This is a genomic window from Vibrio tapetis subsp. tapetis (assembly GCF_900233005.1).
Taxonomy (GTDB): Bacteria; Pseudomonadota; Gammaproteobacteria; order Enterobacterales; family Vibrionaceae; genus Vibrio; species Vibrio tapetis.
Map to the genome: position 1 here is coordinate 3,690,494 of NZ_LT960611.1, position 56,349 is coordinate 3,746,842.

General features: G+C 43.8%; 62 protein-coding genes and 6 pseudogenes (2 of these 68 only partly in view). 33 read left to right on the forward strand and 35 right to left on the reverse strand.

Annotated features, from left to right (window positions below; translation table 11 throughout):
* Window positions 1-1,041 carry the 5' portion of an IS21 family transposase gene (gene istA, locus VTAP4600_RS16625; protein ID WP_102521770.1) on the reverse strand. It extends 492 nt beyond the left edge of the window, so the window shows 1,041 of its 1,533 coding nt (coding positions 1-1,041); the start codon lies at window positions 1,039-1,041; its stop codon lies off the left edge, out of view.
* Between the two features lie 388 nt (window positions 1,042-1,429).
* Here istA and VTAP4600_RS16630 point away from each other — a divergent pair, with 388 nt between their 5' ends.
* Window positions 1,430-1,978, forward strand: a complete 549-nt coding sequence (locus VTAP4600_RS16630; RefSeq protein WP_102523767.1) for a hypothetical protein — start codon at window positions 1,430-1,432, stop codon at window positions 1,976-1,978.
* 50 nt (window positions 1,979-2,028) lie between these two features.
* Here the strand turns inward: VTAP4600_RS16630 and VTAP4600_RS16635 are convergent, their stop codons facing one another.
* Both VTAP4600_RS16635 and VTAP4600_RS16640 read right to left on the reverse strand, forming a co-directional pair.
* On the reverse strand, window positions 2,029-2,610 hold the full coding sequence (locus VTAP4600_RS16635) for a DUF2913 family protein (protein WP_102523768.1): 582 nt from the start codon (window positions 2,608-2,610) through the stop codon (window positions 2,029-2,031).
* Between the two features lie 809 nt (window positions 2,611-3,419).
* Entirely contained in the window at window positions 3,420-3,920 is a 501-nt protein-coding gene (locus VTAP4600_RS16640; RefSeq protein WP_102523769.1) for a hypothetical protein, read from the reverse strand.
* A gap of 537 nt (window positions 3,921-4,457) precedes the next feature.
* Between VTAP4600_RS16640 and VTAP4600_RS16650 the strand changes: the two genes are divergently transcribed.
* Entirely contained in the window at window positions 4,458-4,673 is a 216-nt protein-coding gene (locus VTAP4600_RS16650) for a hypothetical protein (RefSeq protein WP_102523770.1), read from the forward strand.
* Window positions 4,674-4,824: 151 nt separating this feature from the next.
* On the opposite strand, the gene tnpA is transcribed toward VTAP4600_RS16650, so the two are convergent.
* Window positions 4,825-5,289: an IS200/IS605 family transposase gene (gene tnpA, locus VTAP4600_RS16655; RefSeq protein ID WP_102522283.1), complete on the reverse strand. Its 465-nt coding sequence runs from the start codon at window positions 5,287-5,289 to the stop codon at window positions 4,825-4,827.
* Window positions 5,290-5,357: 68 nt separating this feature from the next.
* Here tnpA and VTAP4600_RS16660 point away from each other — a divergent pair, with 68 nt between their 5' ends.
* From VTAP4600_RS16660 to VTAP4600_RS16745, 18 genes are all read left to right on the forward strand, one after another.
* Window positions 5,358-6,749 carry an RNA-guided endonuclease InsQ/TnpB family protein gene (locus VTAP4600_RS16660; RefSeq protein WP_102523771.1) on the forward strand — a complete coding sequence of 464 codons (1,392 nt, stop codon included), beginning with the start codon at window positions 5,358-5,360 and terminating at the stop codon, window positions 6,747-6,749.
* A gap of 230 nt (window positions 6,750-6,979) precedes the next feature.
* Entirely contained in the window at window positions 6,980-7,165 is a 186-nt protein-coding gene (locus tag VTAP4600_RS26720) for a helix-turn-helix transcriptional regulator (protein ID WP_415239689.1), read from the forward strand.
* Window positions 7,166-7,285: 120 nt separating this feature from the next.
* Window positions 7,286-7,477, forward strand: coding sequence for a TraY domain-containing protein (locus VTAP4600_RS16670; protein ID WP_102523773.1), 192 nt, complete (start codon window positions 7,286-7,288; stop codon window positions 7,475-7,477).
* 408 nt (window positions 7,478-7,885) lie between these two features.
* Window positions 7,886-8,257: a hypothetical protein gene (locus VTAP4600_RS16675; RefSeq protein ID WP_102523774.1), complete on the forward strand. Its 372-nt coding sequence runs from the start codon at window positions 7,886-7,888 to the stop codon at window positions 8,255-8,257.
* Window positions 8,250-8,570, forward strand: coding sequence for a hypothetical protein (locus tag VTAP4600_RS16680; RefSeq protein ID WP_231897825.1), 321 nt, complete (start codon window positions 8,250-8,252; stop codon window positions 8,568-8,570). The genes VTAP4600_RS16675 and VTAP4600_RS16680 overlap by 8 nt, the downstream gene beginning before the upstream one ends.
* A gap of 2 nt (window positions 8,571-8,572) precedes the next feature.
* The gene (locus VTAP4600_RS16685) at window positions 8,573-11,098 is read left to right on the forward strand and encodes a VirB4 family type IV secretion system protein (RefSeq protein WP_102523775.1); all 2,526 of its coding nucleotides are present in this window, start codon (window positions 8,573-8,575) and stop codon (window positions 11,096-11,098) included.
* Window positions 11,095-11,886, forward strand: coding sequence for a TrbJ/VirB5 family protein (locus tag VTAP4600_RS16690; RefSeq protein ID WP_231897826.1), 792 nt, complete (start codon window positions 11,095-11,097; stop codon window positions 11,884-11,886). Before VTAP4600_RS16685 ends, VTAP4600_RS16690 begins: the two co-directional genes overlap by 4 nt.
* Entirely contained in the window at window positions 11,867-12,091 is a 225-nt protein-coding gene (locus VTAP4600_RS16695) for a hypothetical protein (RefSeq protein WP_102523776.1), read from the forward strand. Before VTAP4600_RS16690 ends, VTAP4600_RS16695 begins: the two co-directional genes overlap by 20 nt.
* 10 nt (window positions 12,092-12,101) lie before the next feature.
* On the forward strand, window positions 12,102-13,049 hold the full coding sequence (locus VTAP4600_RS16700) for a hypothetical protein (RefSeq protein WP_102523777.1): 948 nt from the start codon (window positions 12,102-12,104) through the stop codon (window positions 13,047-13,049).
* 4 nt (window positions 13,050-13,053) lie between these two features.
* Window positions 13,054-13,770 carry a VirB8/TrbF family protein gene (locus VTAP4600_RS16705; RefSeq protein WP_102523778.1) on the forward strand — a complete coding sequence of 239 codons (717 nt, stop codon included), beginning with the start codon at window positions 13,054-13,056 and terminating at the stop codon, window positions 13,768-13,770.
* Window positions 13,770-14,624, forward strand: coding sequence for a TrbG/VirB9 family P-type conjugative transfer protein (locus VTAP4600_RS16710; RefSeq protein WP_231897827.1), 855 nt, complete (start codon window positions 13,770-13,772; stop codon window positions 14,622-14,624). Before VTAP4600_RS16705 ends, VTAP4600_RS16710 begins: the two co-directional genes overlap by 1 nt.
* A gap of 11 nt (window positions 14,625-14,635) precedes the next feature.
* Window positions 14,636-15,889, forward strand: coding sequence for a TraB/TrbI/VirB10 family type IV secretion system protein (locus VTAP4600_RS16715; protein WP_231897828.1), 1,254 nt, complete (start codon window positions 14,636-14,638; stop codon window positions 15,887-15,889).
* Window positions 15,886-16,239, forward strand: coding sequence for a hypothetical protein (locus VTAP4600_RS16720; RefSeq protein ID WP_102523779.1), 354 nt, complete (start codon window positions 15,886-15,888; stop codon window positions 16,237-16,239). Before VTAP4600_RS16715 ends, VTAP4600_RS16720 begins: the two co-directional genes overlap by 4 nt.
* Window positions 16,236-16,979 carry a hypothetical protein gene (locus VTAP4600_RS16725; RefSeq protein WP_231897829.1) on the forward strand — a complete coding sequence of 248 codons (744 nt, stop codon included), beginning with the start codon at window positions 16,236-16,238 and terminating at the stop codon, window positions 16,977-16,979. Before VTAP4600_RS16720 ends, VTAP4600_RS16725 begins: the two co-directional genes overlap by 4 nt.
* Window positions 16,980-18,422 (forward strand): hypothetical protein, encoded by a 1,443-nt coding sequence (locus tag VTAP4600_RS16730; protein ID WP_102523780.1) that lies wholly within the window; start codon window positions 16,980-16,982, stop codon window positions 18,420-18,422.
* A 9-nt stretch (window positions 18,423-18,431) separates the two neighbouring features.
* The gene (locus VTAP4600_RS16735) at window positions 18,432-19,553 is read left to right on the forward strand and encodes a hypothetical protein (RefSeq protein ID WP_102523781.1); all 1,122 of its coding nucleotides are present in this window, start codon (window positions 18,432-18,434) and stop codon (window positions 19,551-19,553) included.
* Window positions 19,540-20,286, forward strand: coding sequence for a hypothetical protein (locus VTAP4600_RS16740; RefSeq protein ID WP_102523782.1), 747 nt, complete (start codon window positions 19,540-19,542; stop codon window positions 20,284-20,286). The genes VTAP4600_RS16735 and VTAP4600_RS16740 overlap by 14 nt, the downstream gene beginning before the upstream one ends.
* Window positions 20,249-21,481, forward strand: a complete 1,233-nt coding sequence (locus VTAP4600_RS16745; RefSeq protein ID WP_231897830.1) for an ATPase, T2SS/T4P/T4SS family — start codon at window positions 20,249-20,251, stop codon at window positions 21,479-21,481. The genes VTAP4600_RS16740 and VTAP4600_RS16745 overlap by 38 nt, the downstream gene beginning before the upstream one ends.
* Window positions 21,482-21,566: 85 nt before the next feature.
* On the opposite strand, the gene VTAP4600_RS16750 is transcribed toward VTAP4600_RS16745, so the two are convergent.
* The 5 genes from VTAP4600_RS16750 to VTAP4600_RS16770 form a co-directional block, all read right to left on the reverse strand.
* Window positions 21,567-21,830 (reverse strand): hypothetical protein, encoded by a 264-nt coding sequence (locus tag VTAP4600_RS16750; RefSeq protein ID WP_102523784.1) that lies wholly within the window; start codon window positions 21,828-21,830, stop codon window positions 21,567-21,569.
* Window positions 21,831-21,959: 129 nt separating this feature from the next.
* Entirely contained in the window at window positions 21,960-22,172 is a 213-nt protein-coding gene (locus VTAP4600_RS16755; RefSeq protein ID WP_102523785.1) for a hypothetical protein, read from the reverse strand.
* A 75-nt stretch (window positions 22,173-22,247) separates the two neighbouring features.
* Window positions 22,248-22,643, reverse strand: a complete 396-nt coding sequence (locus tag VTAP4600_RS16760; protein ID WP_102523786.1) for a hypothetical protein — start codon at window positions 22,641-22,643, stop codon at window positions 22,248-22,250.
* Window positions 22,644-22,656: 13 nt separating this feature from the next.
* A complete protein-coding gene (locus VTAP4600_RS16765; RefSeq protein ID WP_102523787.1) occupies window positions 22,657-23,001 on the reverse strand; it encodes a hypothetical protein in 345 nt (114 codons plus the stop codon).
* Window positions 23,002-23,017: 16 nt separating this feature from the next.
* Window positions 23,018-23,281: a hypothetical protein gene (locus VTAP4600_RS16770; protein WP_102523788.1), complete on the reverse strand. Its 264-nt coding sequence runs from the start codon at window positions 23,279-23,281 to the stop codon at window positions 23,018-23,020.
* 117 nt (window positions 23,282-23,398) lie between these two features.
* On the opposite strand from VTAP4600_RS16770, the gene VTAP4600_RS16775 reads away from it, so the two are divergent.
* Window positions 23,399-23,602, forward strand: coding sequence for a hypothetical protein (locus tag VTAP4600_RS16775; protein WP_102523789.1), 204 nt, complete (start codon window positions 23,399-23,401; stop codon window positions 23,600-23,602).
* A complete protein-coding gene (locus tag VTAP4600_RS16780; RefSeq protein WP_102523790.1) occupies window positions 23,583-24,080 on the forward strand; it encodes a type II toxin-antitoxin system PemK/MazF family toxin in 498 nt (165 codons plus the stop codon). Before VTAP4600_RS16775 ends, VTAP4600_RS16780 begins: the two co-directional genes overlap by 20 nt.
* A 256-nt stretch (window positions 24,081-24,336) precedes the next feature.
* Here the strand turns inward: VTAP4600_RS16780 and VTAP4600_RS16785 are convergent, their stop codons facing one another.
* Both VTAP4600_RS16785 and VTAP4600_RS16790 read right to left on the reverse strand, forming a co-directional pair.
* A complete protein-coding gene (locus VTAP4600_RS16785) occupies window positions 24,337-25,257 on the reverse strand; it encodes an ArdC family protein (protein WP_102523791.1) in 921 nt (306 codons plus the stop codon).
* Window positions 25,235-25,972 (reverse strand): IS6 family transposase, encoded by a 738-nt coding sequence (locus VTAP4600_RS16790; RefSeq protein ID WP_102523792.1) that lies wholly within the window; start codon window positions 25,970-25,972, stop codon window positions 25,235-25,237. The genes VTAP4600_RS16785 and VTAP4600_RS16790 overlap by 23 nt, the downstream gene beginning before the upstream one ends.
* A gap of 489 nt (window positions 25,973-26,461) precedes the next feature.
* Here VTAP4600_RS16790 and VTAP4600_RS16795 point away from each other — a divergent pair, with 489 nt between their 5' ends.
* From VTAP4600_RS16795 to VTAP4600_RS16810, 3 genes and pseudogenes are all read left to right on the forward strand, one after another.
* Complete coding sequence (locus VTAP4600_RS16795; protein WP_231897922.1) at window positions 26,462-27,109, forward strand: response regulator; 648 nt, start codon at window positions 26,462-26,464, stop codon at window positions 27,107-27,109.
* Window positions 27,110-27,286: 177 nt separating this feature from the next.
* Window positions 27,287-28,498, forward strand: a pseudogene (locus VTAP4600_RS26800) (transposase).
* A 438-nt stretch (window positions 28,499-28,936) separates the two neighbouring features.
* Window positions 28,937-29,692: pseudogene (locus VTAP4600_RS16810) on the forward strand (IS6 family transposase).
* Between the two features lie 105 nt (window positions 29,693-29,797).
* Here the strand turns inward: VTAP4600_RS16810 and VTAP4600_RS26725 are convergent.
* The 5 genes from VTAP4600_RS26725 to VTAP4600_RS16830 all read right to left on the reverse strand — a co-directional run bounded on the left by VTAP4600_RS26725 (window position 29,798) and on the right by VTAP4600_RS16830 (window position 34,823).
* Entirely contained in the window at window positions 29,798-30,055 is a 258-nt protein-coding gene (locus VTAP4600_RS26725; protein WP_415239668.1) for an ATP-binding cassette domain-containing protein, read from the reverse strand.
* Window positions 29,967-31,916, reverse strand: coding sequence for a peptidase domain-containing ABC transporter (locus VTAP4600_RS16815; RefSeq protein ID WP_231897835.1), 1,950 nt, complete (start codon window positions 31,914-31,916; stop codon window positions 29,967-29,969). The genes VTAP4600_RS26725 and VTAP4600_RS16815 overlap by 89 nt, the downstream gene beginning before the upstream one ends.
* The gene (locus tag VTAP4600_RS16820; protein ID WP_102523795.1) at window positions 31,913-33,178 is read right to left on the reverse strand and encodes an HlyD family secretion protein; all 1,266 of its coding nucleotides are present in this window, start codon (window positions 33,176-33,178) and stop codon (window positions 31,913-31,915) included. Before VTAP4600_RS16820 ends, VTAP4600_RS16815 begins: the two co-directional genes overlap by 4 nt.
* Window positions 33,175-34,554: an ATP-binding protein gene (locus VTAP4600_RS16825; RefSeq protein ID WP_231897836.1), complete on the reverse strand. Its 1,380-nt coding sequence runs from the start codon at window positions 34,552-34,554 to the stop codon at window positions 33,175-33,177. Before VTAP4600_RS16825 ends, VTAP4600_RS16820 begins: the two co-directional genes overlap by 4 nt.
* A gap of 65 nt (window positions 34,555-34,619) precedes the next feature.
* Window positions 34,620-34,823: a hypothetical protein gene (locus tag VTAP4600_RS16830; RefSeq protein ID WP_102523796.1), complete on the reverse strand. Its 204-nt coding sequence runs from the start codon at window positions 34,821-34,823 to the stop codon at window positions 34,620-34,622.
* 467 nt (window positions 34,824-35,290) lie between these two features.
* Between VTAP4600_RS16830 and VTAP4600_RS16840 the strand changes: the two genes are divergently transcribed.
* Window positions 35,291-35,593, forward strand: coding sequence for a transposase (locus tag VTAP4600_RS16840; protein ID WP_102523797.1), 303 nt, complete (start codon window positions 35,291-35,293; stop codon window positions 35,591-35,593).
* Between the two features lie 167 nt (window positions 35,594-35,760).
* Window positions 35,761-35,949, forward strand: a pseudogene (locus VTAP4600_RS16845) (IS3 family transposase); the annotation flags it as partial.
* Between the two features lie 244 nt (window positions 35,950-36,193).
* Here VTAP4600_RS16845 and VTAP4600_RS25970 read toward each other — a convergent pair.
* From VTAP4600_RS25970 to VTAP4600_RS26730, 5 genes and pseudogenes are all read right to left on the reverse strand, one after another.
* On the reverse strand, window positions 36,194-36,361 hold the full coding sequence (locus VTAP4600_RS25970; RefSeq protein ID WP_172443140.1) for a hypothetical protein: 168 nt from the start codon (window positions 36,359-36,361) through the stop codon (window positions 36,194-36,196).
* 94 nt (window positions 36,362-36,455) lie between these two features.
* Window positions 36,456-38,003 (reverse strand): lytic polysaccharide monooxygenase, encoded by a 1,548-nt coding sequence (locus VTAP4600_RS16850; protein WP_231897923.1) that lies wholly within the window; start codon window positions 38,001-38,003, stop codon window positions 36,456-36,458.
* A 268-nt stretch (window positions 38,004-38,271) separates the two neighbouring features.
* Window positions 38,272-38,721 (reverse strand): hypothetical protein, encoded by a 450-nt coding sequence (locus VTAP4600_RS26085; protein WP_197708650.1) that lies wholly within the window; start codon window positions 38,719-38,721, stop codon window positions 38,272-38,274.
* A 329-nt stretch (window positions 38,722-39,050) separates the two neighbouring features.
* Window positions 39,051-39,833, reverse strand: a pseudogene (gene istB / locus VTAP4600_RS16860) (IS21-like element helper ATPase IstB).
* Window positions 39,830-40,212 (reverse strand): annotated as a pseudogene (locus VTAP4600_RS26730) (IS21 family transposase); the annotation flags it as partial. The pseudogenes istB and VTAP4600_RS26730, both read right to left, overlap by 4 nt.
* A gap of 69 nt (window positions 40,213-40,281) precedes the next feature.
* On the opposite strand from VTAP4600_RS26730, the gene VTAP4600_RS16870 reads away from it, so the two are divergent.
* Window positions 40,282-41,019 (forward strand): IS6 family transposase, encoded by a 738-nt coding sequence (locus tag VTAP4600_RS16870; RefSeq protein ID WP_102523798.1) that lies wholly within the window; start codon window positions 40,282-40,284, stop codon window positions 41,017-41,019.
* 38 nt (window positions 41,020-41,057) lie between these two features.
* Here the strand turns inward: VTAP4600_RS16870 and VTAP4600_RS16875 are convergent.
* The 5 genes and pseudogenes from VTAP4600_RS16875 to VTAP4600_RS16895 form a co-directional block, all read right to left on the reverse strand.
* Window positions 41,058-41,431, reverse strand: a pseudogene (locus VTAP4600_RS16875) (lytic transglycosylase domain-containing protein).
* A 61-nt stretch (window positions 41,432-41,492) separates the two neighbouring features.
* Window positions 41,493-41,828: a type I restriction endonuclease subunit M gene (locus VTAP4600_RS16880; protein WP_102523799.1), complete on the reverse strand. Its 336-nt coding sequence runs from the start codon at window positions 41,826-41,828 to the stop codon at window positions 41,493-41,495.
* Window positions 41,829-41,912: 84 nt separating this feature from the next.
* Window positions 41,913-42,299 (reverse strand): DUF7659 family protein, encoded by a 387-nt coding sequence (locus tag VTAP4600_RS16885; protein ID WP_102523800.1) that lies wholly within the window; start codon window positions 42,297-42,299, stop codon window positions 41,913-41,915.
* Window positions 42,300-42,322: 23 nt separating this feature from the next.
* A complete protein-coding gene (locus VTAP4600_RS16890; RefSeq protein WP_102523801.1) occupies window positions 42,323-42,667 on the reverse strand; it encodes a hypothetical protein in 345 nt (114 codons plus the stop codon).
* A 658-nt stretch (window positions 42,668-43,325) separates the two neighbouring features.
* A complete protein-coding gene (locus VTAP4600_RS16895; protein ID WP_102523802.1) occupies window positions 43,326-45,149 on the reverse strand; it encodes a ParB/RepB/Spo0J family partition protein in 1,824 nt (607 codons plus the stop codon).
* A 721-nt stretch (window positions 45,150-45,870) separates the two neighbouring features.
* Between VTAP4600_RS16895 and VTAP4600_RS16900 the strand changes: the two genes are divergently transcribed.
* Window positions 45,871-47,055 (forward strand): AAA family ATPase, encoded by a 1,185-nt coding sequence (locus VTAP4600_RS16900; protein WP_102523803.1) that lies wholly within the window; start codon window positions 45,871-45,873, stop codon window positions 47,053-47,055.
* Between the two features lie 11 nt (window positions 47,056-47,066).
* On the forward strand, window positions 47,067-47,576 hold the full coding sequence (locus tag VTAP4600_RS16905) for a hypothetical protein (protein ID WP_197708651.1): 510 nt from the start codon (window positions 47,067-47,069) through the stop codon (window positions 47,574-47,576).
* Between the two features lie 207 nt (window positions 47,577-47,783).
* Here the strand turns inward: VTAP4600_RS16905 and VTAP4600_RS16910 are convergent, their stop codons facing one another.
* The 5 genes from VTAP4600_RS16910 to VTAP4600_RS16925 form a co-directional block, all read right to left on the reverse strand.
* Window positions 47,784-48,110: a hypothetical protein gene (locus tag VTAP4600_RS16910; RefSeq protein ID WP_231897837.1), complete on the reverse strand. Its 327-nt coding sequence runs from the start codon at window positions 48,108-48,110 to the stop codon at window positions 47,784-47,786.
* 11 nt (window positions 48,111-48,121) lie between these two features.
* The gene (locus VTAP4600_RS25975; RefSeq protein ID WP_172443141.1) at window positions 48,122-48,286 is read right to left on the reverse strand and encodes a hypothetical protein; all 165 of its coding nucleotides are present in this window, start codon (window positions 48,284-48,286) and stop codon (window positions 48,122-48,124) included.
* A gap of 35 nt (window positions 48,287-48,321) precedes the next feature.
* Window positions 48,322-48,786 (reverse strand): hypothetical protein, encoded by a 465-nt coding sequence (locus VTAP4600_RS16915; RefSeq protein ID WP_102523804.1) that lies wholly within the window; start codon window positions 48,784-48,786, stop codon window positions 48,322-48,324.
* Window positions 48,787-48,801: 15 nt separating this feature from the next.
* The gene (locus tag VTAP4600_RS16920) at window positions 48,802-49,272 is read right to left on the reverse strand and encodes a hypothetical protein (RefSeq protein WP_102523805.1); all 471 of its coding nucleotides are present in this window, start codon (window positions 49,270-49,272) and stop codon (window positions 48,802-48,804) included.
* A gap of 525 nt (window positions 49,273-49,797) precedes the next feature.
* Window positions 49,798-50,100, reverse strand: coding sequence for a DinI-like family protein (locus VTAP4600_RS16925; protein WP_231897838.1), 303 nt, complete (start codon window positions 50,098-50,100; stop codon window positions 49,798-49,800).
* 580 nt (window positions 50,101-50,680) lie between these two features.
* Between VTAP4600_RS16925 and VTAP4600_RS16930 the strand changes: the two genes are divergently transcribed.
* Window positions 50,681-51,283, forward strand: a complete 603-nt coding sequence (locus VTAP4600_RS16930) for a DUF2913 family protein (RefSeq protein WP_102523806.1) — start codon at window positions 50,681-50,683, stop codon at window positions 51,281-51,283.
* Between the two features lie 47 nt (window positions 51,284-51,330).
* Window positions 51,331-52,296 (forward strand): Rpn family recombination-promoting nuclease/putative transposase, encoded by a 966-nt coding sequence (locus VTAP4600_RS16935; protein ID WP_102523807.1) that lies wholly within the window; start codon window positions 51,331-51,333, stop codon window positions 52,294-52,296.
* A gap of 35 nt (window positions 52,297-52,331) precedes the next feature.
* Here the strand turns inward: VTAP4600_RS16935 and VTAP4600_RS16940 are convergent, their stop codons facing one another.
* The 3 genes from VTAP4600_RS16940 to VTAP4600_RS16950 all read right to left on the reverse strand — a co-directional run bounded on the left by VTAP4600_RS16940 (window position 52,332) and on the right by VTAP4600_RS16950 (window position 54,144).
* On the reverse strand, window positions 52,332-52,568 hold the full coding sequence (locus tag VTAP4600_RS16940; RefSeq protein ID WP_102523808.1) for a hypothetical protein: 237 nt from the start codon (window positions 52,566-52,568) through the stop codon (window positions 52,332-52,334).
* A 143-nt stretch (window positions 52,569-52,711) separates the two neighbouring features.
* Window positions 52,712-53,047, reverse strand: a complete 336-nt coding sequence (locus VTAP4600_RS16945) for a hypothetical protein (RefSeq protein ID WP_231897839.1) — start codon at window positions 53,045-53,047, stop codon at window positions 52,712-52,714.
* A gap of 47 nt (window positions 53,048-53,094) precedes the next feature.
* Window positions 53,095-54,144 carry a coiled-coil domain-containing protein gene (locus VTAP4600_RS16950; protein ID WP_102523809.1) on the reverse strand — a complete coding sequence of 350 codons (1,050 nt, stop codon included), beginning with the start codon at window positions 54,142-54,144 and terminating at the stop codon, window positions 53,095-53,097.
* Between the two features lie 200 nt (window positions 54,145-54,344).
* Here VTAP4600_RS16950 and VTAP4600_RS16955 point away from each other — a divergent pair, with 200 nt between their 5' ends.
* Complete coding sequence (locus VTAP4600_RS16955) at window positions 54,345-55,001, forward strand: recombinase family protein (protein ID WP_102523810.1); 657 nt, start codon at window positions 54,345-54,347, stop codon at window positions 54,999-55,001.
* A 53-nt stretch (window positions 55,002-55,054) separates the two neighbouring features.
* Here VTAP4600_RS16955 and VTAP4600_RS16960 read toward each other — a convergent pair whose 3' ends face one another.
* Window positions 55,055-56,349, reverse strand: the 3' portion of a protein-coding gene (locus VTAP4600_RS16960; RefSeq protein WP_102523811.1) for an Eco57I restriction-modification methylase domain-containing protein. The gene runs 217 nt beyond the window's last position; 1,295 of the gene's 1,512 nt are visible here — the last part of the coding sequence; its start codon lies beyond the right edge, outside the window; it ends in the stop codon at window positions 55,055-55,057.

A 56,349-nucleotide genomic window follows, 5' to 3' on the forward strand; every position in this document is an offset into this window, starting at 1 on the left:
ATGTTTTCTGTACTCTATGTGGTAGTCAGGCCCAACTTTCGCCCGCTTAGTTTCGGTATAGATGTAGCGTTGGATTGGAAGTGGTCTCAATGCTGGTTTATCTAACTGCTCGAACAGTGCCTGACGGCTGGCTCCTAGCTGTTTCATTTCCCTTTGGTTCAAATCATTCATTAGCTCACGGATGGCTAGGTTTAACTCTTTGAACGTGTGGAAGGTATTGTGTCGTAGTCGCATCATTATCCAACGCTCAACAATGAGCACTGCATTTTCAGCTTTTGCTTTGTCTTTAGGTTTGTATGGTCGAGCAGGCATGACAGCCGTCTGGTAATGGTTAGATAGTTTCTGGTAACTATCGTTGAGCTGAGGTTCATAGCGGTCATGTTTAGTGACAGCCGAACGCAGGTTATCAGGGACTAACAACCTTGGAACCCCGCCGAAGTGTTCGAAGGCATTGGCATGGGCTTCCAGCCAGTGTTCTAGTTTTTGACTCTCACTTGCTTCCACGTAGGTATAATTGGATGCACCAAGAGTGGCAACAAAAACCTGGGCATGACGGATCTCTCCCGTGTCAGGGTTAACGACTGGGATCGTTGGGCCACAGTAATCAATGAACAGCTTGTCACCTGCGATGTGGGTCTGTCGCATGCTACGCTTCTGCTTCTTTAACCAACGCATGTAATGTTCACAGAACTGAGTATAAGCGTAGGCTCGCTCCTGATATTGCTCGTAATATTCTTCCCACAACAGCAGTTTCGTCATGCCTTTTCTTTTTAGTTCCGTACAACAGTTAGCGAAGTTTGGCATCGCTTTGGCTTTATTCGCTCCTTTTGGGTGATAAAGCGCATTGGTTAACTCTGTATCTGAACAACTATCAGGGAGCGGCCAACCTATTTGGCTTTGATTAAAACGACTGATGATTTCAGATACGGTCGCACAACCAATTTTCAGACAGGAAGCGATATTTCTGTGTGACAATCCGCACTCGAATTTAAGGCGTAAAACCTCTTTGATTTTTGTCATTGGTGTTCTCTTTTTTGGCATCATCACTTCCTAGTTGTATACGACTACTAACAAGGATAGCGACTGGTTGATTTAAAAGAGAAAAAGGGAGGGTTTCGGAGTATCCGATCAGTGATTTCGCTATTCCGATCGCCCATTTCGGAGTTTGGGCTAAAGTGATCGGATTATTGCGGAATGAGCGATCGGTTTAAACCGAAACAGGTGATCGGATAATGCCGAAATAGGTGATCGCAATGCTCCGAAATACGCACTTGCAGAACAATTTTCTGATAATGATAATGATAATGATAATGATGACGAAGATATAGAACTAATTAATCAAGACTTATTAGATGTCAATCGTTCTTATCGAGCTCTTGAGATTCTAGGGCAGATTATAAGAAATAGAAAAGGCTCACTACCTAAGCCATTGTTAAATAAGCTTGGTAATGAAGCTTACACTGTTGGCTTGAGATTTCTTGGTTATTATTTAGGCGTAACACAAGAACTAAAAGAAGAAATTGTTCAGGAAATACATAGGTTAATCTCGACTAAGAGAAGTTGGGATGATAAGAAAATTGAGCAAGAAGCAAGGTTTTATTACTGGACTTTTGTCTATTCTATGTCTTTGAACGTTATTAGAAAAACAGCTCTATCAGTTGGTCACAAAGATTTGCAAGTTTTTTATGAAGAAATTGCCAATAATATAAACACTGAAGTAGCTAAACTAATAGAAATTCAAATTGATATCGAGTTTACAAAAAAAATACCAAAGAAAAAATTAGAGTCTTTATGGGGAAACCTAGGAGACAATATTGTAACAAGAAGGTTACTACAAGATATTTTTGTAAGGCATTTACATTTAAACTATGTTGAGCATACAGACAAAAACTGGATATCAGATAATTTGGAAATCCCCTTATTAGAACAACAACGTCTTCAACAAAAAGTTAAGATTCCTTTATTAGATAGAGGATAAGTCGTAATAATTTGTCCAGCTAGCGCAAGTTTACTGCTCGCGCTAGCTCTTCAATCATGTGAGCGAATCGGGTGAAGTTGGTAATGATAGTTTCTTAATTCTTCACTGACTTGATACTGCTCGAATTTGAAGTAGCGTTGCTCTGTTAAGCAGTGAGTAAACTTGCCTAATTCATTGGTATGTATGAACAACGAGATTGGTGCAACCTGGCGATTATTATCATCGAAGCAATAATCAATGTGTGCTCTATCTAGATAAACAACGTCTCTATCCTGAGTCGGGGTCTCTTCAACAAGTTTTGTCTTTAACCCCGCCTTTTCAAGCTTCTCTAATAAGGCATAAAGCTTATCAACGTCGTTTTTGTTCTCTATTGCCGAATATTGTCTTAAAACGCTTTCTAATCGCTTTTCGATTGAGCCAAATTTATCCTTCATCAAACAAACCGTTTTCAGCTTTTTTTTGATGGTGCTGTATCGAGTTTGTTTCACTTTTGGCTTCAAGAAATCGATAACGATCTTGTTTCGTTGTTTTTCGTTAACAAAACGAGGAGAAATACTTACGCTGAAGTAAAGATGAAGAAGAGCGTTCTCGAAGGTCGATTTAAGCAGTTGATGATATGAATATTTTGCCATTAGTGATGCTTAATCATGACTTTCTTATTTGATGGGGGGTAGATATCCCCTGTACCTAAATCAACTCTATATCCTTTTTTTATCCAACGGCTTAACTCTGAACCTATTATGTGTTGGTTATCATTTAAAAATGCCTTCCTATTACCATAAGAATCCTTACCGTACTTGCTTTCTATATAGTCGATGATTGTTGAGGAACTCATAAAGAACTTAACTTGTTAATGTTAGTAACTATTATGAATCTTTTAAATCAAGTTGTCGATGATATTAGGTATGACAATGAAACTTATTGCCTATAACGCTCGCCGCAGTGTTGGAGCTAATCTGAGTCTTTTTTCAGATTAGTCGGAAACCGAGGAAGCGGAATTAATAGTTAACTTAAACTATGGCACGGTCACTGAAAATTTAAACATTACATAGGATCGATCAAGCTAACCCTGGGGGATGAGAACTGACGCACTTCGTTTGTCGGGTTCGCACTGCCTCTACATGCAAGCATATAGCAGCCAGCACAAACCTTGAGTATGGATATTCTTATGTTAGTTAATTCTTTTGTTAATTGTTTCTTTTGTTTTGCCTACTTTCAATTCTTTAGGGATACATCTATTTAATCAGTAGGGATTCCTACACATATTTCTTTAGGGGGTAGGAATATTGTGAGATTTGTACCTTTGATTAAGGGAATAATTGGAATTATTGTGCTAGATAGAGGCGTTTGAGAGATGGTTTTGCGATTGTTATCACGTTGTTTTTTTTACAGATGTAGAAAAGCCTACCGAGTTAACGGCAGATAAAAATGTAACTTCTATTTAGTTAGGGGGAGCATACTCTTCTAAGTAATCGTAATCATAAGAAGTTTCTGTATGATCCTTCTCTATCACTGGTGCATGAATAGGTTTTGGATTGGTATGTTCTGGTTTTTGTTGCTGCTTATTTTTTTTGCGTAAATTTCGGTTCAGCAATGCTTTGGTTTTGTTGTAATACAACCCAAATTTGTCTAGGACAAATTCGTATTTATTGGCAACTTGACGAGGAGAATCTTCACCTTGGATATGAAAAAACTGAGCTGTAGATTTAATGAGCCCTAATTTCTTACTTTCTTTGATAAGCGCTGTGATGTGGTTTGAACAGTAACCAGTTCTCTTGGCTATTTGGCGACGATTTGGGAATGCACATTGATTCGTCACGTTAAAAAACGTAGCAAGCCCAACAAGAAAGTTTTTAACTCCACGAGGTATTGATTCGTCACGAGCAATAGCATCAACAAGCTGATTGTGGTGTTCTAAGAGGTTTAATTCATCTTTTTTCATCAGAAGTAACCTCAACAGATAAGTCATTGCTTAAAATGGCGCAATAATTCTGTCTAAAGTTTCTGATGATCAAATGGGGGGAAACATGAGGTTTTCTAATAAAAATAGTTTGATTAGATCTAGATATATGAAGTTTCATTTCAACAGTTCCGAGTGGTTATGGGCTGTTTGGGGTCTCAATCCAAACAATGAGTTTTTAATGTACAAAAATATTTAAGAAAGATCAAGGTTTTGGATCTCAGATACAAAAAAACCGTCCACACTCGGAGGGACGGTTTTGTTTGCGAATGCTATTTGTCAGATTGAGAGTCTGACACACTCTAACTTTTGAAAAATACACTACATAGAAAACTATGTAGTAGCGTGCTATGTAATGCACTTTAAGTATCAAAAGTATGTTTACAGTATAACTCACATATTATGAACTTCTCAAGCATTAGACTCAATTAAGGTGGCTTTTTTATTGTAAATCATTATAAAATGCATGTAGTCTAGTCTAGTCTAGTCTAGTCTAGCGTGTTAGCAATAGAGGGCAAAATGAGATCGTATGAAGAAGCTGCTTGGAAGGTACTTGATGCAGAAAGCAAAGATAGAAAAAACTCTGTATCTTCTATTAAGGTCAATGATTATTCAAAGTGTATTCTTAATGAGCTTAAGAAACGAACGGAGATATCTGAACGTCGATGGTTAACAAGGATAGTTGAGAGAGGGCTTAAGGATTTAGCTAAAGATATGGAACAGAACAAAATTTAAATATAAAGATCGCTGGTAGTTAAGGCCGCCACCTTAACTACCAGCTAACCCACAACCTTAAGATACTAAGGAGTGAGCTATGGCTTATGGTACTTTGAACATTATGCTTGCGCAATCTCGCCCTTTTAAGGGCGAGTCAAGCAAGAGGTAACTAGTCTTTTCTCTGACTTAAAGCGCGTGACGTTTTTACGGCGCTTTCACTTGGTGGTGTACTTTGGTTTTCGATGTACTGTTTAACAACGTCCAAACTCGCACCACCACATGACACAACACAATAGCTAGGCGACCAAAAGTGATTACCCCAAAGCATTGTCTTTATGCGCTCCCAATACTCGCGCCTTAGCATGTATGACGATTTCCCTTTCAGCTTACCAACCAAGTTCGATACAGCTACCTTCGGGTGAATAGACACCATCAAGTGAACGTGATCATGTTCACCACCGAACTCTAATAGTTCACAATCCATTTGCTTACACGTTTCCTTCATTATTTCTTTGGTTCTATCCAACATCTCTTTGGTGAAAACACCTCTACGATATTTAGTAACAAAGACTAGGTGCGCATTGTTCTTAAAAAGGCAGCTTCTGCCTGTTCTCCATTCGTACATATTAACCATAGACTTGATTGACAATTTACCATTAAGTGTAATAATATTCGCTGCGAATGACAACCAATGGAACTATCATGCTAACTGGCATCAAGCTACGCGCTAACCCTACACCAAATCAAAAACTGGTACTAAGCCAGTGGATGGGCTGTGCGCGTAGTATTTGGAATGCCAAAGTCGATGAAGAAAGGTATTACCGTACTTTTGCGCGTAAGTATTATCCAATTGGCACTTATGCCCCTATTGATCAGAAAGCATCGCAGTTCAAATCTAAAGAGCTATCACCTTGGCTCTATCAGTGTCCTAGCCAGATAATCCGCAACAGTGCTGTTAACTGGTATCAGACTTACCAAAAGTTCATGAAAGGCGCGTGTGGGAGACCTAAGCGCAAACCTAAGACTGATCGCGGAAGTATCTACCTTACTCGTGAAGTGTTCCGCTTCGACCGTTGCGAAGATGGCAATTTACGCCTATTTATCGGTACGAAGACCAATAATATTGGTTACTTATCTTTTAAGGCTCATAGTAAGTTCGAGATCCCAAACTCGCTTTATGTGCGCAAAGAGCGTGGTCAATATTATGTGTCTTTCTGCTATGGGAACGGCAAGGATGAGTCAGAGCTACCTAGCAATGCTGAACACTTAGCATTCCTGCAAGGCTCAACAAAAGAATATCTGGAAGAACACACCATTGGCGTAGACCGTGGTGTGGCTATCCCTGTACACGCTGACTCTATGACGTTCGACTTTTCTGACGAAGAAGGCGATAACCAGAAAAAGAACATGACCAAAGCTGATCGCTACATTAAGCGATTACAACGCAAATTGGCGCGTCAAACTAAAGGCTCAAATCGCAGAAATAAAACCAAGTACCGCATTGCTACGCACCACGCTAAAAAGGCGAATATCCGTAACGATTTCGCCCACAAGACAAGCCGCGAGCTTGTCGATAGCAAAGCAAAGGTTATTGTGTTCGAGGCTTTACGAACCTCAAGTATGACGCGCAAGCCAAAGGCAAAGCAGGACGAACAAGGCCGATATGTGTCAAACAGAGCCAAGCAAAAGGCAGGGCTAAACAAGTCCATCTTAAACGTTGGTTGGCACATCATAGAAACGTACACCAAATACAAGGCTTACCAAGCAGGAAAAGCCGTATTCAAAGTAAATCCAGCCTACACCAGTCAGGAGTGCGCCAAGTGCGGTCACACTCACCCCGACAACCGAGACTCACAAGAACTATTTGTGTGCGGTAACTGTGGAAATTCTGACAATGCAGATAACAACGCATCACTGGTCATTAAGAAACGGGCAATTAATCTAATATTAGACACTGGAACGGTGTTGTCTGGCGATGGGGTTCTAAGAACCAAGTCAGATAGTGGACGTGGAGGCAATCGTAAGACTAGCCGAGCCAAAAGCTCGACTAGCGGTGTCCAACGAAGCGTCAAAAAAGAAAAGTTAGCGGCTTAGGTTGTTATCTTAGAAGCTCGCTGCTTTAGCTGCGAGTAGTTCACTGGAAGTATTTGTCACATCCCAATTTATATAATTACATGTTTTAACTGTAATTTTACTCGCTTAATAAAGACTTTTCCGAGAACACAAAAATCGGAGGGGGACTTATGCCTGATCTAAACACGTCTTTTTATCAAATATTCCCTGAGCTTACGTTAAAGCAATTCTCTTGTTTTGAGATGTACTCAATGGGCTTGTCAGTAAAGCAAATCGCAAATAAAAAAGCCATTTCTGAAATGGCAGTAAATAAACATTTGAAGGTTGCTAGAGATAAGTTTGATTGTCAAACATCAAGTGAATTGAGAACTATATATCTCTGTCGAGTTTTGCGGACTATATCTGTCAACATACCATATGCAACCAATTTGGTTTAGGTTGCATATACTAACACACCTGTTTCATTGCAATTACAATGTATTCCAGCTTGGATATATCACCCATAGGTATATAAGCATTACATATCTACTACATAAACGTAGGTATTGGTATCAAATATGAGTAATAGCAACAAAGAAAAAGTAATCGTACAAATTACTTTGGAAGGCGAAACAGCAAGGGTGTTTAGAGATTCTACTTTACGCTCTAATCGTTCGCTCAGGGCAGAAGCACAAATACGATTAGAGGATCATTTACATTTGGTCGATTCTGTTGCTTCTGTTGGCATTAGGGAATTGAAAAAGCCATAACCTTGTTCATCCATATTCTCTAAAACTGTTCTTTAACATTCCGTGCCAGTGGCTAGTAACTCGCCGCATCACCAACGCTGATAAGCGTAGGTGTTAGAAATAGAGCTACTTATGATGAATGCCCATAATAATTCATCGATCACACCTTCCGTTAGAAGACGGGGCTGGTGCTGAATCGCGCGTTCAGCTTAATGTGATAGCGCACTTGTCAGTTATTTTAGGGAAAAATATGAAACGTATAAGGGTTAGAACTTTTCGAGGAACAACACCTAATCGTCGATTATGTGCACGTTCAAAACTATCCAAAGTTGAAAAGGCTTTATTACAAACCAATTGTTTTGACAAAAAAATAGTGCTTTGAAAACCTTATCTATTCCACCAAAGCAACTTGAATAGATTTTTTAGAAGATGAGTGAACAAGTATTGAATGACCACAAAAATCCGCAACTAAAAAGAGGGCTGTCTGAGACAGTCCTTATTTTTTGGGGTTTACCTGTGAAAGTGTTTGCCCTTGCAGCGCTATTTTCAGGCTTCGGCCTCTTTTTACTGATAAGCCAGCTTGGGTGGATGTGGGGAGCGTTACTTGGTGGGATATTTTCCGTGATGGTATTTGCTCCGCTCCGTTGGATACACAAAGAAGATGCTCATGCCTGGATATTATGGATTGAAGCATTTTCTAACTCCGGCTACACATCAACTCGTCTTATCAAAAAACGTCTGTTCGTTATGCGAAGAGGCAACGTTCTACACTTTAAACAATGGAAAAAAGACCATGAATAAACTAATTAAGGGCGGGGGAGCGCTCGCTCTCTACTGTACCTTCCTTTCTCCTGCTAGTGCAGCGGTTAGCTTAGGCTCTGGAGGCAGTGGGTTATTTGCAAAATTCACTGCATTCTTACAATCAATTGTTAACTTCCTTGGTGGAACAGGGACACTGTTTGTTGTTTTCGCCGCTGCATCAGCCGCGATTATGATGTGGATCTTTATGCCCAAAAATGCAGGGCCGGCCATCGCTTGGTTATTCCGTATTTGTATCGGAGCAATCATGTTATTTGGTGTTGGGTTACTGATCACTATGTTGCAGGGGTTCTAATTATGCACAAGCCCCTCAATAGTACCATTTCAACCTATGCCAGCCTCAATGATACGGCAGCATTGACTTATCGGGGGGGCGTTTTGGGTGCAATTGAACTATCTGGCGCGGAGCCGGCGTTACTAACGCCGAAAGAGAAAACACTTCTAACGCAGCTTTTACGCAACGTCATTCAACGACTTCCCGTTGACGTTACGCTTTCTCAATATTATGTGCACAGCGATTGCGCCCCCATCAAATTTCGAAAAAGAGATAATCCTCGATCACAATTGGTTTCAGAACGTCGAGCCCGGTTCCTTAATGAAAAGCGACAACTGTTTCAATCTAGCTTGGTTTGGGTTCTCGAAATACATTCGATAGTAAATTACAGTGAAATAGGGGGCGACCTTATCACGCTTTGTTTGCAAGCCATTGTCGATAAACATAAACGAGGCAAGTTAAGGCGAGCGTTATCGCACCGGCAAGCCACGCTATTAGATGAGCAAGAATTGCTAGAACAATGTGAGTCCCTTGATGAAGCCTTAGCCTCTATGATGCTAGGGCTTTCTTTTCGCTCTTTGGACAACAGAAGGCTAAAAGGAGGAGAGCTCTTTCATTTACAAAAAATGCTCACGACGATGGAGCCTGATTATTTAAATCACGCCGCGAGTACTGCACCGTTAGCCGATTGGGATCGCTTGTTAAGTTGTACTGAAGTCGAGCCGGTGATCAGTGATGATGGTATTCACTATCTTAAACTTACTCATGAACGCACCATTTATGCTCGGATTGCCTCCGTTCAAGGGGTAGGGACAACTCATACCCCTGAATGCGCCTGGGCGAGCGATCTTTGTCCCGTATTGCAAAAAGGCAATTACCTGTATTTCACGCGCTTTATTCCTTATTCAAAACAAAAAAAGCAAGCGATGGTGAGCGACGAAGAAAACGAAATCTTTCGTTCGCAACTCGGCATCACGGACTTGATTAAAGGCGAAGCCGATCCTGAATCGATTCGAGCCAAAATAGAGGCAAACCCTCAACTGAGTGCCGTATTACGTGAGCTGGAGCGGATAAGCGCAGACGACGATAAATACGGGGAGTGGCTGTCATACATTGTTGTTTTTGATACGAACTTACCCAAACTGAAACAACAAACGAAAGCGCTCAATGTGGTGCTTGAAAACTCGGATTTTCATTTGTTATGGGAAAGTGTCGGTCTATTGAATGCCTACAAAACACTGTTACTTGGTTACGATGGCCACAATATCAGGCACAGCCGGATTAACGCGAGCCAAGCCGCCGCACTTTCATTGTTCTACCGCAGTAATGAAGGGTTTCCTACCTTCAATTTAGGTGGCAAAACAGAAGAAGCCTTGTTTGTGTTAGAAAGCGATGACGGCGTTCCCTTCCATTACACCCCGTTCATTGGCGATAAATGCTTAGTGATTGGGGTAGGTCCGACGCGAAGCGGTAAGACCTTCCTCAAGCAGTGTGTTGCGAATCACTTCACTAAAATGAATGGGATGTATTGTGCTCTTGATATCGATGAAGGCAGTGAATCACTGGCGCGGTTTTTTAAAGAAGACGCGAGCGTTTTCTGTTTAAAAGACACCAATAGCACGAAGGGGTTTAACCCTTTTTCCATGGCAACTGGCCGCGATGATGATGAATTTGCTCGTCATATGATGAAACTTATCCGTTTGATGCTTCAAGAAAATGAAGCCCAAGAGCTGCAAGTTTTAGATGCGGATGAGCAAGCCAAATTGGAAAAAGCCATCAGAGACACAATGGGACAAACGGGCAAACTCAGTCATTTCTCGGCCATGTTGGCGAAATGTCCGAAAACCTTGAAAGAAAAGTTGGCGAAATTCAAAAGAGGGGGCGTGTATGGCAACCTGTTTGATAACGATGAGGATGCGATTGGTGTTTTAGATAAACCGTACTCTGTCTACAACACCCAAGGTGTGAAAGATAGCGAAACGTTAGCGCCCATCGTCAATACCGAAATATTCTTTCGCGCCGTTCGATTATTCGAGAGTGCTCAATTTCGTACCCGTCCTAAGTTTTTCGAAATCGATGAATGCCAATACGTGCTATCACAAAAGGGAGCGGCTGAGTGGGCGATTGCGAAAGCAAGAACTTGGTTTAAAAGTGGCGGAGGAATGGGGTTTTGGACGCAATCGCCAAAACATTATTCAGATTTGGAAGAATGGGGAACACTTCGAAGCGCCGCGACGACCTTCATTTTTATGGCTGATGCTGAAATGGAAAAAGGCGAGTACCAACATGCCTTCCCGTTCCTAACCGATGCAGAGCTTAACGTGATCCAATCCCTTAAACCCAAGCAGCAAGCTTTTATTAAGCAACCCGATAAGGGGATCGCCAAAGTGGTGAATCTGTTTGCGGAGCCTGAACAATATGTGGTGGCCACATCCAATCCACATGAAGCCACGATTGTAAAAGAGGTGTTCGCCAAAGAAGAGAATGTGGACATTGCCATTGATGAAATCATACGCCGTTTCAAAACGGAACTAAGGAAAGAGCTGTGAGAAAAAAAATGCTTGTTCTAGCGTTAACTTTGAACCTGGTAACACCCGTTGGTCACTCTGGAGGTTTTCCGGTTATAGATGTGGCCAATATCACCCAAATGATGACGCAATACAGCACCCAACTCAAAGAGTATTCGCAATTACTCAAACAGACCGGATTGGATACGAATCAGTTACTCACTGCGGTTGAGCAGTATGAACAAACGCTTCGTGAGTATCAGGTCTTTCTTAATCAAGTCGAGTCGCTAAAAAACAAAATTGATCGCCGTGATTACTTAGGCATCGAACGAGACATTCGATCATTGAACGACTTAATGGGAGTGAACCCGCCAGCCAAATCTAATGACTATGCCAGTGCGCGGTATGGGGATCTTCCTCAAAAAGAGACATTTGAAACGTTAGCAAAAGAAAGCTCGGGAGAAGTCAGTAATACGTTAGCGCAACAGTACCGCAATGCCTCTGATGTTCATGTGCGGGGGGAGCAATTAGAGCATTTTAGAAATCGAAATGAAAACCTGCGCCGCAACGCCGCGCAGCTTGACAATGAACGGTTAGCTTTGGGTGACCAAAGTGAGTTGGCCACACTGCAATTACTGGTTGAACAAAATCAGGTATTGATTGATCAAAATAATTTACAGGCTGACGTTAAATTGGCCACTTACGCGCAATCTAATCCTCTACAAAGCCAACAAGCGCTAGCGGTATTGGAAGCACAAGAGCGACGTTTAAAACGCATGAAAGCGGCAAGAGAGCGGGAGATTGACGTTAATGAAACCCCTATCCGATAACCTAACCGAAATATCCTTTCATCCATCACTTCCCAATAAGCTTGAAGAGTTAAAGGAGCTTGAGAACGTCAAACACGATTTGGATCGCAGTTGTGAAGTGATCCAAACCTGGCTTGAGGGAGGGGATGTCGATAAACATTACCTGATGTATATCCATCAAACGTTATCGTCATTAAAACAACGCATTCAACTACCAATGAGCTAAGGAGGCCGTTATGAGTGTAGACACTGTTTTTCGACAACAATTTGTGCTTGCGGCGAATGAATTTGTCGAAAAAGCAACTCAGCACCCTGATATTCAAACCCTCAGTTTTGGGTTGATGATGTTTCTTATTGTGGTGGTGTATTTTCAGGAAGTCGTTCGATTTATGACTTCTGGTATTGATCTAGAAAAGATAGTCACCGCCACGCTGATGGTTTTTGTCTCTCTTGCCCTTTATAAAGGCTACAACACGGCCATCGATGTGTTGATAGAGACCTTTGATAATGTGGGCTTGCTTTTGCTGAAAATTGGCACGGGTAACAGTGATCCAATGTTTCTTTTTAAGTGGGTCAATCGCGCCTTTATCGGCATGTATAACGAAGAGGTCAGTTTTTGGAGCATGTCCACTGGAGATGCCTTCAACTATTTGGTTTGGCAAGTCGTTACGATGATTATTGTCGTGGCGATGTATTTTACGGGCTCTTGGGCGACCTGGTGTTTGTTACTGGGAAAGATACTCGCTATTTTCTTTGTCCCTTGCTTAGTTCACCCAGGGACTCGCACGGCCTTTGATGGATGGTTTCGTTATTTAATAGGAAGCCTGATGTTGCTTATTGTTCTGCGAGCTTGCGCGGTGTTGGTTGCTCTGGCCATCAAAGCTCAATTCACCGCATCCGGGATATTACAATGCGCAGGGAGTACGACCATTTCGCAGTGCATGAGTTTTGGCCAACGTAACAACATCTTATCGACCGCTGATTATATTGAGTTGGTGGTGACCATGATCATTTCCTTTTTGATGATCAAATCCAGTGTCGAACTCTCTAAAGCTTTGATTGGTAATGTTGCTTCTCCAAGTGCGAGCGCGGCTAAAGGGATGAACAATCTGGCTAAATCGGCGCTCAGTAGTCAATCTGGTTCGAAAATAGCAAAAGTCATTATGGCTAAGTTTGGAGGATAGCCGTATGGATGAACCGATTGTTATAGAAGAGTCCCATCGAGAAAAACGAGACGAAAAACCGCCTTTGAGAGCCGAACGCAATCGCTGGTTTGTTATGTCTCTTTCTTTATCGGGCGTCATCGTCATTCTTTTGCTTTTCTTGTTTTATGCCTTTGGCCAGGCGCAGCACACCAAAGAGGTGGTTTACGTCAAGCTTGAACCCAATGGAAGTTGGTCGGTGTTGTCATACAGCCCAAATGACAGCCAGCTTTTTTACAAAACGACCATTGATTCTATGTTGCAACGCTTTGCCATTGCCCGTTACGGGATCACTCCTGAAACCATTAGTTCTGATTGGGGAGAAGCGCAAAACTTTATGGCTGAAAAGCTGGCGACGGATTTTGTCAGCTTGCGGGGTTTTAATGCGATTGAAAAGATAGAAGCCATTAAGAAAAGTAAAAATAGCGCTGACATCGTCATAGAGCGGGGGATTGAGCACTACGATTCAATTGATTGGCAGATGGCCGACGAACTCAGTCGAGAAGCCATTCGAAGTAACCTCTATCTAACCCGAACGCTCACGGTGAATGGTAAAGAACGTGACCCAGAAAAACTGGTGCTTAATGTTCAATGGCGGCTTAAAGAGAAAAAAGAGTTAGCCAACAAATCCATCGATGAACTCAGACTGAATCCAATTGGTCTTGAGATCCTTACCTATAAATTATCTAAGGAACGAATCTAATGAAAACACAGTTCTGGTCACCGCTGCTTGTGGTGATGGGCTGTCTTTCGGTTAATGCCTATGCCAGTGTTTGTCAGCCACTTGATCACAAGCCAGGTGAAATCATTTCAGTAAAGACAGCAAAATACATGGGAGGGCGCATTCAGTTGCCTTCTAATTTGATAAGCGCTCCTTCCGTTTCTAATCCCCACTTGTGGGATGTTGAAGGGGTCGTGGGCTCTAACCAAATCATGGTTAAGCCCAATTCAAGCTCAAAAGAAGGCATAAGCACGATGATTTATGCCTTTACGGATGATGGCTCGGTGTATGACATCATGGCCACGCGCACGACCACGAAACAAAATCAGCCTTGTGTGTTAGTGAATGCGGGGCGAGGCACGATGAACAAAGAGCAACAACAAGCGATTTCCACGTTTGTGTTGAGCAAAAATAAAACGGCACCGGTGATGATGAATTCTGGTCGAGTACAAGACTTGGAAAAGCAATTGGCCACAATAAAAAGTCAGTCATTGGATAAACAAAAACGTGCCGTCATTGACGCGTTGAGAAAATATCGATATCGGATTTATACCCGTTACGAGTGGACAAGCCAGGATAGCTTTGTCGGTAACAACATCATTTCTGATGTGTACGATGATGGCCAGTTTACCTATGTTCGACTTTCCAACCCAAGTCGAGGGATATTGAGCATTGAAACAGAAATAGGCGGTAAGGCGGCCATTGCACCAACCAAATACGATGATGCTTACGGCATGTATAAAGTGACCGGTATTTACGCCAATTTACGGCTTCGCATCGATGACGTCGTGATTGAAGTGACACGAACCGACAATACCACGCACTCAAATACCTAAAGGAGAGGGATGTGAAAGCCGCTAATTTTTCCGAGAAAGGAAAAAAATACGCTGCTGTCATTTTTATCGTCATTACTTTTATTTTCGGTCTGGTCTTAGCCATTGAAAAAATGACCAGCAAACCCGAAGAACTTAACAATAATGACGCTACAGCAGAAGAAGTTGAAACGATTGATAGACCCGATAATGTGCTTCCTGATGATTCTACGGTGACCAACTTGGTCACACAGCGAGAAGAGGCAAAAGATTCTTACACTATCAGTCAAGTTGCCACCCCTACGGTCGCAGAAAGAGCAAACGCACTTATCGACCCCATAGAAAAAGAAAAGGAGACATTTAAACTGGTTGAGTTACGCAGGGCAAGAATAGCCGCCCAAAGCCATTGGAATGTCTCAGCCATCACCACCGTACCCGCTTCCCAAAACCAAAAACACGTCAACGTAGCCACACCCACTAATCATTACTCAGAACTCGACGAAGATCGCTTATCAACGGATGAGCAACGAATAATGATTGGCAAGCGGCTTGATGAGTTGGCCTCACTCAAGCAACGGATCTTATCGGGTAATATTTCAGAAGGCAGCGACACGCCAACGAAAGTAACCCAAATCGAACAAAGTTTTTCAGCACCGCCTGAAAACATTGTCGGGTTTACTCAAGAAAACAGCTACAACGCATCAACGGAAGGGTTATCAAAATTACCCATCGGCACCATCATTCCATCCGTGACTCGAATGAAAGCCAACAGTGACCGAACGGGCACATTCAAAGCCTGGGTGACACAAGATGTTCTTGATGCCAGTGAAGAGTATGTGCTGATCCCGACAGGCTCCGAAGTCATTATCAAAAGTTTTCGAATGAGCACCGTTAATGAAAGCATTAACAGCGTGATAGGAATGAGTGTGCCTTGGGTCGTGTTGCCAAATGGCAACAAGATAGACACCTCGAAATCATCGGGGATGGACAGAGAAGGCATGACCGGTATCAGCGACCAAGTGGATCATCACTGGATGGAGCAGTTCTTAGGCGTTGCCGCCTATGCCTTAGTTGCGAGCAACACGAGTTATCAAGGCACAGGAGAGGGAGAGAGCAGCTATTACGGTGACGTATCTTCTGGCGTTCGTGAACAAGTCGCGCCACACGCTCAAAAATACTTACAACTGCGGCCAACCAATATCATCCGAGCTGGCCAAGCCATGAATATCATCATTGAAGATGAAATTTACTTAAAACCTTGGAAAAACCTTTATGAGGATTACCTGTGAAAATCAAATCACTTTGTTTTATCGCGCTTTGTCTGGCCGCGCCTGCGAGCCCCATTCCCGATGTTGATACCTTGCAAGTTTCTGCGCGAACCATTTACCCCCTTGAATTGAAAACGGTAGGGCAAGCGGTGCAATGGCTAATGGAGCCCCTTGGGTATCACATACTCACGGAATATTCCGCTCCTTCTAGTGCAAGAACATTACTGGAAAGCCCTATTCCAACAGCGGCAAAGATGCATCGAACCATGCCCGTAACTCATGCCTTACAACTGCTGATTGGTGAAGGAAACACCATCATCGTTGATAAAGGCCATAAGCTCATCACGTTCTCTAAGGGGGTGATCCTGTGAAAACCCACATTACCTATCTAGCCATCGCGTGCGCGGCCTTGTCTGGTTGCGCCTCGAAAGAATACAAAGGGCAAGGCGAGTATTTCGAGCTAAGACACGTCAACATTGTCGAGCGTGATTTGTCCCCTTTAAAACCCACCATTATGAGCGAAACCAAACTGACGGCTAAAGTGGTGAAACCCAAAGCGAAACCCGTACCAAAACCGATTGAAACGTATTTGATTCGAGAAGGTGAAAGTTTTGAGAGTGCGATACGTCGATGGTTGAAACGCGAAGGCTATCGGAAAGTTGCCTGGAGCATGAACACGCAACATCAATTGACCTTGAGTAAACGATCGTCGAAACAGCAACGTTTAGATGGGAGCTTTAAAAAGGTGTGGGATGAGCTCAGTGCGCAGCTAGGCGTACCCTTAAAACTGGTTGAAGCCAACCAAAATAGACAAAAAGTGGTCGGTGTGTATGACTTTGACGGCAAAGCACGCATTACCCACGTAGGCGGTCAATCACTCAAAGCGGTGACTCAACGGGTGGTTGAAAACTACGAATACATTTGGGTTGATACGGTTGATCAAAAACGCAGTTGGCTATCTCCTAACGACTACAAATTCAGTGCTGATTACTACTTATTAACGGCGTGGGATGATGTGGAATACGCCCTTTCAGTGGTACTCGAAGGCTACCCAGTGAGAGCGGCCATTCTTGACTCAACGGGACAAGTCTTTATACAAGAGGACATTTAAGTGAGAAAACGACTTAGCTTGCTACTTATCGTAGCCATCGCGGGGTGCAGCTCCCCGCAATACGATGAAGCGGTGAAACACAATGACAAGGTTCACCAAACCATCACTGAAAAAACCACGTACATTCCCCCTCCAAAAATCAGTCGTATCACGAAACCCCCGCAAGTCTTTTCTCCTGTTGAACCACCAAGTAACACGCAGTGGTTAAAAGAAAAACTGACGGTCAATTCAAGTGATATGCCTTTGTCGGTGGTCTTGGAAGAGGTCATGTTTGGAGTCGAAATTCCGATTTATTTTGGTGAAAATGCAGACCCAAATAAACGAGTGACCTTAAATTTTTCTAACACGCGAGAGAACGTACTCAACTTACTGTCTCGTGAAGCCGGTTTTGGTATTGAGTTTATCAACCAACGTCTTGAAGTGACCGAAACCGTCACTAAAACTTTTTTTATTAATCTGCCAACCGGTACTCAAAACGGCCAACTTGGTTCTGAAGGGGGCGGCTCTAGCGATAAGGAAGATAAAGCGAAAACTCAAGGTCAATACTTAAACATCAGTTACAGCTCGGTTGAAGTGATCGCAGAAATTGCCGCCAATATTGTCACCGTACTCGGTGGAGAGGAAAACGCTGAAAAAGCGGTGTCTACATCGGCCAATATGAGCGCCATCACCGTCACGACAACCCCTGACAAAATGCAGGAAGTTGAGAAAATTGTTGAACGGTATCAAGAGCAACTCACGAAACAAGTTGTGCTGGATGTTCGTGTCATTGAGTTTCGCTCTAACTTAGGGACTGAGCGCGGCATCAATTGGAACCTGGTTTATAAATCCGGTGGCGAAACGTTAAAGTTCTTTGTTCCTGGTACAAACCTTGTCTCTCAACAAGCGGGGTACGGTTTCGCTTTCCAGGGCAGCGGAAAGTGGTCGGGATCAGAGGCGCTGATTAAGGTTCTGGAAAAACAAGGCAGTGTGTCAACAGAAACGCCGATTACGGCCTTACTGTTAAACAATCAGCCAGCTCGTATTACGCAACAATCTATTGTGCCGTATTTGTACTCTACCTCATCCGAAAGCAGTGAAGGTGTAGTCAGTGCAAGTGTTACCCGAAAAGAAGAGGTGGAAGGGGTCGATTTTATGGCCAGTGCCAATGTGCAGTCTGAGCATGTTTGGTTACGTCTCTCTGGTCAATTACAAAAAATCACCAAGAAGCGTACTGAAAAAGTCGCTCAATTGGAGCTTGGCTTTCTGGATAAACAGAAATCTGAGATCACCTTTGCCAATAAGCTTCGTTATGGCCAGACCTATGTTATCGCCTCAGTGAAACAAAGTTCTAAAACGGCGGAACAAAACAAAAGTTTTTGGACAACGTTGTTTGGGGGAACGGGCAGTGAAGATCTGACCACTGAAACCTTGGTGTTACTCACCCCCCGTAAAGCGTATTAAGGAGGAACGATGCAATTAGCCAATCGTGCGACCTGTCCTTCTGAGAAATCTCTTAAGCAGGAAAGAAAACGCCATTCTGCGCCGTTTGAACGGGTTATGGTGCACTCGCAAGGGAAGCGGCGTTATTACAGTGAACATCCAGCGGTTCTGCTCGGTGAAGCACTCAAAACAAGACTACAAGAATCAGGTGAGCCCACAGAGCGCCTGATTTTTTTTCAGCCCTTCGATGATAAGTGGTATGCCTGTGTTATCGATAAAGGAGAGGTGGAAACGGAAAGCTTGGCCACCATCGGCGAGCTGGAAGAAGAATTAGGCTACTGGCTGTATAACTGCGAGCACATCTTGGTTGCCAGCTCGGAAGCCTCTGAGTCATTAACCTTCCACAAAAACAAACAAATCCTGGTTAAACCGTTAATCGAGAGCGATTGGCAAGGGTACATACTCACAGCGAAAGCCGGTACACCCAAATTGTGGATAGGCGTACTGGCGTTGGTTGTCGCTTCACTGAGTTTTGGCGGCTTTTGGCTTGGCCAACAAGAACCACCGCCTAAACCACAAATAGCGAAAACCACACCAGAGGAAGTGCTCATTGAGTCGCTTCGTAATAAGCCTTTAGCCAGCCCTGCGCTTCAGCTCGCAACTAAAATCATGCTCGAAACGCACTTAATGCCTGATGGCATGAATGTAAACGAAGTGAATTTGGTGGATGGAGCGCTGACGGCCAAGTTAGATCTGACCGCGCGAGACAAAGTTATTCGTCAATATTTGTTGGCCAATCCTGAGATTGACGATTGGCTAAATGAGGAACGTTCTTTGTTAACCCTAGATGTGCCTAAAGCTGACCATTGGCGTGCATACGATGTGTCTACCTATCTCACGGATATGCGAGACGCACTTGAGTTAATGGACGTGTCGGTTACCGAAGATGGCCAACGTGACGTTGGGCGATTTTCAGTGGTCAGTTTAACGCTCACAACCACAGGTCGGCTTGGAAAATTGCCGCTTATCATGCAGATATTAACCCCTTCATTTGTTACAACACGCAAGCTTACGTTGTCTTGGAACGATGAGGATATTACTGAATTGTATCTCGAAATTGAAATTCAAGGAGTCTACAGTGAGCCAAATTGAAGTCACTAAGAAACAAAGAAAGCCGTTACCCAAACCGCTGCTCGCGGCGATGTGTGTCGCTATGTTGGCCATGATTGTTTTTTTGGTCTGGTCATTTCTACCCAGTCCCCCACCCTCCACACCGGCACATGAGCAAGAGATATTCGACGTACCGGAAAATATTGTTCCCGTAACGCCGCCTGTCAAGGTAGAAAAAAGTAATGATGATCACTTAACCATGACGGCCTCTACCCCCACAGAGCCTTTGATTTCAGAGGCTCCAGCACAAAAAGAAAAAGAGGTGACCCCCTTTAAGCTTTCGCTATCGGAGTCCGCTCAAACCGCGCTAGATAATTTGGAAACCCGTTATTACAGCGAAATTCGAACTCAACTTCTTGCCGCGCAAATTAAGGAGAAAAAGGAGAGCCGAACGCTAAATTCTTACAACCCACCCCCGAAAAAACCGGTTGTTGTGCCTAAGAAAGTAGTTAAGAACCCCGCTCGAATAGTCGAACACTTAAGCCTAAAAAGTGTGGTGTTTAACCCCAATCAGACTAGTGCCTGGTTTGAATTTGAAGGGGCGTTAATTCCAGTTAAGCAAGGGGCATGGATTGATGAAGTCAAAGTGTATCGAATCAACAAAGAGCACGTCATATTGATTGATAAATATGGCAAAACGTACCGTAAATACATGCCAAAAAGAAAGGTGGTCATCGATGAACCCGACTCTCAATCGAAACGTCCTCGTCAGTGAGGGATTAAAAAGTATTTATCTTGAGCACCATTCGGCGGTGTTAACCGATACAGGGGAAATCATGACGGCTTCGTATGAGTCTCCCGCCGTCGAACTCATTACCGATATTATGCAAAGAGAGTACGTAACCCTTGGTTTCGACGTTCTACCTGAACGAAAAGTTAAGATGTATGAACCTTCTCTTATTTCATCCCTACTCAAGGAAGTCGCACAAAGAAAGACCGACGAAAAAAGTGCCAGCGATGCCAAAAGTGAAACGTATGGCATTGCCATGCGAATGCTGGAATACGCCGCTCAACATGAATGTTCTGATATTCATATTGAATTGTATAAAACGGAAACTCGTATAGAAATGCGAATAGATGGCCGAATGGTGGTTTATGGCCAAATTATTAAAGACTATGAGTGGGGGCAACATCTTATAGCCATTTTGTTTTATCACGCAGACATTAAAGATGACGATTTTAATGTCACTAAACCAAACAATGGCAGGATCACCGCTTTACTTAAAACGGCGCAAGGAAAGAGGGACACCGACTGGCGAATGAGTTATATGCCAGCCTTAAACAAAGGCGGACAAGCCACTCTTCGATGGCTGAATAAGTCCATGGAAATTCCAACACTGGAGGAGTTGGGATGGGAAGCAGGGCAACGCCGAGAAGTTCGCAACTTTATGTACAGTAAAGCCGGTGTGTTAGTTTTTGCAGGTCAAACAGGCTCAGGGAAAACCACCTCGATTGCGGCCATGCTTAACGAAGTTAAGCGAAAAGGGCGCTCTATCAATACACTAGAAGATCCCGTTGAATTTGATTTGGGGGTGATCCAAACCTCGATTAATAGCCAGGGGGAAGGCAAGGCCTTAACAACCAAAGTGGGTGTGCAATGCCCGACTTGCCAAAAAGGCGAACTAAGGCGTTTGAAGGGGAAGAAAGGTCACTTTTGGGCGTGTAACCGTTACCCCGATTGCAAAAGTGTCTTTCCTGACAACAAAGGAAAACCCAACTTAAACCCTGCCCCTAAGCAAAAGGTTAAGCCAAGCGAAACGGAACTTTGTAAGTGCGGAAAAGGGTTAGTACGTCGAAGTGGTAAGAAAGAAGGCTCATTCTGGTGGGGATGCTCTGGCTTTCCTAAATGCAAAGTTCGTTACTTTGACAAGAATGGCCATCCAGATAGAGATGCCAGCGAATTAAGTTAACAAAAAACGGTGTCTTCTACGTATAATCTACTGCGTTTTTGGGGCTGCAGCGCCTAAAACGCAGCATAAAATATTGAAAACTTCATTAGTGAATTTGAACACCATTCTCTGACATCCTATCAACCCAATCTGAGGTTAACGAAATCTCGGTTCCCCCTTCAGAATAATGCTTCTCAACTCGATGCAAAGCATTGGCTCTCACGTCCAAGCTTTTTCCTTCCAAACTGCAATAAATATCGTTTATCAGATCAAAAGAAGTTTTATAAATAGAGCTATAAAACGTTTCCTCGACTTCAAAATCTTCATTAAGTTTCTTCACGTTTTTTAACTCATAAATTTTATTCTTCAAAATGTCACCTTAATTACCACATACAATTGCAGACTGACGCACTTCGTTTGTCGGGTTCGCACTGTCTCTACATGCAAGCATATAGCAGCCAGCACAAACCTGTATTTTTAACGTTCCTGTCATTCGTTTCTAGATCACGTTCACTATCAGAATCGAAACAGTTGGGTGATGTTCTATGTCCAATACAATACCACCACTACTGCCGTTTTCATGATCCCAATAAATCTTGTCGCTTTTACCTACTGGATTAGAAAAATGCGCAGTAGTTCCGTGTGAGCGATCAATTTTATCATTTGTCTCTGATGCATTGATAACAATGAAATATTTAAAATTATTGGACACAATTTTCTCCTACTTATCAGAACTTCTGTTACTCCAAGTGACACCATTAGATTCAATGAGTTGTGTTATGTACTCTTAGTTGGCGTTTGATGCCAATGCTGATTTGAATACCTCATCGATCACATCATCAAACATTCCCGACATATAGATCTCAGTTGTCAGCAATGGTTCATAATCTTCTTCGATAACACCTTCTGGCAACTCAAATGGATAACCGTCAATGGCAAGAGCCATATCAAACCGTATACGGCTCCCTCCAACACTTAATTCATCAAATGTTTGTGATTGAAGACGCTTGTCTAGGCGCTCTTCTAAATCTTCTTTAAAGGCTAATTTTAAAAATCGGATACCTTCATCTGTAACCGTCACTTCCTCTGGATTGTACCTAATATCTTTTGATTTATGTTTTACAACTCTTTGATTTTTGGCTTTTAACTTTGCGCGTTTCGCGCGTTTTTCTTTATTTGCCATGTCTAATTACCTTTTAAGAGTTACTCGCTACCGATTTCACAGCCTTCGCAATTGAAAATGGTCTAATTTCATCATTGCTAAAATGCACTTTATAACAAGCATTTGTAACCCACATGCCACTGATCTGACGCTTCTCATAGGCGACACTAAATGCAGTAATCAATCGGCCATTAAGTTCATAACCAGAAGAGTTGTCACAGTATCGCTCGTATACATCCTTAAGGGCATCATATAACTCTCCCTCTTTAATTAGACCAGAAGCTAACCTTTCTTCCTTTTGCTCTACAAAATAGCTTACGGCAGCTCCTTGTTTTTCAAACAAACGTCCTGAAATTATGACTGGCTTTGCTCTACCCATTATTTTTCCCCGAATCTTAATGAACCATCAATGCGAGAAATGTAACATCACCAGACCTGATGATATCTAACGCCTCTTGTTTTAAAGTTTTGTCATCTTTAATAAGTTCAAGGAACTGCCCGTGATATTTTTCTGAATTAGATAAAGCATCTAAACGAATAATAATCTCTGTCCCATGATCTTCATTCGTGAAACAAAAAGCCTCCCCCTCAAAAACAGTAGCAATGGCATCAAATGTTAACTCTTCGACTTTTAATACAAGCCCTTTAAACTTAACCATGACTTTTTCCTTGTTTATTACGAACATCAACTTTTTGTCATGACGAATACTATACATCTTGATGTATAAAAAGCAAACGACTTGACTTAAATATCGTCATGACAGAAAATGGTAAACATGACAAAAAAAAACGGAAAAAGAGGACGACCTAAACAGGACGTAACTCTTGATAAAAAACAAGAAATTCGCTGTACAGAGGATGATAAGTTACTGTGGAAATTAGCAGCTAATGATTATGATTCTGTTAGTGAGTGGGCTAGAGAAATACTTACTCGTAGCGCGAAAAGGACTGTAAATAAAAATGGCTCAACTAAGGATTAATGGTAACGTTCGAATCGGGCATGTTTATGACTGTAATTTCGGGCAATTCAAAAAAAATGGTGGAGGCTGTACTGTAAGTAGAGATGAAGCCGAGATAGATTACAATTACCGAATTCCCAATGAAATGATTAAAGTTAGATCTGTAATTGTGATCGGAAAGCATAGAGGCGCGTACATTGTTGTGCCAATAAGCGCAACTAAAGAAGAAGCAAAGAAGAAGGAAAAAGAGCCTGAGTTCCAAGGTTTTCATGTAAAACTTGAGCATACTGATATACCGACTACTCCACGCTATCCATATGGGGTAGATCGTTGGGCTTTGTGTAATCTGGTTACGACCGTAGACGGAGGACGACTACAAGACCTCTACAATTCTGAAAGCCGCTCATTTGTGAAAGCACAAAAAGTGTCTGATGAAACCCTAGATAAGATCAGAAAAGGGGTTGTTATTGCGATTGGCTTGAGAGATTTGGTTAAATAACTTCATTAGGCTTATTGGATCTATTGACGTTACCCTAAAATAATCCTAATATAGTTATACAGCCGCAAGGCAAGTTTAAGTTTTAGCCGCAAGGCAAGTTTCGAAAAGCCTCGTCATTAGACGGGGCTTTTTCGTATCTGGCTCTGGTGTTTAAATTATAACTTTAAGATCCAAGTCTTGTCTTTGTCCTCAATGAGTGTTGATTAGCTTTAGAGGAGAATAAAAAAAGCCCAATAGAAACTATCGGGCGATTTAGTTAAGCAGCTTTCGAAACCTCAAGGTTAACGAACTCCTTCAAAAATTGATGTGCCTTACTAGCTTGAGTTGCAGCTTTAAAAACATAACGTTTGTCATTTTTTAAAACTTCAAGCCAACTGGCTATATACGATTCGTGTTGAACATTACCAACTATACCAAAATCAGCCATTAGAAAAGCCGCTCCAATCTCTGCAATCAACTCCTCAAACGCATAATCTTTACTACCAAAACTACCTTTGTTATCTCGATCTAGGCGCGACTTATGTCCCGTCCAATGAGTTAACTCGTGCATAATCGTAGCGTATAGATCCGCATTTTCAGAGAAGCGTGAGCGTTCTGGAATGACAATTTCATCTGTTGACGGACGAAAGAAAGCCTTTTGTCCACTATAGCTAATTGAAGCGCCGGTACTAACCAAGAACGTTTCTACTTCATCAATCAAAGTTACGTCGTCACGAACATTTACAACCGGTGTATCTGCTCGTTCAACGCCTTCAATCTGATCAAGGTTGAACACCACATAGGTCTTCAAGCAAGAGTAGGTTTCTTTTTCTTCCTGGTCAGATGCACTGTTCTTTTTCTCAACTACCTTATAGAAAAAGATATGCGTCCCCTTTTCACCTTTTCTGACCTTACCCCCAAGCGCTTTTGATTGCTTAAAAGTGAGCCATTGAGATGATGAGAAACGATTCATCTGAGCACTCATCCAAAGCAACATTACATTCATGCCCTGGTAATCGTTCTGAGTAGAAAAGTTACTCGGAATACCTGAAGCCTGAGTTACATCCCAAGGACATTGCCAAGGTTTAATCCCCTGCTCTAGTGCCTCAATTATTTGATCGGGCTTGTTACAACTAATTAGAGAATGCAGATCTACCCAGTCATGGGCGTAACCATTACTGGTAAACCACCTCAACATTGAAGAGACGATTCATGAAGGCGGATCTCTCCCGAACAAGCGTTTTACGCTCATCATGACGTAACCAGAAATCAAACTGGCCTTTGTTCAACATTCGCAATGATTCGAATCCCTCGATAGTTGACCAGGCTCGCTTTCGTATTTTAAAACCGCCTGTGCTGACAACGAGCTTCTTGATGGGGGAGTGATCAGACTCGATCCCATTATTGAGAGACTTCACTTGCCGGTGTTCGACATCCGCTCGCAGCCGCCCCTCCTTCTTCAGGCGCGAAATAGCATGAGCATACGAGGAATGCTTGTCCGTGTTCAAGGTCTTAGGCTGAGTGTCTACATCATAGTATCTTAGACACCGTTTCAAGAACTGATAAGCCGCGTTTTTATTACGTTTTTGTGAGAAATAGAAGTCCAGTGTTTCGCCTTGCTTGTTGATAGCTCGATACAGATAGTGCCATTTCCCTTTCACCTTGACGTAGGTTTCATCGAGCTGCCACGAAGAGTCTGTTCGAATGAACTGATGGCGGCGTAACTTCTTGCGTAATGCAGGGGCATATTCAATGAACCAACGATAAATGGTCGAGCGATTAACCGAAACCCCTCGTTCTGCCAGCATGTCGCTGAGGTTGGCGTAGCTCATTGGGGTCGAACCATACCAACGAAGGCACCAAAGAATGATTTCAGGGGCAAAGTGTTTCCATTTGAATGCGGGATTGGTCATTGAGTCACTCGATCAGAAAAGACAGAACTGAATTCTGAGTCTTGGCTGATTTTTTTGCAACAACCCCCTTAAATCAGTGTCCAAAACTGCTGAGTCGAATCAGGTTTGAACGCTATAAAAAATCCAAAAAAACCTGTTTTTGGTTAATATTTACAATATAATATTTTATCTAAAATAAATATTCGAACATTTTAACTTGCTAAGTATATGTTTTAAAATATTTATTTTTATTAAAAATAAATATTTTAAATAACTCAACAATCAATTACAATTGATACACTATAACATGTGTAAGATTATAAAAATCCAGAAAATAGCATTTTCTTTACTGAAAAAGAAAAATATTATTTATGTGGTGCAAGAAATCCTTTTAGATATATGAAATGTTTTCATTTAAAGCAGGTGTTAAAATTGTCAAAATCACATATTTTTAAACCTATAGTTACTAGTAAGATTGTTATTGTGGAAGATGATGACAAATTTAGGGAAATGCTAGCAGAGTATTTTCAAACAGAAGGCTTTAAAGTCGCAACTACGAGACTTGGCTTAGAAGCGCCAGCTCTGGTAGAGAAAGTTTACCCTGACCTGGTGTTATTGAATTTAATGCTAAAAGATCAAGATGGCCTGACAATTTGTAGACAGATCAGGACATGGTTTACTGGTAAGATCTTAATTTTAACAGCCAGTGACGATGACTTCGATCATGTTGCGGCATTGGAGATGGGCGCAGATGATTTTGTAGTCAAGCCAATTAAGCCAAGAGTGTTGCTGGCTCGAATTCGAGTACTGTTAAGGCAAACTTCTTCTTTCGACACAACGCCTCAGAATAGGCAACTCGAGTTTGGTCAGTTCGTGTTAAGTCAGTCTAACCGAAGATGTGTACTTGCTGGTAATACCATTACGCTTACAGACTTCGAATTTGACTTGCTTTGGTTATTAGCACAATCGGCGGGCAATATCTTGTCTCGTGATGTATTAACTAAGGAGCTTAGAGGAATCGACTACGATGGTATTGATCGAAGCGTTGATAACCGAATCGTTGCGCTAAGGAAAAAGTTGGAAATAAATCCAACTGTTCCCCAAGGTATAATAACCGTATATGGGAGAGGGTATTTGTTTGTCTCAGATGCTTGGTAATTAACGGATTGTTCTGCATTGAAGTGCTCAGTTAATCATCAATATTGACTAACGAGGCTGTAGGATTTCTCCTAAATCCATCTCAATTCTGATCCTACCGCCATTTCATCACGATATGAACTTGAACGCACTAACTCTTTGTGATCTAATCTAAATTATTCGCCACGAGACACGGTTATGCCCAACATCAAAACCGATTACTCGAACCAGAACATGTTTGTCCCTATCATCATTGATGAACAACTCATACCCAGCACCATCGAATTCGCCATTTCTCACATCCTCGATAATCACCTCGACCTCTCGCCCTTTGATGCGCACTACCACAACGACAAAAACGGAGCGGCGGCTTACCCTCCATCATGCTTAAGGTTATTTTTTACGCCTATTCCTTCGGCATGTTATCTAGCCGTCGCATAGAAAGGGCTTGCGTCAACAACGTCACCTTCATGTGCTTATCGGGCGATGAACGACCACACTTCACCACGATCGCGGCTTTCATCGCACAAATGAAGGACACCATCGAACCACTGTTCACTCAGGTTCTCATGATATGCGATGAACAAAGCCTAATTGGCCGTAACATGTTTGCTATTGATGGCTGTAAAATCTCATCCAATACCAGTAAAGAATGGAGTGGCACACACGAAGAGCTTCACCGTAAAAAAGAAAAACAACAGTGAGCGAGCCAACGCATCCTAGAGCGTCACCAAAGCTAAGATACTCTCCCAAATGAGGTTATCGAACAAGACCTAAGACAAAAACAAAAGCTTGATAACAGCGCCGATAAAATAGGTGCATTTCTGGCGAGCACTAAAGACAAATTGGGCAGCAGTAAAAAAACCGTAAAAAGCAACATCACGGACAATGACAGCGCTAAAATGACCATCTCAAAAAGCACGATTCAAGGTTATAATGGCATCGCCATCACGGATGACAAGTACCAAATTATTTTACACAGCCAAGTATGGGGAAACGTTGGTGAGCAGCAAACATTAAAGCCTGTTACTCCATTTCTATGTTCGAGTTCAACCAAGACGAAATAACTTGCCGATGCTCTGCAGGAAATATGATGCGACTGAGCAGCAAGAACGCCGTCATCCGTGGGGAGCGCGTTGCTCAGTTTTGTGGATACCTAAACGACTGCAGACAACATCTTATCGACCGCTGTGCATGAGAAAACCGCCTGGCAGACAAGTCTTCTTCATCTACAAAAACACAAAAGACTTTGACCACATGCAGACCATGAAAGACAAGATTTATAGTCCAGAAGGAAGGCGGCAATACAGTAAACGACTTGGGTGTGTTGAACCTGTTTTTGGCAACATCACCGTCAACAAACAGATGAATCGATTTACGCTAAGAGGACAAAAGAAAGTAAACGCCTAATGGGCGATGTTCAGCATGCTTCACAACATAGAAAAGCTACGAAATTTCATTATCTAGAGGGTAAAACCTCTCAAATCAACGAAAACCCAGATTACCTCTCATCCTGTCACTCTATCTTTCCTGACCATGATAAAGGTCGCTATCATCGCGCAGCATTTAGGCCATTATCGGTAGGATAAATGACGATAAAAGTAGAGGGAATCGGCGAAAAAGTGAGAAATTCTACAGCCTCAACGTGTACTTTCCTTTATTATCAAACGTCATCGATTCTTGTTCTAAACAACATGTCCCACAAACACAACTTACCCAAATGACACCACTTCAAAAAATACACCTATCGACAATATAATTATGCCGAATATAACCAAAATCGGGATTGTTGCAAAAAATCAGCCAAGACTCAGAATTCAATTCTATCTTTCCTGATCTAGTGACCCAATGACCAATCTCGCATTCAAATGGAAACACTTTGCTCTTGAAATCATTCTTTGGTGTCTGGGTATGGTTCGTCCCAATGAGTTACGCCAACCTCAGCGACATGCTGGCAGAACGAGAGGTTTCGATTAATCGCTCGATCATTTATCGTTGGTTCATGGAATTTGCCACAGCATTACGCAAGAAGTTACGCCGCCATCAGTTCATCCGAACAGACTCTTCGTGGCAGCTCGATGAAACCTACGCCAAGGTGAAAGGGAAATGGCATTATCTGTATCGAGCTATTAACAAGCAAGGCGAAACACTGGACTTCTATTTCTCCCAAAAACGGAATAAAAACGCGGCTTATCAGTTCTTGAAACGGTACCTAAGAGATTATGATGTAGACACTCAGCCTAAGACCTTGAACACGGATAAGCACTCCTCGTATGCTCATGCTATCTCGATCCTGAAGAAGGAAGGACGGCTGCGAGCGGATGTCGAGCAACGGCAAGTGAAGTATCTCAATAATGGTATCGAGTCCGATCACGCCGCATCAAGAAGCTCGTTGTCAGCACAAGCAGTTTTAAAATACGAAAGCGAGCCTGGTCAACCATCGAGAGATTCGAATCACTGCGAATGTTGAACAAAGGCCAGTTTGATTTCTGGTTACGTCATGATGAGCGTAAAACGCTTGTTCGGGAGAGATCTGCCTTCATGAATCGTCTCTTCAATGTTGAGGTGGTCTACGCAGTAATGGTTAAGCCCATTACTGCGTAGACTTGCATTCCATAATTAGTTGCAACAGCCCTAACAAAAGAGACGAAGAAAGCAAATCCGCGCGTTCACGTGTTGGCGTCTTGGCGCCTATCCCCATAATGCGCGCTAGAACCGAGCACTGACCCCGCTTAACGCAGCAATATCAATCACGCGATCCGCGGAATCGATTGTGCTGGGACGGTGAGCCACAATCACACGGGTGATCGCGGCTTGGTCATGGATCATAGTGTTGATGTGTTGCTCCGATTGGGCATCCAAGTGACTGGTTGCTTCATCAAAGATCAGGATGTCTGGTTGTCGATATAAAGCTCTGGCGAGGAGCACGCGTTGTTTTTGTCCTCCGGACAATGTTGCCCAATTCACCTACCAAGGTTTCATATCCCATCGGTAATTGCTCAATGTGCTGGCGAATGTCGGCCACTTCCCTTACTCGCTGCGTATCGATATGGAGGTCGAAAAACGAAATGTTTTCTTCTAGTGAGCCAGATAACAGGGTGTCATCTTGCATTACGCTCCCTATCATTTGGCGATACTCGCTCAAATTCAGCGAACTGAGTGGCGTGCCGTCGATGAATATTTGACCTTGGGTGGGCGTTAACATACCGAGCATAAGCTTAATGACGGTGGTTTTACCACACCCTGAGGCGCCAATCAGGGCGACGGCTTCACCCGCGAGGATCTCAAAGCTGAGATCCTCGATCACGCGAGGCTCGTGCTCAGAATACTGATAACTGACATGTTCAAAACGAATGCTGGGTGACAAGTGTGCAACGTCGACATAGGAACGCTGAGGCTCGTGCTCCTCTCGTTCAGTCAATACCACATCTCCAACACGCTCTAAGTGTAAACTCAGCATCTTGAGCTGAAACAGAGTATCAATAAAGCCTGAAACCCGGCTAGAGAACTGATCTTTAAACGATAACCCCGCTATGAGCATCCCTACAGTCAGATCCCCGGTGAGCGCCGCAGCGGTGCCGACCCAAACGATCATGAGACCTTCAATACCAAAAATCAGAGTACTCATCGACTCGAACATAATGCCGAGTTTCTGCTGTCGAATGTCGGCATTGCGCTCATTGACCAAAAGGTTTTGCCAGCGAACCGCGCGATTGTCAGTGCCGCCAAACAATCGGATGCTCTGGATGCTTCGGACGGTTTCCAGAAAATACGTTTTTTCTTTGGCACTAGATAAAATGAACTCGAGATTGAGTTCGCGAAATCGTGCGAACAATCCTTTTCGCAGCAGGAAGTAGACACTCATGGCCCCCAGAGCGATGGCGGCAATTGTAGGATCATAACTCAATAGCATGGCCAACGCGCCTATCGCCAACATCCCGTCTAACAGCGCTTCGACAATTTGTTTCGTAATGGCACTTTCGATAACGTCCAAGGAATCAAACCGTGACGCAATATCGCCAAGGTTACGCTTTTCAAAAAATGGAATCGGTAAGTGTATCATGTGCTGAAAGACGCGCGCGCGCCACTGCAGGTTAAAACTGGTGCTGACCGCCATGACGGTCCAGGCGCGCAATGCGCTGGCACCTACGCGGATCAGCAACAGTAAGCCAAAACCCACAATGACCAGGGACAATAAGCTGCTATCTTGGCTGGGGACAACGTGGTCAATCACCACCTGGGGCAGAAAGCTGGCTCCTAAGACACAAATCTCATACATCAGTGCTAACGCTACAATTTTCGCTAACGAGCCGATCAAACCGCTAGGGCGGCCGAACACATCGCGCAGGGTAGGTTGATGGATGTCATGGTGCGTGATGGTCATGCTGTTGAGCGGAGTCAGCTCTAAAATCACTCCCGTGAAATGCTGAGAAAAAACCGCGCGTGACAGACGACGGCGGCCAATATAGGGATCGTGAATATAAAAATAGTTCCGGCTGACCTTCACTAAGACGACAAAGTGATTGAGATCCCAGTGCAGAATGCACGGGGTGGTGACACTCGCCAGATCGTCAACTTCGACACGCAGTGGACGACCACTTAAGTCAAGCTTTTTAGCCATAGTCATCAGATCACTTAGCCTGCTGCCATTGAGCGACACCGACATATCGCTGCGCAAGCGGGTTAGATTCAGTTTGTGCCCCCAGTACTCGGCGATCATACCGACACATGCGAGCCCACATTCAGCGGCTTCGGATTGGTAAAAGAGAGGGATCTTGCGCGAAAAGCCGATCTGCAGGCGTTCCGCTAAGTCATTCAGTACTGTCACTGTGTTACCTTAATGTATTCTTGGATATTTTTGAAAGGATCTAGGAGCCACTGATAGATTTTTCGTCGTTCAACTTCTAGGCTCGCTTCGAGGTTCATTCCAGCACGAAGTGAGGTATCGCTCCCATACACATCCACTGATTGCGACATCAGAGTCACTTTGACTAAGTAGACAAACGGAGGCAAAGGAGTCTTTGATTGGGAACGCGGTTGGTATTTAAGATCATCCACTGCGACAGTTGTAGCTGAAATGGTGTCAATTACTCCCTCGTATTGACCAAACTTTTGGTAGGAAAACGCTTCATATTGCAAACGCACGGATTGACCTACGGATAAAAATCCCACCGCCCGACTCGGAACAAACAACACCGCCTGCAGAGCTTGACCTTCAGGAATGATGCTGAGTAAAACACTGTTTTTCGACACGGGCCCTTGCGACACATTGAGTGCCGAGACGGTGCCGTCAAAAGGCGAGGAGACGACCGTATCTTTAAGCGCATTGTTAGATGCTAATTGTTGCTGGACTCCACCGACACGGCGCTGCAATTGGGCCCGTTCTAAGGCTAATTGATAGCTGAGTTCCTTGATTTCAGAGCGTTTTTGCGTTTTCTGATAACGAATGTCTTCCAACTGCAATTGTAATTGCTGCAAGTTAGCTTCAATGGCCAGCATGTCACTGCGACGTTGGCGAAGCTCTATTTTACTGATAGCTTGTTTCTGTTGTTCGGTGACGAAGGACGCCAGTGTATCCTGAGCCAGTTTGAGTTGCTTTTTTTTGAGCGCGATGACCTGTTGGTGACCTTCGGCATTGACCGTCAATTGATGGATTTCCCGTTCCAGCGACTGTTGCTTCTGGTCGGTTAAGGTTTCGTTGATTGAGACCTGCTGCTTGACCAGTTCGACATTTTTGTTCATCAGTGCCCCCAAGTGCTGGCGTAAGTCGCCATCGGTGGGGTTGGTGGACTCGGTGTTGATGACATACAGCGCTTGTCCGTGTGTTACCTGCTGTCCTTCTTCTACCAGCCGCTGGCTGATGATACCGGACTCTGGAGCGAAGATGTCGGCAATGCCTCCTTTTGGTAGCAACATCCCTTGCACTTTCTCGTTTTGGCTAAATTCTCCCCAGAGAGTGAAAGCAACGACGACGATCCCCACTAGGCTAGTCAGGATAATCAAGCGCGTAAAAGTGGGCGGCAGCACGATCAAAATGTCACCATAGTAACCATGCTGACGCTCGGTCACCTCATTTAGAAATAGGCTCATTGGCACTCCAAAGCGGCGTGATATTCATGAAAGTAGACCTCGGCGTTACGCCAAAACCACCAACCTTGTGGGCTTATTTCTATCAATCGACACATGGCGTCGGCCTTGGCTTGCACTATGGCCTCGCGTGACAGGTGCTGCGTCGGGATGGGCGTCACCTCCAGAGTTAAGCGATCCCGCTCGACCAGTCCGGCGACGTGCAAATTGGCCGCCGTTTTGTCGGCCAGCAAAGCTCCTGTATTGGTGACAAAGGCGCGGTGATGCCACATCGTACACGCCGTGAATGAGCGTGCCACCTGGAGACCTGACGCCTCGTCTGAAACAAGCAACGGATTGCCATCGGCAAACATAATGATGTGTGCACCTGCCCGAGCCCGCTTGAGCAGTTTGAAAAAAGAGTGTTTACCTGCGGGAGGCAAGATCTCCAATGTGCGTTCATGGCCTTGGTCAGCGAATGCTTGGTGACACACAGTGATCATGGTGTCATCCCAAGGGTTACCGTAGACCACCACATCCCGATCAGAGGGCAGATTTTGCAGCACGCTGTATACGGCGCTAATCGGATCAAACTGGTGGAGTAACTCAATGATACACTGACCGATAAACGGTGATTGAGGAGTAGACAGCGGAGCCGAGAAGACGCGGTGTGCCCACTCAACTGAGCGAGGACGGCGCAACTTCCGCAATAGATGAGCGGTGTAGCCCATATTGATCGCCAGTTGCGCTAAGTTGTCTCTGGCCAGGTGGCGTGCTTGTTCGTTGGAACACGCAAGCATGCGCTGAATATTGTGTCGTGGCGCAGCAAAAATATCAGGTTGAACGCATCGATCCCACCACCCAGTCAGCAAGCGAAGGAGCGCGCGGGTCGGGCGTTTGCCAACAGACGATATCATCAAGGCCAATGAAACTAAGTGCTTGTCCAGCGTGCGCTCTTGGGCTTGCTCTCGCTTGCAGACTTGCGCCAGTGGTGAGGGACGTGAGTGGGGCTCGCCTAGCGATAGGACGTAGTTGACGTAACCGGGCTTTTCATATAGATCGAAAAATTCCATGCAGCGATAATGTCGCTCACCTAAGTACGGATCCCACACCAGCAGTCCCTGAACGGAGACATCGATGACGACAACGCAGTGGTGCAAGTTCCAGTGAACCAGACATGGCGGCGACAACAACTCCAGATCCGACTCCTCCTGAATTGCGGTAGCGGAAAAGGGTACGCCTTGTTCCGTCAAATACACCGCTAAGCGTTCGTGCAGGTACAACGAGGTAAACGAAGACAGGCGTTCAACGTGCTCTTGGGAGAGAGCGAGCCCTAGTTTAGTTAGACACTGAATCAATGGGTGTGGCGCGTCGGGCAACTCATGATTGAGTGAGTTCATAACAGTAGTCCAATTTGGGTAAGAGAAGAAGGCGGAGCTAAATACCCCGCCTGCGCCGATTAGTTTTAAATGCGGCGGCTGTTGCTAAAACATTGTGTTTGGCCGCTTTTTGGTTTTTTTGATGGACGGGTTACGCCTTCAACACCAAGCCCTGCCGATTCTAATACACGAGCAAAACCGTCCGCAAGCACACCAGCCGACTCTATTGCGCCACTCCCGCCGCTCACTTGTTTTGTTTCTTCTTGAGTCAATAATTGTGTATTTTTCATAATCTAATTTCCTTAATTTATTTTTGATTAACAAGTCAAGTTTTAATGGATTGTCAAACTAACCGTTCTATAAAACTTAAATTCAAACTATTAGATCTATTTTTTGAAAACAATGAAATATATAACGAATGTCTTTTTTCTAATGTAAATACAATCCAAATAGTACTGATAAGTAAACATCTAATTAAGCAGTGAGGCCTTATTCGGCCTCATCGATTTCTAAGTTCCAAGGCACTGACGGATCCCCTCATAATTCCCCCAGTCCTGAGTTATGCGTCAGCCTTTGATATTCGAACATACCCCATTGGTATTGAGACTCGTTAATTTGGTATCGCCGATGATTCCACACTTCTCTTCCGAGGCGAGGAATTGATAGGACACGGGATGTTTAATGCATTCAAGCTTGCCCATCGCTTGAATCAACTTCCGAAGCGCTTCTTTCATATTCACTAACATCAGCACTTAAGATGCTAGCTCGTCGATGGCAATATCTGACTGATGAACTCCATACAATAGACAAAGCATTACGAAAGCTCACTAAAGAAAGTGCCTCTACATTAATGGAGCAATTTGGTGTTGGACCATGCGTAGCAGCAACACTGCTGGTAACAACAGGTGATACCCCTCAGCGGATAGGCAAAGAGTCTGCTTTTGCAGCTCTCTGTGGAGCTAGTCCACTACAAGCTTCATTAGGAAAGACGTCCCGACACCGATTAGACCGTGGTGGCTCAAGAGAGGCCAATAATGCATTATGGACTGTAGCTTTATAAGAATGAGAAGTGACCCAAGAACAAAGTTATATGTAGCGAAAAAAAGCGGAGAAGGACTTTCGATAAAAGAAATACAACGGTGTTGAAACGCTATATCGTTCGTGAACTTTACCCCATTATATTGAAAGATCTTTCAGTTATGACATAAATATTGACATAGGAGCGTCAATGCTTGTGTTGAGAGCTTCTTCCATTCGATGAAAGTTGAAGCAATCCAATATGAGCCGATCATGACAAGAAACGAGATGCGCCAAACGATCTTCGAGTACATAGAGGTTGATTATAATCGGACGAGAAAGCACAGTGCTCTTGGGTATCTAAGCCCAGTTAACTTTGAAAAGCAAAATGTCGCTTAATGAAGTGTCCATTCTGGCTCGAGCAGATCAAACATTAGAAGATCATCGGAAACCAATTACACAGTAGAAAGTTAACCAATCAGCTGCAGGAAATGTTAATCGGTTGTTCCATTTTAAATCGCTTTACTCACCTCTGGATGCCCAAAAGCTACCAAGTCGCCTAACCGTATCAAAAGACCACCTAATGAACGGATTAGCCTAGATAAATGTATCTTTACATATGACGAGTGTTCAGTGGAGGAGGCTAAGCTCGGAACAGGCCACTGATGAGCTGTATTTCTTCATCGGTAAGAATAATTTCCGCCGATTCTTCATGTAACTTGCCTACAATTACACTTCTCAATATCAATAATTGCTGCGGCGGCAATTCTAGAATTCTCGTCATCAGTTGTTCAAATCGAAGTTTATCCATTAGGTTATTCTCCTCCTTCGTTAGAGCTTTTTTGTGATTGAAGGGCTGGCCACTCTCTCGAATTCACGAGGGGAGTGGCCAGCCTCAACCAAAGCTAGTTGACTTTGTCCCAAGCCAATGACCAATTAGATCCCGTTGCAGGTTCAAATTGGGTCTCTCTTTCAGACCACTGCCCGCAATAGCCGGAATATGGGAACACTTTACATTGATAGATGTTACCATCACTGGCAAGCACCTTGGTTCCTGCCGTATAAGTTTTAGTGCCGCTAGGGAAGACGAAATCGTACTCGTCGACTGACGATGTTAGGTCTGGTGTTACACCGACGTACTCGTCGACTGACGATGTTAGGTCTGGTGTTACACCGACGTACTCGTCGACTGACGATGTTAGGTCTGGTGTTACACCGACGTCCTCAGCGATCACTTCGAACGTGAAGGTTTTCACACTCTCGCTCTCAACCGAGCTAGCGATAAATGACAAGGTTTCATTCTCTGTAATTAAAGTAGTATCAACTAAAATTGACGCAGTGCCGTTGTTTTTAATGCTGACTGCAGTGCCTTGTGTCTGTGTTAGAGTCACAACTTCGCTTGTTACAATCACAATTTTATCACCAGTATTAACTACGTTATCACTCTTCACTAACTCGTAGATATCTCCTTTTAATGGCTCAACACCAACACCTTCAATCAGTGTCAGTTGACCTGATACACTGCTATCCTTTGAATGAAAGAAATTACGTGAAAGCTCTTTTTGGAAGTACATATAGTGCTGCATTTCATCATGCCAATCACCAATGAACACTGCACCATTTTTAAACTCTTCATGCCAGCCGTTAATTTCGGAAGCCAACAAGCGAGCCCATTCGTTAACGTTTGCCTCATCGATTACGATGTCGAAGCTGCGCGCAACTTCACCGTACTTGTTAATAATATCGAACTTAACGGTATCACCAACCTTCGGCGTTCCAAACTGTTTTGAAACAAACAGGTCAGCACGTACTAGATCAGTTTGTGGTGTAGGCTCTGTCGGAAGAGTCTCACCGCCTGTAATAGTGATATCTGAACAGTTGTAGAAACCTTCACCTGCTGCATCGATACGCTGCCAACGAACAAATAGAATCGCGTCGCCAGATCGGTCAGAAGGGATCGTCACGTTAAAGCGATACTTGCCACTGTTTAGCGGAACATTTTCCTCTTTCTGGATAAGTTCTAAATCTCGCCACGCTAGGCCTTTGTTTAGGTCCGCGTTTGGTTTTGTTAGGTATAACTCCCAAAAAGAAGGGCTGTGTGCCGCACTCGCATTGAATATATATTCAAATATACCTGTGCTCAGCTCTGTACGCGTCCAACCGGTATGAGGAGTACCCATGCCGCGCTTTTGCGAATCGTTAGCATAACACAAAGTGCCATCAGGAATCGCAGCCTTTACAGCATTTATATTTTTGAAATCTAAGACATTTTTTGAGTATTCGTTACGTTCAGTGAACGGATATGTACCTGAAGTATCCTTAGCTTGAGCACACGCGGCATTAGGTGGTATGCCCGACCAAATACCGCCTTGCTCGTAACACGTATTCTGACGTGCACTTGGAAATTCAGACCATCCATGAGCGTTTGCAATTGACGGTAGGCTCGATAGCATAGCTATACTTACTATTATTTTTAGAATATTATTTATTGTGGTCACTTTATCTCTCCTTCATTATTTCAATCTGGATACAATATTAGCTAATCATTCACCAAGTTTTTTCCTTATTCGAGTTCAGATAAAATGCAGCTAGTATTACTAATTACGAGTGCATATTAAATGATTAATTGTTAGTATTATGTATATTTTTCGTATGAATTTGTTATATTCTGTAATTATAAACTTTATTGCACAACTCTATGCACTCGGTCTTTTGACGTTATTAAACCACTCGGTAGCTATCGGGCATCCCAAGCTGAGTAAAGCCGTTTAATATCGATGCGTCTAGTATCATTTCCTGTTGTTGATTATTAACGTCTCTTCTGTGTAATTTGGGACCCATGATGGATTGGTAACTGCGCATCGAGTTTTCCGACACATTCCGCTTTCCATACCCTTTTTCCTTTGGGCATCGAATGAGGCCTAGTTCGGAATACGCCGCCAAATAGCTCATCCTTTTATACCCGTTATCTTTGGGAAAAATGATGATATCGGATTTTTGAAATGCTTTAGACAAGGTGTCATAAACGTTATCCGCTGAGACGTGCTCAACTTCAATATCAATCTGCTCACAAAGCTCGTCCACAACCTGAAAATCCATGGTGATCTTCTCTGTCAGAGCCGCAGCGTGAATAACATGATTATCCCACACACCAAAGTGAGCTTTTTCCAACTCCGCTTCGCGTTAATGCAGTGCTTTTCCTGATGCTACTCTCCCTTACTAAACTCTTTGAGGCCAGTAGAATCAATAGCGATGGCCGATAATATCTGATCCGATTTATCTGTAAATTTGAATGCTGGTGTCTTAAAACCGAGTTTAAACAATCGTTTTGAAAGAGATGAGTAGCTGGGCAGGCGAGCTCCGTGTGGCCTATTTATTTTAAGAGACTATCGATAAAACCTTGAGTTTGGCGGAGAGGTTTCTTGTCAACGCCGACTTAAAACTGACCCACTTTACGGCGTTATCACCGATCTAAAACTGACCCACTCACATAGTTAATGTCACTTATTTCTAGTGTCTAATATTGCTGGTACGACACCTGATGCCTTTTTGCCTTTCAGCCGATAACTTTCGCCACTGATCTGAACGATATGAGAGTGATGTAATAGACGGTCGAGTAAGGCCGCCGTTAGGGTTGTATCATTAGCGAACGCATTAGACGACCATTGTGAGAACGGTAAATTACTGGTCACTATAATACTGCCTTGTTCATAGCGCTTGGCGATGACATTGAAGAACAAGTTGGCTTCTTCTCGACCAAAGGGTAAATAGCCAATCTCATCGACGATGAGAAGTTTTGGACCCAGCACGCTTCGTTTGAGATAACTCTCAAGCCGATCTTGCTTCTTTGCTGTGGCTAATTGCAGCATCAAGTCCGCAGCAGTAATAAAGCGTGTTTTTATTCCTTTTTGCACCGCTAAGCTACCAAGGCCCAAGGCAAGGTGGCTCTTGCCAACGCCACTGGGACCAAGCAGCACGATATTTTCTTTCTATGAAGGCGAGACCGGTCAACTCCCTAAGCTGATTTTTTGGCGTGCCAGTGGCGAACTTAAATCATATTCTTCGAAGGTTTTCTTCATTGGGAAGCCTGCGAACTTCGTGAGAGTGGCCCGAGTTTTTTCGGCTCTCAAGTCCAACTCTACCTTTAATAACGATTCTAAGAAGTCACCAAGGGTCTGCTCTTTATCGAGTGACATTTTAGCTAACGCTGGCCATTCATTATTGATGGCGTGGAGTTTTAGGGCATCGCAAGCCGCTTCGATACGCGTCATTTGTAAGTTCATAATCTTACCTCTAGTAAGGCATCATAAGCCGCCAGCGGATGTTGGAAACTCTCTATTGGAACGACGGTATGAGTGGTCATCCGCATGCTTGGTGAGAGTGACACGCTAGGCAGTGCTTGAAAAGTAAAGCGCTCTTTCTCAGCAGAACTTGTGGCTTTGCGTCAGTAGTACCGTGTATACGTTGATGCGCTACGGTTTCAAGCCAAGCACCGATATGTCCATTCGCCACATCGACGGTGAACTCAAGTCCATGTTGCTTTAATGTCGCCGCTAGCGAGGTAATGAAACTGCTTTTAAGATAAGAATTAAATCGCTCAACTTTGCCTTTGATTTTTGCGCGGTAAGGCCGACATGCCTTGGGTTTAAATCCGTATTTTTTGGGGGGTTGTTGCAAAAAAATCAGCCAAGACTCAGAATTCAGTTCTGTCTTTTCTGATCGAGTGACTCAATGACCAATCCCGCATTCAAATGGAAACACTTTGCCCCTGAAATCATTCTTTGGTGCCTTCGTTGGTATGGTTCGACCCCAATGAGCTACGCCAACCTCAGCGACATGCTGGCAGAACGAGGGGTTTCGGTTAATCGTTCGACCATTTATCGTTGGTTCATTGAATATGCCCCTGCATTACGCAAGAAGTTACGCGGCCATCAGTTCATCCGTACAGACTCTTCGTGGCAGCTCGATGAAACCTACGTCAAGGTGAAAGGGAAATGGCACTATCTGTATCGAGCTATCAACAAGCAAGGAGAAACACTGGACTTCTATTTCTCCCAAAAACGTAATAAAAACGCGGCTTATCAGTTCTTGAAACGGTGCCTAAGATATTATGATGTAGACACTCAGCCTAAGACCTTGAACACGGACAAGCATTCCTCGTATGCTCATGCTATTTCGCGCCTGAAGAAGGAGGGGCGGCTGCGAGCGGATGTCGAACACCGGCAAGTGAAGTCTCTCAATAATGGGATCGAGTCTGATCACTCCCCCATCAAGAAGCTCGTTGTCAGCACAGGCGGTTTTAAAATACGAAAGCGAGCCTGGTCAACTATCGAGGGATTCGAATCATTGCGAATGTTGAACAAAGGCCAGTTTGATTTCTGGTTACGTCATGATGAGCGTAAAACGCTTGTTCGGGAGAGATCCGCCTTCATGAATCGTCTCTTCAATGTTGAGGTGGTTTACCAGTAATGGTTACGCCCATGACTGGGTAGATCTGCATTCTCTAATTAGTTGCAACAAGCCCCGTTATATGCCCCCACGCTGTTCCAGTTATAACCGTGACTGGCAAAGTTCGCGCTTAATACCCACGCACCTAATGACACGTTAAACACGGATCATAAACATTCTGATCATTCACATTAAAATCTGAAAGCTTGTCGAACCAGATTGAGTTAATTTGCATTAGGCCATAATCGCGGCTCACGACCTCACCGACGTTATTTTTATTTTCATTGATAGCATTAGGGTTTAAGTTACTTTCAACGGTTGCAATGGCTCTGAGTAAGTCTGGTGACACATTATAATGATTGCCAGCCTCATCAAAACAAAAAGCAAACGCGGGAAAAGGAAACCATAACATCAATACGGACAGCTTATTCATTTTACCCCTCTATTAACTATCCAGCCCGAAGACTGGATGATAACACGATAAATAATGGCCGTTAGTATTCGAACGGGAATAATACGGTGGTCACACTTCGATCGCCTTCGGTAATAATCCAAATCCTTTGATTGCAAATTTGATAACCTGACATGATACGAGCGCCTATTTTTGTCGCTTCATCATTGGCAATTTTATCTTCTATTGGCATATTTCCCCAATCCCCATTTTGATGACGCATTAAGTAAATACGTAAATTGGCTCCGATGTTGTCACTCAATAACATTTTTACGCCTTGAGTCATCACCACCGCTCCCAATTCGAAAGGTTGGGCGCTGCACACATACTGCTCTGCTTCCGTTTTTTTGTTTTCTATTGTAAACTCTAGTTCGCTCATTATTGGTTTGTCCTTTAGATTCATATAATGGGTAGCGCCTTGATATTTATTTCCGTTCATATCAAGGCGTTTTTTATTGGCTGATTAACACACGTTTTCGGTCTGGCAAATGTGGCGATAAACTTGATGAACATCATCAAAGCAATAGCCGTACTCGGTGAGATTTTCGACGCAATCCATAATGTCCCCGCTATAAAAACATTCGTAGTTAAATAGCTCACGGCGAATAATGGCGTCTTTCCCATTGTCTTCGATGTCTTGCTTAATTCCTTCTTGGTTAATGGTGGCGAGACGGTTAATTAATTGTTTGGCTCTGTCGGTAGGACAAATTAATCCAGCCCCTATTGAGACGTATTCAATGCCTTGTTTTTTTGCTTTGGCAAACTGCTGATTAGAAAAAGCAAAAAAAGCCCCTGCGTCATTAAACGCTTGCGTTTGTTTATCTTGGATGTAATGGGATAACGATTTCATGGTTTTACTATTCCTTGTCTTAATTAAAACGGGCAACGGTCAAATGAATAAAGGGTTTCAAAAGGCGTAGACACATCCAGCACAACAAAACAGTCCCTTAACGTCCCGATTTGAAATTGGCGCATGATAAGGGCGCGTACCTCTGCCAGCGTGAACGGGAAGTACTGAGCCTCACGCTGAACAAAACCTGCGGCCTTGAGTTCTTCTGCTGTAATGTCACTCCAAGGCGCAATCGAAAATCCTTGCGGTGCACTCTTGCTTTGCTCTAAAGAGACATCATGTTTTGGTGAGCTTTCGCCCGCCAGCGGCGAGACGCTGGTCGCTGTTTGGCATGTAGAGAGAGTTAGGGTTGAGTTTTGTTGCGCCATGGGGAGTTTCCTTTTTGTTTGAGTATCACCTTTCGGAGCCGCTTAGCTGTCCATCGGGCTTTCATGGTTCTCAATAACAAGGGCGCGAAGCGTTCATATACCCTTGTTATTGAGGTTCTGAAAGGTCATGGTTAACAGCTTGCGAGTCCGTAAGGGGATACGAGTAGAAAGGAAAATCGGCGCATAAAAAACTCGGCCCTTACTCTGTCTTAATGACAGGCAGTGAAAGACAACGAGGAAGAATGACGAGGCGTAGCGAACGCAGTGAGTGGAGGCGTTGGGTGATTGTTCGCAGGAACGCAATGGCACATCGAGCTTTGCTCGATATTCGTGTCATGCGTTATCGCGGGAGGAGCGAAGCGACGGAATGAACGGAGCGAAGCGAGAACGCCCAAGAAAACGGAAAGCTCAGCACAAGAAGTCACCTCCACATGCCTCACCGATACTTAAGTATTCTCACCCTAAACCTAAACCAGCATGCGTTGAGTTCACGCCTTGCCCATAAACAAAAACCGGCCAATCAAAACAGGCCCTGGGACAGCGCTTGCTCGTGTTAACGAGCCTTTCTTTTTGCTTTTGCTTTCTTTGAGCTTATTACGGGTAAAGGCGCACACACGCTTAGGGATATGCAGTCCGTCAGGACTGCATATTGAGGACATTAAAAGCCCACGGGCATCCACTGAGCGAAATGCGCCCTCTGTGGCTCTGTCAGTGAGTTGTCTCCCCCATTAAGCCAGATAGTTAATTGCTTCACCAAATCACTCTTCTTGAGCGATTGGGCGCTCTGTAACCACGTTTCTGACATCACAGGACGGGCAATGTCAATCAGCGCCTCTTTGTTGATGCGTTTGATGAAGCTGTCCGTGGTTGGTCGCCAGTAATCGGGGGCGTCAAAGGCCAGCGCTTGATAGAGGAAATCATGAGTGGAGCGGTTATCCCCAACCAGACAAGGCACGAGCATTAATGACGTGGCGAACGCCACTTGCTTGTGTTTTTCTTCACTATCGAGGGCAACGAACGCTTGAAATCGTTCGTGCTCACCGCTTGCCTCATACCACGTCATGTCCAAACTTTGCTTGTGCTGCTCGATACGCTCAAGTGCTTTGTTCTCATTAAAATCCCCTTGCTTTGGCTCAACAGCGCTGTGATTTAGGGTGACATTAATGGGCGCATTCAAGTACTGATTTTGGGCTTTCAAGCACAAAGAGAAGTGAAGCGCATCGAGCGCAAGTGATGTATTTTGCATCAAGGCATGTTTTGCGATAACAAGGCGGTGCGCGTTCAAATCGTCAGTAAGTGCGCCGGAATAGGTTGGCTCTGACGCGACAACGTCACTTAAACCCTCTCCTAGTTCGACGCCCTCCTCACGGTTTGCTTTCTTGGCATATTCGGCTTGCAAGGCTTTGAGCGCTTTACGTTCGGATTTCGCCACCAAACCTTTAATGATACAGATATCCCCGTTGTGACCTAACGCGAGAATGCACCCTGCTAACGCTTTCTCGGCTTTCTTATATTTACCTTGATTCCCCGTCAGTTCAACATAGCCACGCGATTCATCGTGAGTGCGTGTGAGCAGTATTTCGGTCCATTTCCAGCCCTGCGCGCTCAGTTTATCCGCTTCAAGTTGTATCTTAGCCATCGCAAGCGATTCCATTAAGGCGCGGTCTTCAAAATAGATTTTGTCAGAAAACAAATCCGTGGTGACCATCCCCCCTGCTTGTTCGTAAGACGCTTGACCAACAAACGTGACGAGTCCGCTTGACGCTTCCAATGCGGATTCTTTAAGCATGTGGCGTACTTGATGTTCAGAATACCAAGACTTCTCTTTCACTTGTTCCCACACGTCACGTTGACGCTCTGGACTGGCAAGGGTGAATAACATGACACGCTCAAGAGAGACGTTGCCCTCGCGGTATGCTTCAAGGATAGCCGACTCGACCGCCGCTAATTTCATGCGCTGATGCACGTAACGTTGTGTTTTACCAAAGCGTTGCGCGACTTCGGCCACGGTTGCGCCGTCTTCGACTCTTTTTGAGTACGCCTCAAACTCATCCACTGGGTGCATCGAGGCGCGTGTGACGTTTTCAGTCAATGAGATTTCAGTGGCATCGTGCGACACGGTGGACGCATTTAAGATTTTAACGGGCACAAGGTGCTCAGGTGTGATTTTATTTAATTCAACCAGCGCTTGAAGTTGAGTTAAACGACGACCCCCACTGATAACAGGATACCGACCTGACTCACAAGGCAGCGCGACCAAGTTTTGAATGACGCCATGCGCCAAGATGGACGCTTGTAGAGATTCATCATCGGCTTTACTGGCTTTGCTCTTTCGCACGTTTAAATCCGACACCACCAATTGACTAACAGGCAGCATCACAATAGAGGCATCATTTTGTGCAGTTGCCTGAGTGTCCAGCGGCGATACGCTGGTCGCGTCTTGACGGTTAGAGGGCGCTGAGATTGGGTTGATTGCGTTCATAGCGGTTTTCCTTTTTGGTTCGTTGAGTATCACTTCGCTTATTGCCTGATTTCATCGACTCAACTTGAAAGACCGCTTTGACAAGGGCGCGAAGCGGCGCAGCCTCCCTTGCAAAGAGGGCGAACGTTGAGAGATTAAGAAATCAGCGCGGGTAAGCAAGTGAGCTCAAATCAAAAAGTAAAACAAAATGAACGAAGCACCTAAACGATGACGCCCTCTTAGCGTAAAGGCGTGAAATAGAGCGGAGTGCGTCGCTTCAGACGCCTAACGACGCGTTTGCGTGAGGGATTGGCTATCTGGAACTTAGAAGCGCATTGAGCTTGCTCAATATGGGCTTCAAGTTAGCGATAGGAGGAGGAACGACGAAAAGCCCGACCGCTTGCGGTCACGCCCTAACGGGAACGGCTGCAGGAAGAGCATAAAGTGTGTTCATTTTGAGCATCAATTGAACCGTTAGAGAGCGATCACAACAGTTAGACCTTTAACTCTAAGAAGGTTTTGCCCCAAAGTGTGTTTCGAACGATGAAACACTGACTTCCCCAAAGCAGCATTTGACTTACTTTTCGTAATACCAGTAACGTGTCTAAAGGGTAACTTGAGATTAGGCTAGATAGTGACTAGTGAATAACTTGATTATTTGACCTAAATCACCCTGAATACACTTGCGATCCCCCTTGTTAAGTACCATAATCAACAAAAATACGTTGATTATGGTGTTTCCGTGTTAATAAAATTTATCTGTAAAAATTTCTACTCTTTTGGCGGTGAGCAAGAAGTATCTTTTGAAGTTGGGAAAAAACCATCAGCTTCCTACTACGACATAAACCTAGACTCTGGTGAGCGTCTGAACAAGGTATTGGCTGTTGTTGGTGCTAATGGTGCTGGTAAAACTCAGTTGTTGCGTCCACTTGCTTTCCTTGGTTCATTTATATCGACTTCTGTGTTCGATTATAAACCATCTGAGAATATCCCATACATGCCACACCGATTGTATACCGATAAGTCTACTGATTTTGAGTTGTACTTCATGCTCGGAGGGGAGCAGTACAAATACAACTTATCGATTACAAAAAACGATGTATTGTTGGAATCACTGTATAAAAAAACAAGTCGTAGCTACTCGTATGTGTTCGTCAGAGAGAGAACTGAGGATGGATACAGCTACAAGCAAAAAGGCTTCGGCTTTTCTGTAGCTCAAGCCAAGAAAGTGAGAAGTAATGTCTCTGTTATTTCAGCAGCATTCCAACAGAGTGTGTCTAACGCATCTAAGTTCTATGAGTACTTTGATAGTTTTATTTTCAATGTGAATATGATGGGGCGCAGACATTTCAATGATGGTGATATTCTGGAAGCGACCGAGTTTTTAAAAAAAGATAGTGGGTTGAAACAGAGATTACATCAAGCTGTCTTTGACTTCGATTTGGGAATTCACGATATTGAATATAAGTCGCAAAAGCTTACAGATGAGAAAGGAGACGAAATAGAGTTTGATTTTCCTTTCGCTATCCATAAGTGCGAAAAAGGTGAATTTACACTCCCACTCTTCGAGGAATCTAGCGGTACTAAAGCTCTTTTTGTAATGCTTCGTAGGGTACTTCCAGTACTACAATATGGTGGTGTTGCTATTTTAGATGAGATTGATAACGACCTCCATCCTCATATGCTCCCAGTCATTCTGAATTGGTTTAAGCACAAAGAGACTAACCAGCATGATGCACAGCTTATCTTTACCTGTCACACACCAGAAGTGCTAAATATACTCAAGAAACACCAAGTCTACCTCGTAGAAAAAGAGTGCCTTGAAAGTGATGCTTGGCGTCTGGATGAAATGGTAGGCATCCGTGCCGATGACAACCTTTACGCTAAGTACCAAGCTGGTGCTCTAGGTGCAGTACCCAACGTATAGGAGTGTTGAAGTTGGCGAAGAAGAAAGTTAGAAAGGCTAATATTGCGTCACTTATCGTCGTTGGTGAAGGTATACACGACAGAGCGTTCTTGAATCACATGAAAGACAACTATGACGGCCGAAAAACTGGCCAAGTAGTTAAAATCGAATCATCAGATGGTGGTTCACCTAGAAATATTCTCATGTCTGCTAAAAAGAGCCAAGAAGCCGCTTACGACAAACGATATGTGTTGATGGATAGTGACGTAGCAATACAACAACAAGATTGGGCGTATGCGGAAAAGCATAAGATTGAAGTGATTTTATCTACACCTGTATGTCTTGAGGGGATGTTGCTTGATGTTCTTGGTGTTAAGCCTGGAACCTGCGGTGACAGCTGTAAAACTAAACTCAAACCTTTTCTTGGTGGCTGCCCTACTCAAAAAACTAGCTACCAAAAATCGTTTTCCAAAGAAGTTTTAGATACTACTGAAAAAGATGCGATTGTTAGTCTTAGAGAATTGATTTCTAATCAAAAATAAATACAAATAGCTTAATTTGTCATTACAAGGATTTACGGACAAAATATCCACCGTCGGGAGATTGTTGCAGAAAACGTTACGGGATCTATTCTAAGCTTTCATGGTTTCAAGATACTTTTTCTTATCTGAAACAACCTTGTTAGATCAAAAAATCTAACAAGGTTTTGTCCAAAAATTAGCTAGAAATTGATCATTGATTAATTTTTATCATGTTCTTGCTCTTCGTAGCTGTGCCACATCATAACTGACCGATCCAAGCGAGTTTGACGTCCTGATGGTTCGATATGAATGGCTGCACAGCCAATCGCCCCACATGGAATAGGTCTCCACAAAATAGAGCGGTTTTTTATCCACGCAGGACACGTTTAAGCGCAAATAGATGTGCGTTTGGTATTCGCTTGACCAATTAATCACATTACAAGATTGGCCGTTGTTATAGATATCAAACCGACGTTTAGGGGTGATCACAGCTTGTTTTTTAAAGTCACGAGCCGTGAGCTCGGAAAGTGCCGCAAAATGAGTAGGCGTTTTCATCGCATGCTTCCTTATTCTTCAATCCAATGGATGAGGGTATACACACTGTTCAATCCTTTTTGACACAAGATTTCTTGCACGTTATTACGCGCGATGGGTTGGCGAACACCACCATGACGTGCTTTTGCTAAGACCCACGCACCAGTCACAAAAATAGGGGGGATGGACTGTTCCATTTTTTTCTCCATGACAATCAGATTAAGAGTTAGGGCTAAGATGCCAGGCGGATATCAAAGTTGAAGCCGCGACAGTAGTAGCGCTCACCCTGCTTTTGAAAACGCAAACCCGGGAAGACGGAGCCATAAGAGGCATACACAATGACTTCTTCACGGCTTTCTCGTAGACGCCACTCACCAAGTCCGATACGGCTATCGAGATCCAGTAAAAGCTCATAGAAGTCATGATGCTGAAACGTTTTCTGTCCGATGCCAGGGAATTGAGTGTTGATGGCCTCCCGGACTCTTTGTTCTTTTAATTGAGCGATATCATCCAATTGCTCAGAACTCTGACCGCGACTGAACATTTTCAGGTGTTGCACGCGCTGCACAATCGCGTGACGCTGTGGTGATAGGGTTGGCGCCGATGGCGCTCCCATTCCCTTAATCGACTGACGCAACGCCTTCACTTGGCAGCGAAGCGCCACTGGCTCTATCGTACGGCTTGATTGTTGTTTCATATGAGCGCCCTCTGGTTAACATTCCGACGTGCCAATCCAGCGACCGTCGCTATCAAAGGCATCCCATGGTTCGGTCGTCGTGTCGTTCTCTTCCCATTGCTCGGCCAGCCCTTCCCAACATGGCTTGATAGACACCGGCTCTTGATCCGTCAGTTGGTTGAGGTAACACTTAACCAGGGCCTCTTTAGGGAGCGCACAAAAGAATTTCGTGGGATGAACATGATCCGTTTGCGCCACAAACTGCATGGCTACCTGCTCGCTCATGTTCCACACGTACTTTTCTAGATACTCAAAAGAGGCCTCATCATTTAAACCTTCACGCTGCGCTAAGATCTGTTTTGAATCGGAGTCAATCAATTGAATGAAGCCCCTTTCGCCCTCGGACAAAGAGACATCATGTTTTGGTGAGCTTTCGTGCTCCAGCGGCGAGACGCTGGTCGCTGTTTGGCATTTAGAGAGAGTTAGGGTTGAGTTTTGTTGCGCCATGGGGAGTTTCCTTTTTGTTTGAGTATCACCTTTCGGAGCCGCTTAGCTGTCCATCGGGCTTTCATGGTTCTCAATAACAAGGGCGCGAAGCGTTCATATACCCTTGTTATTGAGGTTCTGAAAGGTCATGGTTAACAGCTTGCGAGTCCGTAAGGTGATGCGAGTAGAAAGGAAAATCGGCGCATAAAAAACTCGGCCCTTACTCTGTCTTAATGACAGGCAGTGAAAGACAACGAGGAAGAATGACGAGGCGTAGCGAACGCAGTGAGCGGAGGCGTTGGGTGATTGTTCGCAGGAACGCAATGGCACATCGAGCTTTGCTCGATATTCGTGTCATGCGTTATCGCGGGAGGAGCGAAGCGACGGAATGAACGGAGCGAAGCGAGAACGCCCAAGAAAAGGTCAGGATTTGCGAAAATATATCTTAAAAAACAACGCATTGATGCTTGAGTATTCTCAGCCCCTCCTTAGACAAACAGACCTAAACCTAGACCTAGACCAGTATGAGGTGAATAGTAGACAACATTAAGATTCAGAAAAAAGCCACTCATCAGCTTCATTAAACGCTTGCTCAACAATGTTATTTGCGAGAGTTTTTTTATCTTTATGTGCATAAATATCGAGTCGATTACTCGTGCCAGCACGTACACGGACTTTTGCATCAGGAAAGATCCCATGCAGCCTTTTCTCTAACTCAACCGTGATCAAAGAGAGCCCGTTTTTAGGTAACTTATCCTTTTGAACCATCATTTCAACTCGCATAATTAACGCCTCCAGAGCCACACGTAACACTGTATGAAAATACAGTGTTATACCGCGTATTTTCATGTAAAGCGCTTTAATATTTGCCTATTACTCTCAAAAAACCTGCTCGTTCCTTTTGAACTGTCTGGAGAGCGGATGAGTCGATCTCCAAAAGCTCGATCAGTTTAATGTATTCAGTTATGGTCAGCGGCTCCGGTGACTGTAAACGGTTTTTCTGATCAGCTCTTTAGTCATATCAAGAGAGCCATTAAGATATTGCTGAGTAACAAAGAGAAGTCGCTTGAAAATCACCGTTGTTCGCAGGAACGCAATGGCACATCGAGCTTTGCTCGATATCGGTGGCATGCGTTATCGCGGGAGGCGCGAAGCGACGGAATGAACCGAGCGAAGCGAGAACGCTAAGAAAAGGCAAGGCTTTGCGAAAAGAACAAAAAAAACAGCTCACTGATGCTTGAGTATTCTCTGCCCCAAAGCCAGCATGCACCGAGTTCAATTTTTATCCGTAAACGAACCAAAAATAAGGATTTGAATCGCCATAGGCACTAGAATAGTGCCGGTTCGTGTAAACGAACCCTTCTTTTCGCTTTCCCCTGGGGATCCGCAGCGCCAAGAGCGCAATAGATAGAGAGTCAGACCAGCAAGCATGCAAATAAAACGCGATTTTAATTACTATCATCATTTACACGACACGGTGACGCACGCGTTACTTCACTTGTTCTTTCAGATATCAACGACGACCCGTTATGTTCCGGTGAATCGCCGTAATGAGATACTGATTAAATATCTCAAGCCTAAATTAAGCGACACATCGTTATCAAGCATTAAGAAAGACATTAAGCTCATGGTAAACTCAGCCAGAAAGAGCGGAGGGAACTTAGAAATGAAACTGCATGAGTTAAACGCCCTGGCGAAGCAATCTAAGCTTAAAGGAGCGGAGAAGCTTTATCACTTGTTGGTCTGCCTTTATGATGAAGAAGGCCTCGAGTCTCGACTGTTTGAAAAAGGGATGCAAACCAAGCCCGGCATACTGTATTTACTTGAAGAGCAATTAGAGCAAGGCTTTGATGCTGAGCACCGGCAAGTGAGCCCCATTTCAATGCTCATCGAGTTAGAGCGCGCGCCTGAGCTGATTGAGTGCATCAACCGACACGGTTTATTTGTGGCGGAGATGAAAGAATGGAATGAGAAGACACACCAAGCGCACCTTTTGGTTCATCCCTTAGACATCAACCTGATTGAAGGCTAGCGGGAAGTGCGATGAACGGATCACATTACCAATGAGATAACGCAACGATGGCAACGAACAACCCTCACGACGGTTTATTTAAATCCTTTTTAACGCTGCCTGAGGTGGCAAAGGATTTTTTAGAAATCCACTTACCGCCCGACATTCAGGCATTGTGCGATCTTTCCACGCTGCAACTGAAATCGACGTCGTTTTTGGAAGAAGATTTACGGCCTTACTACTCCGATGTGCTTTATTCATTAGAAACACGTTATGGTACGGGGTATGTCTACACGGTGATTGAGCACCAAAGTAGCGCAGACGCCCGCATCAGCTTCCGGTTGATGCGTTATGCAATAGCAGCCATGCAGCAGCATTTGGATGAAGGAAACGAACGCCTCCCTTTGGTCGTGCCATTATTATTTTACCACGGCAGCCAGAGTCCTCACCCTCATAGCATGAACTGGCTGGATATGTTTGCGGAGCCTGCGGTAGCAAAGGCACTCTACAGCACACCTTTTCCACTGATTGATGTCACGGTGATCCCCGATGAAGAAATCATGGGACATCGAAGCGTCGCGGCGCTAGAATTGGTACAAAAGCACGCTCGCACGCGAGATATGCTAGAATTTGTCACACAACTGGGCGTGTTGTTCATGAGAGCCGAGTTAAATGATGGCCAAGTCGAAAGACTGGTGAGATACATACTGCAAGTCGGGGAGACAAAGAATGCCCCTGTCTTGTTAGAAGGGTTAGCGCAGAGCGCGCCAGAACATGGAGAGACTATCATGACCATAGCCGATCAGCTTCGCCAAGAAGGTCGCCAAGAAGGCGAACAAAACGGGTTACTACGAGGCCGCCAAGAAGGCGAACAAAACGGGTTACTACGAGGCCGCCAAGAAGGCCGCCAAGAAGGACAGCAAGAAGAGCGTAAAGCCATTGCTCGGAAGATGCTGCTTTCGGGTCAATCCGTTGAATTTATCAGTGAATTGACGGGATTAGAGCGAAGTGTTGTTATCAAATTAAGTAACTAGAAACAACGTGAAAACGATCCTATATTGGGATCGTTTTATTCCTCATGAGAAACCGGTGTAGGATCTAATTCTTCGGCCAGCCCCCGCAAAAAACCCGCCCACGCTTTACGTTTATGGGTCGAAAGATTTTCGTCTTTAAGCATGGCCTCAAGGAAAAAGGTTTGCTCGGGGATATCAGGTGACAAATATAACACCAGCTTCCCTACTTTCTTACTCTCTAACTCAGGGGTTAACGGCCATGACAATAATTTAGTATCAATAAAATTTCGCAAAATAAAAGAGGACTTTACACTTTATTCATCGTGTCTCTGATTCTAACAAAAGATCCTAAAATAGGATCGCTATTTCTTCTGTGTATACAGAAAACCACGAAGTAACGGGTGGCATAATATCAACGACCCAATCTTTATGCTTGTTATTGATTTAATGGACGTTTGTTTCGCCCCAAAAGACCCGCCGCCCGCTTGGAGCCCTCATCCAAGAAAGCAGATGACTCCCTCTCCAGAAATTCGACCAGTTTAATGTATTCAGTTATGGTCAGCGGCTCCGGTGACTGTAAAACGGTTTTTCTGATCAGCTCTTTAGTCATATCAAGGGAGCCATTAAGATATTGCTGAGTGACAAAGAGAAGTTTAGAAAAAGACGGATGATTAATAACTAAAGGCTTCTTACCTTTGACTCGAACTTCAAAGCGTTCGATGACGTAATCGTCTTCGCCGTCCTCAATACAAACCCATTCATCGGATTTCATTCGTTACCTCACAATGAAACATTCATTCTTTAATCGTGCACACCCCATTACGCGTCCTTCTTCGATAATACTGTCATGAACTTATCATTGAGCAAGGCATAGCTATCGTTCGCCTTAACGAGATCGCTCTGAGCTTTATTTCTTTGCTCTTTGTGATCGAGCATCTCCACTTCAAGTTTGGACACCGCGTCATTCGCGGATTGTGCACTTTGTTGTGCGGCATTTAGGTGAATTTCAAGCTCTCTATTGGTGAGAGTAAGGGTCTCCATGGCCACTTTCAGCGCCTCTTTATCTTCAAGCTCTGCGCGTAACTGGCCGATGATTTCTGATTTTGATGAAGATTGTGACGTCATGTCAGTAAGATGATTCGATAACTTGTCAATATCAGCACGGAGCTGCTCTTGAATGGACGAATGAGACTGTTTTAATTCGTCTATATTGCCATTATGCACATGACTCAGCTCTGCGATACGTTGAGTGTGCTCAGATTTTAATTCTACGAGGGCGTGTTGATGCTGCTCTTTCAGTTGTTCAACCATCAGTTGATGGCTGGCCACCTGTTCAGTTAATTTTCCCTCTAGTTCAGCGTAAGCGTGCTCCGCGGCTTTTAAGTCCTCTTCCTTTTCCCGTTGAACTCGTGACACGGTCGCCTCAAGGTGGGTGACTTCTTGCGTTTTCGTGGCCAGTTCACGCTCCAATTGAACGTTTTTGTCGGTGGCCTCAAGCAAATTTAAGTCAAGCGTTTCATTCGTTTGTAGAAGCTGCGCGGCACTCTCTTGGGCCTCTTCAAGCTCCACCCGATTGACGTCCATTTCATCATCACGAAGCGCGTTAAGAGAAAGCATACGGGCGTTAATTTCTTGGTGTAACGCTTTGACCAGCACATCGCTCATTGATGTTTTTTTTAGCTCATCAGCTTCAATCTTGTATTGCTCTTCACGCCAGTCTTTTACATAAGGCGTCACCGCGGTATGAGAAAAATCGGTCTCTTTGGCCACAAGTCGGCCGGTGATTTTTTTCAGCTCAACACCGCCGGTTTGGTACAAAGTTTCACACACCTTAACGACTTGTTTTTTGATATCGGATGTCGTTGTCATTTTTATATCTCAACCTAAAATTACACATTAACACAATTGTAATCCACTTTACGTAAAGTGTAAACGTAAAGCCGCAACTTTAAAGCTTTCACTGGATTTTTTAGGGTATACCTTTACTGCACTAGATAATTTCAGTGCAGTAAATAGTGAAAATATGTGTATAATGCACCAATATAATTAAACCAATGTAAAATGCACCAATGAACAACAATATCCGAATTTATGGTTACCTAAGGGCTTCAACTGACGATCAAGATGCTTCGCGTGCAAAAAATGACCTGATTGAATTTGCAAACAAAATGGGTTATCAAGTCGCCTATTGGTTTGAGGAGAACGAATCGGGAGCTCGCTTACACCGCCCTGAATTGTTCCGTTTACTCGATATAGCGATGATGGGTGACATTATCTTAGTTGAACAAGTTGATCGGATCAGTCGCCTTAACACCAAAGACTGGGAACTATTAAAAAACATCATTGCCAGTAAAGGATTGAGGGTAGTAGCATTAGACTTACCAACCAGCCATCAATTTATGCACACAACTGACGAATTTACGGACAGAATGCTCGCCGCTCTCAATAATATGATGCTCGATATGCTGGCTGCTGTTGCCAGAAAAGATTATGAAGATCGTCGTCGTCGCCAAGCACAGGGCGTACAAAGAGCGAAGCAAGAAGGGAAATACAAAGGTCGCCCCGTTAACATCAAGCTACACCAGAAAATTGAAGGTTTACTTCGAGAGGGAAAAAGCTACAGCCAAATCGAAGCATTGATAGGGTGCTCCAGACATACCATTTCTAAAGTATCTAAGTTACTGAAAAAGCATCACAACAAAGCCGAGAACGACTTTTTGACCTAGACATTAAGCTTCTATAGAAGATGCTAATTGTCTTGAACATTCATTGCCGCAGTTCAAAGAAAACGCTCAATAATATGATCTACACACCCTTGGTCAAACTCTTCAAAATCAACAGCTTTACCCATGTCAATAAGTTGCTCTCTGGTTGGGTAACGTAATGTCCTCAGATCCGTAGCGTTTACTTGGGTATGACCGTTCATTTGACGGAAATACTTATCTACTAGCGAGCTATTCAAAAATACCCAAAGACCTTTAGCAAGACCATCATGTAATGGTTCGCCTAATGCGTGAAAGTAGTTAGTTTTGTTTTCAAAACCTACAACTTCGACGTCTGCTACATCAGCTGTATAAATTGAAGCTACGATTCTACGTTTTTCTTCTTTAGCTGTTAATCTGCGTGTGAGAACATAAGTGCCATTAGGAACCATCAGGTTAGCGGTACTTTTATTGTTCAGCAATGCATTAGGCTTTTTAGCATTTTCAACTGGCCATTTAATCGCACATTTTTGTAGGTGTTGAGGAAAAATCAAAGGAACTGAACCATCAACAAAGTCCGTGCTTAAATTTTCTCTAGTTCGGAAGTCTACAACTTTACCTGTACTTGCCTGAATACCAAGATCTTCAAGTGAGCACGGTAAACCACCTGCTCTAGTTGCTACATTCTGTTCTTCTTCATCAGTGATAATATGAATAAACCTGTCAGGATTGTTATCACTCACTATTTTTTCAAATGGCACTTCATAAACAAATGGATTAGGGTCATCTGCACAAGAGCTAGAACTAACAGTTACAGTATCTCGTTGTGGCTTACCTTTCGTTAAGTGATACACAACATTCTCTTGAAGAACCTTATCTGCTTTGAATGCTGATTTACGACTGTTAAAAACATGTATCTTGTTTATCGAACAAGTATCTAATAGTAGCTTGCGGAAGTCATTGAAGTAAGGACCGTTACAAAATGAGCGTGGTGTGATTGCAACAAGTTCACCATCGTCTTCTAGTAACTTAATCGCTAGTCCTACGAATGCGGAGTATAAATTACCTGTTTCGAAATTAACTTGTCTTAGAGCATTACGCTCCTCGCCTTTAGCAGCAATTTTTAAATAAGGTGGGTTTAGAATCGCTTTGTTGTAGCTAGGTACGAAATCCTCACTAAGAAGCATTTGAACAGAATGTTGAATAAAATCTTCTTCAACTACCGTTTGGTCCCATTGAACGTTATTTGCTTCACAAGTATTGGAACATTGCCCTAAAGTATCGGCCAAATAGTGATTCATTACGCTTGATAGTTCAAAACAAGTCGACTTAATACTTGTAGCATTACCTTTAACTCGTTCTACAAAAGCAG

Excerpts from the sequence above, each read along its gene's own strand:
- VTAP4600_RS16635 (WP_102523768.1), bottom strand. The coding sequence starts at position 2,610 with ATGGCAAAATATTCATATCATCAACTGCTTAAATCGACCTTCGAGAAC.
- VTAP4600_RS16640 (WP_102523769.1), bottom strand. The coding sequence starts at position 3,920 with ATGAAAAAAGATGAATTAAACCTCTTAGAACACCACAATCAGCTTGTT.
- VTAP4600_RS16650 (WP_102523770.1), top strand. The coding sequence starts at position 4,458 with ATGAGATCGTATGAAGAAGCTGCTTGGAAGGTACTTGATGCAGAAAGC.
- tnpA (WP_102522283.1), bottom strand. The coding sequence starts at position 5,289 with ATGGTTAATATGTACGAATGGAGAACAGGCAGAAGCTGCCTTTTTAAG.
- VTAP4600_RS16660 (WP_102523771.1), top strand. The coding sequence starts at position 5,358 with ATGCTAACTGGCATCAAGCTACGCGCTAACCCTACACCAAATCAAAAA.
- VTAP4600_RS26720 (WP_415239689.1), top strand. The coding sequence starts at position 6,980 with ATGGGCTTGTCAGTAAAGCAAATCGCAAATAAAAAAGCCATTTCTGAA.
- VTAP4600_RS16670 (WP_102523773.1), top strand. The coding sequence starts at position 7,286 with ATGAGTAATAGCAACAAAGAAAAAGTAATCGTACAAATTACTTTGGAA.
- VTAP4600_RS16675 (WP_102523774.1), top strand. The coding sequence starts at position 7,886 with ATGAGTGAACAAGTATTGAATGACCACAAAAATCCGCAACTAAAAAGA.
- VTAP4600_RS16680 (WP_231897825.1), top strand. The coding sequence starts at position 8,250 with ATGAATAAACTAATTAAGGGCGGGGGAGCGCTCGCTCTCTACTGTACC.
- VTAP4600_RS16685 (WP_102523775.1), top strand. The coding sequence starts at position 8,573 with ATGCACAAGCCCCTCAATAGTACCATTTCAACCTATGCCAGCCTCAAT.
- VTAP4600_RS16695 (WP_102523776.1), top strand. The coding sequence starts at position 11,867 with ATGAAACCCCTATCCGATAACCTAACCGAAATATCCTTTCATCCATCA.
- VTAP4600_RS16700 (WP_102523777.1), top strand. The coding sequence starts at position 12,102 with ATGAGTGTAGACACTGTTTTTCGACAACAATTTGTGCTTGCGGCGAAT.
- VTAP4600_RS16705 (WP_102523778.1), top strand. The coding sequence starts at position 13,054 with ATGGATGAACCGATTGTTATAGAAGAGTCCCATCGAGAAAAACGAGAC.
- VTAP4600_RS16710 (WP_231897827.1), top strand. The coding sequence starts at position 13,770 with ATGAAAACACAGTTCTGGTCACCGCTGCTTGTGGTGATGGGCTGTCTT.
- VTAP4600_RS16735 (WP_102523781.1), top strand. The coding sequence starts at position 18,432 with ATGCAATTAGCCAATCGTGCGACCTGTCCTTCTGAGAAATCTCTTAAG.
- VTAP4600_RS16745 (WP_231897830.1), top strand. The coding sequence starts at position 20,249 with ATGAACCCGACTCTCAATCGAAACGTCCTCGTCAGTGAGGGATTAAAA.
- VTAP4600_RS16760 (WP_102523786.1), bottom strand. The coding sequence starts at position 22,643 with ATGGCAAATAAAGAAAAACGCGCGAAACGCGCAAAGTTAAAAGCCAAA.
- VTAP4600_RS16765 (WP_102523787.1), bottom strand. The coding sequence starts at position 23,001 with ATGGGTAGAGCAAAGCCAGTCATAATTTCAGGACGTTTGTTTGAAAAA.
- VTAP4600_RS16770 (WP_102523788.1), bottom strand. The coding sequence starts at position 23,281 with ATGGTTAAGTTTAAAGGGCTTGTATTAAAAGTCGAAGAGTTAACATTT.
- VTAP4600_RS16775 (WP_102523789.1), top strand. The coding sequence starts at position 23,399 with ATGACAAAAAAAAACGGAAAAAGAGGACGACCTAAACAGGACGTAACT.
- VTAP4600_RS16780 (WP_102523790.1), top strand. The coding sequence starts at position 23,583 with ATGGCTCAACTAAGGATTAATGGTAACGTTCGAATCGGGCATGTTTAT.
- VTAP4600_RS16785 (WP_102523791.1), bottom strand. The coding sequence starts at position 25,257 with ATGTTGAGGTGGTTTACCAGTAATGGTTACGCCCATGACTGGGTAGAT.
- VTAP4600_RS16790 (WP_102523792.1), bottom strand. The coding sequence starts at position 25,972 with ATGACCAATCCCGCATTCAAATGGAAACACTTTGCCCCTGAAATCATT.
- VTAP4600_RS16795 (WP_231897922.1), top strand. The coding sequence starts at position 26,462 with ATGCTAGCAGAGTATTTTCAAACAGAAGGCTTTAAAGTCGCAACTACG.
- VTAP4600_RS16820 (WP_102523795.1), bottom strand. The coding sequence starts at position 33,178 with ATGAGCCTATTTCTAAATGAGGTGACCGAGCGTCAGCATGGTTACTAT.
- VTAP4600_RS16825 (WP_231897836.1), bottom strand. The coding sequence starts at position 34,554 with ATGAACTCACTCAATCATGAGTTGCCCGACGCGCCACACCCATTGATT.
- VTAP4600_RS16830 (WP_102523796.1), bottom strand. The coding sequence starts at position 34,823 with ATGAAAAATACACAATTATTGACTCAAGAAGAAACAAAACAAGTGAGC.
- VTAP4600_RS16840 (WP_102523797.1), top strand. The coding sequence starts at position 35,291 with ATGCTAGCTCGTCGATGGCAATATCTGACTGATGAACTCCATACAATA.
- VTAP4600_RS25970 (WP_172443140.1), bottom strand. The coding sequence starts at position 36,361 with ATGGATAAACTTCGATTTGAACAACTGATGACGAGAATTCTAGAATTG.
- VTAP4600_RS16850 (WP_231897923.1), bottom strand. The coding sequence starts at position 38,003 with ATGCTATCGAGCCTACCGTCAATTGCAAACGCTCATGGATGGTCTGAA.
- VTAP4600_RS16870 (WP_102523798.1), top strand. The coding sequence starts at position 40,282 with ATGACCAATCCCGCATTCAAATGGAAACACTTTGCCCCTGAAATCATT.
- VTAP4600_RS16880 (WP_102523799.1), bottom strand. The coding sequence starts at position 41,828 with ATGAGCGAACTAGAGTTTACAATAGAAAACAAAAAAACGGAAGCAGAG.
- VTAP4600_RS16885 (WP_102523800.1), bottom strand. The coding sequence starts at position 42,299 with ATGAAATCGTTATCCCATTACATCCAAGATAAACAAACGCAAGCGTTT.
- VTAP4600_RS16890 (WP_102523801.1), bottom strand. The coding sequence starts at position 42,667 with ATGGCGCAACAAAACTCAACCCTAACTCTCTCTACATGCCAAACAGCG.
- VTAP4600_RS16895 (WP_102523802.1), bottom strand. The coding sequence starts at position 45,149 with ATGAACGCAATCAACCCAATCTCAGCGCCCTCTAACCGTCAAGACGCG.
- VTAP4600_RS16910 (WP_231897837.1), bottom strand. The coding sequence starts at position 48,110 with ATGAAAACGCCTACTCATTTTGCGGCACTTTCCGAGCTCACGGCTCGT.
- VTAP4600_RS25975 (WP_172443141.1), bottom strand. The coding sequence starts at position 48,286 with ATGGAACAGTCCATCCCCCCTATTTTTGTGACTGGTGCGTGGGTCTTA.
- VTAP4600_RS16915 (WP_102523804.1), bottom strand. The coding sequence starts at position 48,786 with ATGAAACAACAATCAAGCCGTACGATAGAGCCAGTGGCGCTTCGCTGC.
- VTAP4600_RS16920 (WP_102523805.1), bottom strand. The coding sequence starts at position 49,272 with ATGGCGCAACAAAACTCAACCCTAACTCTCTCTAAATGCCAAACAGCG.
- VTAP4600_RS16925 (WP_231897838.1), bottom strand. The coding sequence starts at position 50,100 with ATGAAAATACGCGGTATAACACTGTATTTTCATACAGTGTTACGTGTG.
- VTAP4600_RS16930 (WP_102523806.1), top strand. The coding sequence starts at position 50,681 with ATGCAAATAAAACGCGATTTTAATTACTATCATCATTTACACGACACG.
- VTAP4600_RS16935 (WP_102523807.1), top strand. The coding sequence starts at position 51,331 with ATGGCAACGAACAACCCTCACGACGGTTTATTTAAATCCTTTTTAACG.
- VTAP4600_RS16945 (WP_231897839.1), bottom strand. The coding sequence starts at position 53,047 with ATGAAATCCGATGAATGGGTTTGTATTGAGGACGGCGAAGACGATTAC.
- VTAP4600_RS16950 (WP_102523809.1), bottom strand. The coding sequence starts at position 54,144 with ATGACAACGACATCCGATATCAAAAAACAAGTCGTTAAGGTGTGTGAA.
- VTAP4600_RS16955 (WP_102523810.1), top strand. The coding sequence starts at position 54,345 with ATGAACAACAATATCCGAATTTATGGTTACCTAAGGGCTTCAACTGAC.